39 protein-coding genes and 5 pseudogenes are annotated in these 48,658 nt (G+C 66.4%); 20 read left to right on the top strand and 24 right to left on the bottom strand.

Translation table 11 applies throughout. The features are described 5' to 3' along the window. Window positions 1–135, top strand: a pseudogene (locus tag FV220_RS25995) (aspartate-semialdehyde dehydrogenase); the annotation flags it as partial. 89 nt (window positions 136–224) lie between these two features. On the opposite strand, the pseudogene FV220_RS25990 reads toward FV220_RS25995, so the two are convergent. The 3 genes and pseudogenes from FV220_RS25990 to FV220_RS25985 all read right to left on the bottom strand — a co-directional run. After that, window positions 225–337 (bottom strand): annotated as a pseudogene (locus FV220_RS25990) (IS630 family transposase); the annotation flags it as partial. 431 nt (window positions 338–768) lie between these two features. Next, a complete protein-coding gene (locus FV220_RS26355) occupies window positions 769–2,052 on the bottom strand; it encodes a methyl-accepting chemotaxis protein (RefSeq protein WP_281406075.1) in 1,284 nt (427 codons plus the stop codon). A gap of 236 nt (window positions 2,053–2,288) precedes the next feature. Beyond that, window positions 2,289–2,426 (bottom strand): annotated as a pseudogene (locus FV220_RS25985) (IS630 family transposase); the annotation flags it as partial. An 84-nt stretch (window positions 2,427–2,510) separates the two neighbouring features. Here FV220_RS25985 and FV220_RS06425 point away from each other — a divergent pair. Together FV220_RS06425 and FV220_RS06420 are read left to right on the top strand one after the other, a co-directional pair. Then, window positions 2,511–2,925 (top strand): annotated as a pseudogene (locus tag FV220_RS06425) (Asd/ArgC dimerization domain-containing protein); the annotation flags it as partial. A gap of 180 nt (window positions 2,926–3,105) precedes the next feature. After that, window positions 3,106–3,963 carry a hypothetical protein gene (locus tag FV220_RS06420; RefSeq protein WP_147830251.1) on the top strand — a complete coding sequence of 286 codons (858 nt, stop codon included), beginning with the start codon at window positions 3,106–3,108 and terminating at the stop codon, window positions 3,961–3,963. Between the two features lie 326 nt (window positions 3,964–4,289). Here FV220_RS06420 and FV220_RS06415 read toward each other — a convergent pair whose 3' ends face one another. Next, window positions 4,290–4,691 (bottom strand): hypothetical protein, encoded by a 402-nt coding sequence (locus FV220_RS06415; protein ID WP_147830249.1) that lies wholly within the window; start codon window positions 4,689–4,691, stop codon window positions 4,290–4,292. A 133-nt stretch (window positions 4,692–4,824) separates the two neighbouring features. Beyond that, complete coding sequence (locus FV220_RS06410; RefSeq protein WP_147830248.1) at window positions 4,825–5,472, bottom strand: CatB-related O-acetyltransferase; 648 nt, start codon at window positions 5,470–5,472, stop codon at window positions 4,825–4,827. Between the two features lie 239 nt (window positions 5,473–5,711). On the opposite strand from FV220_RS06410, the gene rimP reads away from it, so the two are divergent. The 9 genes from rimP to FV220_RS06365 all read left to right on the top strand — a co-directional run bounded on the left by rimP (window position 5,712) and on the right by FV220_RS06365 (window position 16,722). After that, window positions 5,712–6,485 (top strand): ribosome maturation factor RimP, encoded by a 774-nt coding sequence (gene rimP, locus FV220_RS06405; RefSeq protein WP_147830246.1) that lies wholly within the window; start codon window positions 5,712–5,714, stop codon window positions 6,483–6,485. A gap of 85 nt (window positions 6,486–6,570) precedes the next feature. After that, window positions 6,571–8,172: a transcription termination factor NusA gene (gene nusA / locus FV220_RS06400; protein ID WP_056161852.1), complete on the top strand. Its 1,602-nt coding sequence runs from the start codon at window positions 6,571–6,573 to the stop codon at window positions 8,170–8,172. Between the two features lie 196 nt (window positions 8,173–8,368). Beyond that, a complete protein-coding gene (locus FV220_RS06395) occupies window positions 8,369–9,187 on the top strand; it encodes an RNA-binding protein (RefSeq protein ID WP_147830244.1) in 819 nt (272 codons plus the stop codon). Then, the gene (gene infB / locus FV220_RS06390) at window positions 9,188–12,109 is read left to right on the top strand and encodes a translation initiation factor IF-2 (RefSeq protein ID WP_018044937.1); all 2,922 of its coding nucleotides are present in this window, start codon (window positions 9,188–9,190) and stop codon (window positions 12,107–12,109) included. Between the two features lie 141 nt (window positions 12,110–12,250). Next, window positions 12,251–12,682 (top strand): 30S ribosome-binding factor RbfA, encoded by a 432-nt coding sequence (gene rbfA / locus FV220_RS06385; RefSeq protein ID WP_018044938.1) that lies wholly within the window; start codon window positions 12,251–12,253, stop codon window positions 12,680–12,682. Between the two features lie 135 nt (window positions 12,683–12,817). Beyond that, window positions 12,818–13,843: a tRNA pseudouridine(55) synthase TruB gene (truB, locus tag FV220_RS06380; protein WP_018044939.1), complete on the top strand. Its 1,026-nt coding sequence runs from the start codon at window positions 12,818–12,820 to the stop codon at window positions 13,841–13,843. A 205-nt stretch (window positions 13,844–14,048) separates the two neighbouring features. Next, window positions 14,049–15,563: a TadE/TadG family type IV pilus assembly protein gene (locus FV220_RS06375; protein ID WP_147830242.1), complete on the top strand. Its 1,515-nt coding sequence runs from the start codon at window positions 14,049–14,051 to the stop codon at window positions 15,561–15,563. Continuing rightward, entirely contained in the window at window positions 15,560–16,144 is a 585-nt protein-coding gene (locus tag FV220_RS06370) for a TadE/TadG family type IV pilus assembly protein (RefSeq protein WP_056140711.1), read from the top strand. Before FV220_RS06375 ends, FV220_RS06370 begins: the two co-directional genes overlap by 4 nt. Then, window positions 16,144–16,722, top strand: coding sequence for a TadE/TadG family type IV pilus assembly protein (locus FV220_RS06365; RefSeq protein WP_056140708.1), 579 nt, complete (start codon window positions 16,144–16,146; stop codon window positions 16,720–16,722). The genes FV220_RS06370 and FV220_RS06365 overlap by 1 nt, the downstream gene beginning before the upstream one ends. Before the next feature lie 45 nt (window positions 16,723–16,767). Here the strand turns inward: FV220_RS06365 and FV220_RS06360 are convergent, their stop codons facing one another. The 3 genes from FV220_RS06360 to FV220_RS06350 all read right to left on the bottom strand — a co-directional run bounded on the left by FV220_RS06360 (window position 16,768) and on the right by FV220_RS06350 (window position 21,011). Next, window positions 16,768–17,937 carry a M20 aminoacylase family protein gene (locus tag FV220_RS06360; RefSeq protein ID WP_018044943.1) on the bottom strand — a complete coding sequence of 390 codons (1,170 nt, stop codon included), beginning with the start codon at window positions 17,935–17,937 and terminating at the stop codon, window positions 16,768–16,770. Between the two features lie 138 nt (window positions 17,938–18,075). Beyond that, window positions 18,076–18,525, bottom strand: a complete 450-nt coding sequence (gene cueR / locus FV220_RS06355) for a Cu(I)-responsive transcriptional regulator (protein WP_018044944.1) — start codon at window positions 18,523–18,525, stop codon at window positions 18,076–18,078. Beyond that, entirely contained in the window at window positions 18,522–21,011 is a 2,490-nt protein-coding gene (locus FV220_RS06350; RefSeq protein WP_147830240.1) for a heavy metal translocating P-type ATPase, read from the bottom strand. The genes cueR and FV220_RS06350 overlap by 4 nt, the downstream gene beginning before the upstream one ends. 132 nt (window positions 21,012–21,143) lie before the next feature. On the opposite strand from FV220_RS06350, the gene FV220_RS06345 reads away from it, so the two are divergent. Continuing rightward, on the top strand, window positions 21,144–21,374 hold the full coding sequence (locus tag FV220_RS06345; RefSeq protein ID WP_238253763.1) for a hypothetical protein: 231 nt from the start codon (window positions 21,144–21,146) through the stop codon (window positions 21,372–21,374). 16 nt (window positions 21,375–21,390) lie between these two features. On the opposite strand, the gene FV220_RS06340 is transcribed toward FV220_RS06345, so the two are convergent. From FV220_RS06340 to FV220_RS06285, 11 genes are all read right to left on the bottom strand, one after another. Then, a complete protein-coding gene (locus tag FV220_RS06340; protein WP_147830238.1) occupies window positions 21,391–22,656 on the bottom strand; it encodes an ATP-binding protein in 1,266 nt (421 codons plus the stop codon). Window positions 22,657–22,686: 30 nt separating this feature from the next. Then, window positions 22,687–23,745 carry a lysylphosphatidylglycerol synthase domain-containing protein gene (locus FV220_RS06335; protein WP_187273341.1) on the bottom strand — a complete coding sequence of 353 codons (1,059 nt, stop codon included), beginning with the start codon at window positions 23,743–23,745 and terminating at the stop codon, window positions 22,687–22,689. Between the two features lie 125 nt (window positions 23,746–23,870). Then, window positions 23,871–24,527, bottom strand: a complete 657-nt coding sequence (locus FV220_RS06330) for a uracil-DNA glycosylase (protein WP_056140690.1) — start codon at window positions 24,525–24,527, stop codon at window positions 23,871–23,873. Continuing rightward, entirely contained in the window at window positions 24,511–25,284 is a 774-nt protein-coding gene (locus FV220_RS06325; RefSeq protein WP_056140686.1) for a PIG-L family deacetylase, read from the bottom strand. The genes FV220_RS06330 and FV220_RS06325 overlap by 17 nt, the downstream gene beginning before the upstream one ends. Window positions 25,285–25,286: 2 nt before the next feature. After that, window positions 25,287–26,510 carry a glycosyltransferase family 4 protein gene (locus tag FV220_RS06320; RefSeq protein ID WP_147830236.1) on the bottom strand — a complete coding sequence of 408 codons (1,224 nt, stop codon included), beginning with the start codon at window positions 26,508–26,510 and terminating at the stop codon, window positions 25,287–25,289. Beyond that, entirely contained in the window at window positions 26,507–27,352 is an 846-nt protein-coding gene (locus tag FV220_RS06315; RefSeq protein WP_147830234.1) for a sugar phosphate isomerase/epimerase family protein, read from the bottom strand. The genes FV220_RS06320 and FV220_RS06315 overlap by 4 nt, the downstream gene beginning before the upstream one ends. Next, window positions 27,349–28,935 (bottom strand): YcaO-like family protein, encoded by a 1,587-nt coding sequence (locus tag FV220_RS06310; RefSeq protein WP_147830232.1) that lies wholly within the window; start codon window positions 28,933–28,935, stop codon window positions 27,349–27,351. Before FV220_RS06310 ends, FV220_RS06315 begins: the two co-directional genes overlap by 4 nt. 188 nt (window positions 28,936–29,123) lie before the next feature. Beyond that, the gene (locus tag FV220_RS06300) at window positions 29,124–30,149 is read right to left on the bottom strand and encodes a Gfo/Idh/MocA family oxidoreductase (RefSeq protein ID WP_147830228.1); all 1,026 of its coding nucleotides are present in this window, start codon (window positions 30,147–30,149) and stop codon (window positions 29,124–29,126) included. Further along, window positions 30,149–31,333 (bottom strand): methyltransferase domain-containing protein, encoded by a 1,185-nt coding sequence (locus FV220_RS06295; RefSeq protein ID WP_147830227.1) that lies wholly within the window; start codon window positions 31,331–31,333, stop codon window positions 30,149–30,151. The genes FV220_RS06300 and FV220_RS06295 overlap by 1 nt, the downstream gene beginning before the upstream one ends. Window positions 31,334–31,364: 31 nt before the next feature. Next, window positions 31,365–32,261 carry a hypothetical protein gene (locus tag FV220_RS06290; RefSeq protein WP_056140666.1) on the bottom strand — a complete coding sequence of 299 codons (897 nt, stop codon included), beginning with the start codon at window positions 32,259–32,261 and terminating at the stop codon, window positions 31,365–31,367. A gap of 23 nt (window positions 32,262–32,284) precedes the next feature. Next, complete coding sequence (locus FV220_RS06285) at window positions 32,285–33,478, bottom strand: inositol-3-phosphate synthase (protein WP_018044958.1); 1,194 nt, start codon at window positions 33,476–33,478, stop codon at window positions 32,285–32,287. Window positions 33,479–33,794: 316 nt separating this feature from the next. Between FV220_RS06285 and FV220_RS06280 the strand changes: the two genes are divergently transcribed. The 4 genes from FV220_RS06280 to FV220_RS06265 all read left to right on the top strand — a co-directional run bounded on the left by FV220_RS06280 (window position 33,795) and on the right by FV220_RS06265 (window position 38,914). After that, window positions 33,795–34,985 carry a transglycosylase SLT domain-containing protein gene (locus FV220_RS06280; RefSeq protein WP_147830226.1) on the top strand — a complete coding sequence of 397 codons (1,191 nt, stop codon included), beginning with the start codon at window positions 33,795–33,797 and terminating at the stop codon, window positions 34,983–34,985. Between the two features lie 160 nt (window positions 34,986–35,145). Beyond that, entirely contained in the window at window positions 35,146–37,620 is a 2,475-nt protein-coding gene (locus tag FV220_RS06275) for a PBP1A family penicillin-binding protein (RefSeq protein WP_056140664.1), read from the top strand. 77 nt (window positions 37,621–37,697) lie between these two features. After that, window positions 37,698–38,132 (top strand): MarR family transcriptional regulator, encoded by a 435-nt coding sequence (locus FV220_RS06270; protein ID WP_147830225.1) that lies wholly within the window; start codon window positions 37,698–37,700, stop codon window positions 38,130–38,132. Further along, window positions 38,054–38,914 (top strand): NADPH-dependent F420 reductase, encoded by an 861-nt coding sequence (locus FV220_RS06265; protein WP_281406074.1) that lies wholly within the window; start codon window positions 38,054–38,056, stop codon window positions 38,912–38,914. Before FV220_RS06270 ends, FV220_RS06265 begins: the two co-directional genes overlap by 79 nt. A 103-nt stretch (window positions 38,915–39,017) precedes the next feature. Here FV220_RS06265 and FV220_RS06260 read toward each other — a convergent pair whose 3' ends face one another. Beyond that, a complete protein-coding gene (locus FV220_RS06260) occupies window positions 39,018–40,487 on the bottom strand; it encodes an AMP nucleosidase (RefSeq protein WP_026176131.1) in 1,470 nt (489 codons plus the stop codon). Window positions 40,488–40,726: 239 nt separating this feature from the next. On the opposite strand from FV220_RS06260, the pseudogene tsaA reads away from it, so the two are divergent. Further along, window positions 40,727–41,218: pseudogene (gene tsaA, locus FV220_RS06255) on the top strand (tRNA (N6-threonylcarbamoyladenosine(37)-N6)-methyltransferase TrmO); the annotation flags it as partial. 98 nt (window positions 41,219–41,316) lie between these two features. Beyond that, window positions 41,317–42,012 (top strand): GDSL-type esterase/lipase family protein, encoded by a 696-nt coding sequence (locus FV220_RS06250; protein ID WP_056140655.1) that lies wholly within the window; start codon window positions 41,317–41,319, stop codon window positions 42,010–42,012. Here FV220_RS06250 and FV220_RS06245 read toward each other — a convergent pair whose 3' ends face one another. The 3 genes from FV220_RS06245 to FV220_RS06235 all read right to left on the bottom strand — a co-directional run bounded on the left by FV220_RS06245 (window position 42,013) and on the right by FV220_RS06235 (window position 47,374). Next, the gene (locus tag FV220_RS06245; RefSeq protein WP_147830223.1) at window positions 42,013–45,111 is read right to left on the bottom strand and encodes an efflux RND transporter permease subunit; all 3,099 of its coding nucleotides are present in this window, start codon (window positions 45,109–45,111) and stop codon (window positions 42,013–42,015) included. A gap of 62 nt (window positions 45,112–45,173) precedes the next feature. Then, window positions 45,174–46,259 carry an efflux RND transporter periplasmic adaptor subunit gene (locus FV220_RS06240; RefSeq protein WP_018044968.1) on the bottom strand — a complete coding sequence of 362 codons (1,086 nt, stop codon included), beginning with the start codon at window positions 46,257–46,259 and terminating at the stop codon, window positions 45,174–45,176. Continuing rightward, window positions 46,256–47,374, bottom strand: a complete 1,119-nt coding sequence (locus tag FV220_RS06235) for an efflux RND transporter periplasmic adaptor subunit (protein WP_246689390.1) — start codon at window positions 47,372–47,374, stop codon at window positions 46,256–46,258. The genes FV220_RS06240 and FV220_RS06235 overlap by 4 nt, the downstream gene beginning before the upstream one ends. A gap of 101 nt (window positions 47,375–47,475) precedes the next feature. On the opposite strand from FV220_RS06235, the gene FV220_RS06230 reads away from it, so the two are divergent. Then, window positions 47,476–48,069, top strand: coding sequence for a TetR/AcrR family transcriptional regulator (locus FV220_RS06230; protein ID WP_147830222.1), 594 nt, complete (start codon window positions 47,476–47,478; stop codon window positions 48,067–48,069). A gap of 6 nt (window positions 48,070–48,075) precedes the next feature. On the opposite strand, the gene FV220_RS06225 is transcribed toward FV220_RS06230, so the two are convergent. Further along, on the bottom strand, window positions 48,076–48,658 hold a 583-nt coding region (locus FV220_RS06225), incomplete at its 5' end, for a histone deacetylase (protein WP_147830221.1).

Below are 48,658 nucleotides of genomic sequence, written 5' to 3'. Positions count from 1 at the left end.
GATTCCACGGTCGATAACGGCCTCTCGTTCTGGTGCGTCGCCGACAACCTGCGTAAGGGCGCGGCCCTGAACACGGTGCAGATCGCCGAGATGCTGATCAACCGGAAGCTGCTTAAGGAGCGGGCTGCGGCCTGATCACTCCACTTCCGGTCCTCGGACCGGAACCCATCGACCGGCCATTTTCATCGACGCCGTCCCGTTCACGGGGCGGCGTTTTTTTAGCATAGGCCCTGCGCGGCGAGGAAACTCCACAGCGTGTCGAGATTCCGACCGTGGGATCATGCTCGTCCCGTAGACGAGCGCGCATCTCCCTCGGAGTGACATCGCTCTTCGCGTCAGTCGGGTCCCTCGACGTGGTGTAGCTCGCTGAAGCCACCACGATAACCGGCTTGGACCGGGAGGATCAGGCTGACAGGGGGATCATCGCCCGGCGGAGCGATGTCATCCCAAAGATCATCGGGGAGGAGTGGTTTGGCCATGCCAAACCAACGCTCGACATCCGGCGCGGCGCCATTCGGAGGGGCGCCCTTAGTGGCCTTCGGTGGTGGCGGCCCGCGGTCACATCGTAAATCGCGAAAAGGTAGGGGCAAGCCTCAAGCTCGCCCGCAGGATCTCGATAGCCCGGCTGGCGAGAAGGTTTTGGCCTGGGCCGGGTCGTCAGCGAGGTGGAAAGCTTACAAGGTTTCGCAGATCACCTTCGCGGAAATGTCGACCTCGCTCTCCTAGATGACCTTTGATTCACGTGGAAGCCTGCAGTGGGCTCGCCGATCAGGCGGCTCGTAATGTGCTCAAGAAGCGGCGAATCTCCTCCGAGAGGTGTTCGGACTGGGAGGACAACTGATCCGAGACGAGGAGAACCTGTTGCGCGGCGGCCCCGGTATCCTTCGAGGCATGAGCGACTCCGGCAAGGTTGCCCGTCACTTCGGCGGTGCCGGCCGAGGCTTGCGCCACGTTGCGCACGATCTCCTGGGTTGCGGTTCCCTGTTGGTCGACGGCCGCAGCGATGCTGGTGGCCACGTCACTGATCTCGCGGATTCGGTCCGTAATGGAGTCGATGGCCGACACGGCCTGATCTGTCACACTTTGAATTTCGCCGATCTGCGCAGCGATCTCCTTCGTCGCGTCCGCCGTCTGTCTCGCCAGTTCCTTCACTTCGGCGGCGACGACCGCGAAGCCGCGGCCTGCATCACCGGCACGCGCCGCCTCAATCGTGGCATTGAGGGCAAGCAGATTGGTCTGGCCGGCGATGCTGGAAATCATCCCGACCATGTCACCGATCCGGGACGAGGTCTGGCGCAACGCCCCGACGAAGGCCACGGTGCGGTTGGCTTCGCCCACGGCGGCTTGAGCCAGTCCCGCGGAGCCCTGAACCTGGCGGGCAATTTCATGGACGGAACTGCCGAGCTCTTCGGCTGCGGCCGCAACCATGCTGACATTTGCAGCCGCATGCTCGGCCGCCGAAAGCATAACGGACGATAACTCTGCGGTTTCCATAGCTGTTCTGGTCATGATTTTCGCAGATTCTTGGAGGTCACCAGAAAAAGAGTTGACCGATCCAGAAACTTTTCCAACTGATTGCTCAAAATCTTCCGTCAATCCATTCATATATATTCTCTTTTGATTTTGTATCTCAATATATTTTGCATCCTCTACGAATGTTATTCCGTAGCTTTTCCCATCGACACTCACAGACTCACAATAAATGTCGACCATGAATTCCGTTTTGTCGTAACGTAAAAATCTCATTGTTGCTTTAGCGTGCCCATCCCGGTTGATACTTTCCACGAAAGGGCCAGCTACATCGTTTATCGTGAGTCCATTTCCCTGTTCAAATGTATGATATGCCATCACTGAAATGTTTGTAAGCTCTTCTATAGAATTGGCGCGCATGGTCGTCATGAATTTGTTGTTTGCGTAGACAACATTGAAAATCGGGGAATCTCGATCGACGACGTAAATTGCATGAGACATGCAGTCGAGGAATTTTGCACACAGATCGTGCGGAAGCACCCGCGAAGTAACTTTATTAGAACGTCTAGGGAAAATCTTCATCGTCAACCGCCCTGCAGCAAAGTATTTTATATAGATAAATTTTATAAACTATAATAGTGAATATTCCGTTATTTATTACTCTTTATGATACGCTACCTGGGCAGTGCTTGGGCGCTGACTCAGACGGATGCGTCAGGAAGTCGATCGATGGCTTCGGCCGGCTTAGTCCAGACGATGGGCGGACGCGGATCTTGTGCTCGGCGATGTAGCGTTTGATATCGTCCTGCAGGTCGACGATGCGCTTGACGGTGCGCCTCCCATATCCGTTGCGCGGGGCGCAGAAAGATCCCGACATGTCTGGCCAATTCGCTTCCGGTCCAGTGGGTCACCTCCTCCGATGACTCAGAACAAGGCAGCACCAATACGTCGGCCACCCTTCATGTGAAATGCGCGAGTGTACCGGGCGGGCGGATCTTGTCGCGAAACCAAGCCCTCGACGCCATCCGGGGTGACCACGGATTCGGAGCCCCCTGCATGACGTGGCAGAGATAAACTCGCGTGCTGGTGGCAACCTATCATTCGGTCTCCGGCGCTGGCACGGAGGCCATGAACGAGCTGTTCCAGCGGACCCATTCGGTCTTTACCGCTTCGAGCAACCGATCTCGCCGCAGGAGGCCACCGCCCTCCTGCGCTCGGCGTCCGGGCATCCTGGTCGTCGATAAGCGCGAGCCCGGCGGCTACATGACCCCGCACGAGGCGGCCGGCGAGGATGCGACCTATGTCTCGCGCATCCGCGCTGATTCCACGGTCGATAACGGCCTCTCGTTCTGGTGCGTCGCCGACAACCTGCGTAAGGGCGCGGCCCTGAACACGGTGCAGATCGCCGAGATGCTGATCAACCGGAAGCTGCTTAAGGAGCGGGCTGCGGCCTGATCACTCCACTTCCGGTCCTCGGACCGGAACCCATCGACCGGCCATTTTCATCGACGCCGTCCCGTTCACGGGGAGGCGTTTTTTATGGCCAATCCCCTTGCGAAGCAGGAGGAGATGCATTTCAACTGAAAATTTTTCCTATTTTAGGATAGCCATAAATAGAACAAATCACGACCATGGGTGATCGCGATGCGGGGCACTTCCAAACGCGGGAATGAAACCGAAACCCTCCGTCGCCGACTCGCCATACTGGCGACGGAGACAAAACTGATCCGCCTCCAACAAAGCCTGGACCGGAAGTACGATCCAGCCCAGCCCCGTGCGCCCGCCGGCCAAAGCGATGGTGGGCGGTGGGTCTCCGACGGGGGCGTCGGAGGCAGTCGCCTGACCGATCGTCCGTCAACCGGTCAGGCACTCCGGTCCTCCATCGATAACGGAAGCACGTCAGGCACGTCCACGCGAGAGGAAACCGTCACCGATGACGGGGCCCGGATTCTATCGCTGCGTATTCGTTCGGGACGCGGAGATTGGGACGACCAGCACGCCGTCGTCACACCGGATGGCGAAAGCAGGATTTTCGAGAATTCGGGCGACGCTCAGACCATCCGCGATGGGGCATCGGGAGAGGTTCTCTCGCGTGGCACGTTCGCGTCATCCAAATCGCAATCCCAGCCCTCGATACAACACGTCTTTCTGCCGGCGGTCGTCGTCGCTCCGGCCGTCAAGGTAACACTCGAAGCGGCGGCACTTCTCTTCACTTATCTGGAAGCTCGGAGGCCAGGATTCGGCAAGGCGCCGGGCAGAACGGCACTGCGCTACGACTTCGACCCAGATCCGGACAAGAAACTTCCCCTCATTTGGGTTGGTCCGGTCGATCATGCAACGCTCGACCAAGCTTGTCCACGTAATGCCGAGGTTCAGGCGGTCACGGACGAGGCGACGAAACGGCTGACGGCCTTGAATCCTCTTCTGACGAGACAGCAACTCGGCACCATGATCCATGTCGATATCGCCAAATCAAACAGTCTGCGTCTATGATTATAAAACTGGATCTGCGGGGCTAAGCTCAACAAGGGCGCTGTGCCTAGCCAGAGCCGCCAATAAATTTTGGCCACAGTCAAATGGTATAGTTATTATTCAAGTGAGGCTGATAAAATGACGACCATTAAGAAATTAAAGGCCTCGCCAAGAGTCTGCTCGACAGAAATACTGATCTTGCCGCTGCCGGCAGGAATTCTTTTTGGCTTCTCCCCGTCGGGCCTGTCGGACGATTGATCCACCTCGATCGGACAAGCAATCCGGCCTATTGCGTTGCGGGCTGGTATCTCGTCGAGTTCTTCATGCCCGGAGTTCGTTCATCGTCCTCACTCGGGCGATGCAGCGGAAGGATTGCCCGTTCCGAAGGCTTCTAGGGTGGCCAGGGCTGGTTCTGGTCCGACCCGACGATCTACGACGATTTCGTCACTCGTGTCGAAGAGGATGCCTTGGCGATCCTTCGCCCCCTGGACACAACGCGAGGATGTCTCGACTTCGCCCGCACCCGTCCCGCCACGGTCGGACGTCTTGGCCTGGATTGGCACCTCGTCTCCTGCATCGCGCTCGGCAAACTCGATGAGGCTCGGGCGATCTGGTCCAAAATGGGCAAGCAGTACCGCAAGGGGGCCGTGATGGAGGATGCGCACTGGCAGTTGATCAACGACCGGACCTGCCTCATCGGCGAGCCGCTCATGGCCAACGATCGGGCCGCTCTCGCCACCCTGTTGCATCGTTGGGAAGCCGAGACCATCGTCGGAAGCCCCCTCGAGCCATTTTGGAGACCGAGCCCGTTCCCGCTAGAGGACAACGCATCTGCGGGCCGGTAAGCGGACATGGAAGGCTCCGGCGAAAGACGGACCGGCATCAAACTTCGGCCTCCAACGCCGCCACATCCCCACCACTGATCGCCGGCAGGCACCGGGTGATCCGCTCGGCATCCCAGTCCCACCACGCCACGGCCTGCAGTCGCGGGGCGATATCGGGCGGTACGCGCATCCGCACGAGCCTGGCCGGATTGCCCGCGACGATGGCGTAAGGAGGTACGTCGCGGGTGACCACGGATTTGGCGGCGACCACGGCTCCGTCGCCGATGCGGATTCCCGGCAGGATCGTGCTGTCGTAGCCGAGCCAGACATCGTTGCCGATCACCGTGTCGCCCCGGTTGGGAAAGGCCATCTCTTCGGGGAAGCGTCCGGCCCAGGCGCCGCCGAAGATGACGAACGGGTAGGTGGAGGGCGCATCGAGGCGGTGGTTGCCCCCGTTCATGAGGAAGCGCGTGCCCGCCGCAAACGCGCAGAAGCGACCGATTCGCAAGCGGTCGCCCAGAAAAGCGAAGTGATAGAGGATGTTGTCTAGGAAGGCCTCCGGGCCGGCGGGGTCGTCATAGTAAGTGTAGGCGCCGACCTCGACATTCGGCGGCAGGGAGAGATTGCGGATGAAGGTGATGCGGCTGTGGCCCGCAACCGGGTGAAGGCAATCCGGGTCGGGTCCGAACGACGGATCGGCGGCCATGGCCGAGGCTTCCTGAAACGAGTTGACGGCGACGGAGCGACCGGGATGCGCTCCGCCGGGGAACGGTTCGCGAAATCGCTTGAAACGATCCGACGATGGGACTACTCATAGCACATCAGTTCTGGTTGCAGTCTTGAGGCTGCGGTTCGGGAGTGGGCCCCACCGGGTCCGCTCTTTTTTATTGCCGCAACGCCTCTCGCACCGGATCGCTTCACGCAAGGCCGGACGTACAGCGCAGCATGGCGGACACTTCCGAAAAACGTCTGATCACCGAGACCGGCGTCGCCGCACGGGTCGTGCAGGTCATCGAGGCTTCGATCGAGGGCCTCGGCTATCGCGTGGTCCGGGTGCGGGTGTCGAGCGCCAACGGCTGTACCGTGCAGATCATGGCCGAGCGGCCGGACGGCACCATGACGGTGGACGATTGCGAGACCGTGAGCCGGGCGATCTCGCCTCTGCTCGATCTCGACGACCCGGTGGGCAAGGCCTATTATCTCGAGATCTCCTCCCCCGGCATCGACCGGCCGCTGGTACGGGCCGTCGATTTCGAGCGTTGGGCCGGCTACGAAGCCAAAATCGAGCTGGCAATACCCCTCGACGGCCGGAAGCGTTTTCGCGGGATCATCCGAGCTCCTAACGCGGATGGCCTCACGGTGCCGATCGATCTTCCCGACGTGAAGGAGGGTCTGCCGAGCCGCATCGACCTGCCACTTCGCGATCTCGGCGACGCCTACCTCGTCCTCACCGACGATCTCGTGCGCGAATCGCTGCGACGCGGCGGCGGGCCACCGCCGATGCTGGACGATGAGGACGACACCGAGATCGAAGAGGGCGCCGAGGGCGAGAGCGAGCCCCCCGCCCCTCTCAAGAAGAAGGTCGAGCGGCCGCTGAAGCCCAAGGCTTCGGCCAAGCCCAAGCCCGAAAAGATCGAAACCGAGGCGAGCCGGGCCAACAAGGCCAAGCCGGTCCGTACCAAGGCGGTGCGGGTCAAGGACGACGGCAAGCTTCACTAGAACATCGGCCCGGAGCCCAGGCGGATGCCCGATGGCACGCCGGGGTTTCCGAAAAAACACACGACGAAGAGAGGGACGAAATCCGATGGCTGTCGTCAGCGCCAATAGGCTCGAACTCCTGCAGATCGCCGAAGCGGTCGCCCGTGAGAAGGTGATCGACCGCTCCATCGTCATCGACGCCATGGAGGAGGCCATCGCCAAGGCCGCCCGCTCGCGCTACGGCGCCGAGACGGACGTCCATGCCGAGATCGACCCCAAGACCGGGGCACTCCGCCTGTCGCGCCACCTCGTGGTGGTGGACGAGGTCGAAAACGACGCCCGCGAGGTCACCCTCGACCAGGCCCGCCGTTACAATCCCGGCGCCCTGGTGGGAGACGTGATCTCCGACACCCTGCCGCCCTTCGATTTCGGCCGCGTCGCAGCCCAGTCGGCCAAGCAGGTCATCGTCCAGAAGGTGCGCGACGCCGAGCGCGACCGCCAGTTCGACGAGTACAAGGACCGCATCGGCGAGATCGTCAACGGCCTCGTCAAGCGGGTCGAGTACGGCAACGTCATCGTCGATCTGGGACGCGGCGAGGGCATCGTGCGCCGCGACGAGATGATCCCGCGCGAGACCTTCCGCCCCGGCGACCGTATCCGTTCCTATCTGTTCGACGTGCGCCGCGAAGTGCGTGGCCCGCAGATCTTCCTGTCGCGCTCCCACCCGCAATTCATGGCCAAGCTCTTCGGGCAGGAAGTGCCGGAGATCTACGACGGCATCGTCGAAGTGAAGGCGGTGGCCCGCGATCCGGGCTCGCGCGCCAAGATCGCCGTGATCTCGCGGGACGGCTCCATCGACCCCGTCGGTGCCTGCGTCGGCATGCGCGGCTCCCGCGTCCAGGCGGTGGTCGGCGAGTTGCAGGGCGAGAAGGTCGACATCATCCCGTGGTCGGAAGACCAGGCGACCTTCATCGTCAACGCGCTCCAGCCCGCAGAGGTGGTCAAGGTGGTGCTCGACGAGGAGGCCGACCGCATCGAGGTGGTGGTGCCCGACGACCAGCTCTCGCTGGCCATCGGCCGTCGCGGCCAGAACGTGCGCCTCGCCTCGCAGCTCACCGGCTGGGACATCGACATCCTCACCGAGGCCGAGGAATCCGAGCGGCGCCAGAAAGAATTCGCCGAACGCACCGCGGTCTTCATGGCCGCCCTCGACGTCGACGAGACGGTGGGTCAGCTCCTCGCGGCGGAAGGTTTCCGGAACGTGGAGGAAATCGCCTATGTCGAGCCGGGCGAGCTCGCCAATATCCAGGGCCTCGACGAGGAAAGCGGTACCGAGATCCAGGCCCGCGCGCAGGATCATCTCGCTCGCGTCGAATCGGAGTTCGACGCCAAGCGCCAGGAACTCGGCGTCGCCGACGACCTGCGCGAGATCGACGGCGTGACCACGCCGATGCTGGTGGCGTTGGGCGAGAACGACGTTAAGTCGGTCGAAGATCTCGCGGGCTGCGCCACGGACGATCTCGTGGGCTACACCGAGGGACGCGGCCCCGAGGCCACCAAGCATGCTGGCTATCTCGACGGGTTCGAGATCTCCCGCGCTGAAGCAGAAGCCATGATCATGGCGGCCCGCGTGAAGGCCGGATGGATCGAGGCGCCGGTCGAGGCGGATGAAGCCGAGACCACTGACGGAGAGCCCGAGGCGGTCTGAGCACGGCGTTCCGGGCGAGCCAGGCGCTTCCCCCTGAGGCACCCGCCTAAGGCGGGCCTTAGGAATCGCAGGGCCGACCGGCGAGTGCCTTCGCGACATTCCGGCATCTCACGTCGAGGATGCCGGTAGGTTGCAAGGCGAGAGGGCCGCGAATTGTTGCGGTCCATGCGACGATCAACAGGGATCCGACCGCCGCATGACGGGCGAATACGCAGATGTCGCGGACGATGCCGCCGAACCGGAGCCGAACACGCTGCTCGATCCCGGTCTCGGGCGCGGCCGGCGCAATGCGATGCGCACATGCCTCGTCAGCCGGGTCTCGCAAAATCCCGATGGGATGATTCGGTTCGTTCTGTCGCCGGACGGCGAGGTGGTGACCGATCTGAAAGCGAAGCTGCCGGGGCGCGGTGCATGGCTCACCGCCGATCGCGTCACCGTGGAGGCGGCCTTGAAGAAGCGGCTGTTCCAGCGTGCCTTCAAGACCAAGGATGCCGCGGCACCGGCGGATCTGGGCGACCGGGTCGCCGCGATCCTGCGCGAGGACCTGCGCCAATCCCTGTCACTCGCCAACAAGGCGGGTTGCCTGGTGGCCGGCTTCGCCAAGGTCGAATCCGCGATCGGCGACAAGGCCGGCGTAGCCGCCGTGATACAGGCCTCGGATGGCAGTGCGGATGGTAGGCGGAAGATCGCTGCGGCATTGCACCGGAGGCATGGCGATGCCATATCCCGTGTCCCGGTCATCGATGATTTGTCCAATGAAGAATTGGACATGGCCTTGGGTCGGGATCATGTGATACATGCGGCGCTTGTCGCAGGAGTCGGAAGCACCGGCTGCCTTGCGCGTTGGCGTCGGCTACGCTCTTTCGAGGGCAAGCCCACGACGGCCGAGGGGGCCGGTTACGCCCGAACAGGGCAGACCGCTCCGACTCTGCAGGACGACGACGAGACGGATTTACCCGGCGCACAGCAGTTTGCCGGTTCACGGGACGATGGAAACCCTCAGGGTTTGGACTGAATGAGCGATACGAATAATCCGGGCGACAAGACGCAGGCACGACCCCCCTCGAAGCCGCTGTCCTTGAAGCGCCCGATCGAGCAGGGAACGGTGCGTCAGAGCTTCTCCCATGGCCGCTCCAAGCAGGTCGTGGTCGAGACCGTGAAGCGGCGCGTCATCGGGGCGGCACCGGCCGCTCCCGTTCGCGAAACGCAACCGGTCGCCCCGGCGTCACGCGTGGCGCCTCCCGCACCTGCAGCTCCGCGCCCCGCCCAGCGGGCGGCGGGTGGCGTCGTGCTGCGGACATTGAGCGAGCAGGAGCGTGACGCGCGCGCCGCAGCTCTCGCCGACGCCCAGCGCCGTGAGCAGGAAGCACGCCGCAAGGTCGAAGAAGAGGCCGCTGCTCAGCGTGCCCGCGAGGCTGAGGAAATCCGTCAGCGCGAGGCCGAAGAGCGTCGCCGTCAGGAAGAGGAGCGCCTTCGCGCCGAGGAGCAGGCTCGCCTGCGTGCCGAGGAAGAAGCTGCACGTGAGGCGGCTCGCGCCGCTGAGGCCGCTGCGAAGGAGGCCGCTGCGGCAGCCCCCGCAGCTGCGCCCGTTCCGGCAACGCCGCCGAAGCCCGTCTCCAAGACGGTGCCGATGGCGCCCGTCTCGGCTCCGATATCCTCCACCCCGAAGCCTGCTCCGGCAGCACCTGCTCCCGCTCCGCAGGCTGCGGCCCCGGCTCGTCCGGCGGCCCCTGCCGTGCGTCAGCCCCTCACGGCACGCCCGACACCGGCCGAGCCGCGCAAGACCATCACCGCAGACGTGCGCAAGCCGCGCGACCTGAACTTCATGGCCAAGCCGGCGCCCGCGCCCGAGCCAGAGGCGGCTCCGACTGCTTCCACGGCCGCACGCCCGGCCGGTGCGGCGGCTCCCACCGCCCGCGCGCCGGGTCGGCCACAGGCTGCCGAGGAGGAGAGCGAGCAGAAGCGCGTGATCCGCCGTCCCGGCATGCCGCTCAAGATCATCACGCCGCCCAAGACCCCCAAGCAGCCGGGCGGCGACCGCAACCGTGGGCGTCTCACGATCGCTACCGCCACGTCGGGCGAGGACGAGCGCACGCGTTCCGTTGCCTCGTTCCGCCGCCGTCAGCAGCGCATGAGCGGCAACCGGCAGGTTGAGCAAAAGGAAAAGCTCTCCCGCGAGGTGACGATCCCCGAGACGATCACCATCCAGGAACTCGCCAACCGCATGTCGGAGCGGGCCGTGGACGTGATCCGCCTGCTCATGAAGCAGGGCGAGATCCACAAGATCACCGACGTGATCGATTCGGATTCCGCTCAGCTCATTGCCGAGGAACTCGGACACACCGTGCGCCGCGTCGCCGAGTCCGACGTCGAGGAAGGCCTGTTCAACGACGAGCCCGATCTCGAGGAGGATCTCGATCCGCGTCCGCCCGTCGTGACCATCATGGGTCACGTCGACCACGGCAAGACCTCGCTCCTCGACGCCATCCGCAAGACAGCGGTGGTGTCCGGTGAGGCCGGCGGCATCACGCAGCATATCGGCGCTTACCAGGTGGCCTCGCCATCCGGTGACATGGTCACCTTCATCGACACTCCCGGCCACGCGGCCTTCACCTCCATGCGCGCCCGTGGCGCCAAGGTGACGGACATCGTCGTGCTCGTGGTGGCGGCAGATGACGGCGTCATGCCCCAGACGGTGGAGGCGATCAGCCATGCGAAGGCGGCCGGAGTGCCGCTCATCGTGGCGATCAACAAGATCGACAAGCCCGAGGCGAACCCGCAGCGAGTCCGCACCGAGTTGCTGCAGCACGACATCCAGGTCGAATCGATGGGCGGTGAGACCCTGGAATTCGAAGTCTCTGCCAAGACCGGCGACGGTCTGCCGGACCTTCTCGAAGGCCTACAGCTCCAGGCCGAGATCCTGAACCTGCGTGCTAACGAAGCCCGCGACGGCGAGGGTACGGTCATCGAGGCCAAGCTCGATCGCGGTCGTGGTCCCGTCGCGACGGTGCTCGTGCAGCGCGGAACGCTCTTCACCGGCGACATCGTCGTCGCCGGCGCCGAATGGGGTCGCGTCCGCGCCCTCATCGACGACAAGGGAGAGAGCATCCCCTATGCCGGCCCGTCGGTGCCGGTGGAGGTGCTCGGCTTCAATGGGACTCCGGACGCGGGTGACCGCGTGGCCGTTGTGCCGAACGAAGCCCGTGCCCGTGAAGTCACCGAGTATCGCGCCCGTCAGAAGCGCGAGCGCATCGCCGCACGGACCGGCGGTGCGAACCGCTCGCTCGTCGACATGATGCGCGACCTCAAGGAAGGCCTGGGCCGCAAGGAACTCGCCATCGTCGTCAAGGGCGACGTGCAGGGCTCGGTGGAAGCCATCATCGGCGCACTGGAGAAGCTCGGCAACGACGAGGTGTCGGCGCGCATCCTGCTTGCGGGTGTCGGCGGCATCACCGAGTCGGACGTCACCCTGGCGGAGGCCTCCAAGGCCGTCGTCATCGGTTTCAACGTGCGAGCCCACAAGGAAGCGCGCGAATCGGCCGAGAACAAGGGCGTCGAGATCCGCTACTACAACATCATCTACGACCTCGTGGATGACATCAAAGCGACCCTGTCGGGCATGCTCCCGCCGACTCTGCGCGAGGAGCGCCTCGGCGAGGCGCAGATCCTGCAGATCTTCGATGTCTCGAAGGTCGGCAAGATCGCCGGTTGCCGCGTCACCGACGGTGTCGTGCAGCGCGGTGCTCATGTCCGCCTGATCCGCGACAGCGTGGTGATCCACGAGGGCAAACTGTCCCAGCTGAAGCGCCTCAAGGACGACGCCAAGGAAGTCGGGTCTGGTTACGAGTGCGGTATGTCCTTCGAGAACTTCCAGGACATGCGCGCCGGCGACACGATCGAGTGCTACCGGGTCGAGGAGATCCGCCGCACGCTCTAGCAGCGACGCGGCCAGACGAACCCGGCGGCTGCAGCGCGCGCTGCAGCCGCCGTTTTGTTTTGAAGAGGGCCGGCACGTCGATGCGCCCCCGCAAGGTGGGCTGCCCCCTCCAGGCGATCCCGGATCCGAGACCAAGCGATCATGGCTCAGAAACCCAACCCCAGCGGTCCCTCGCAGCGACAGCAGCGCGTGGCCGAGCTCGTCCGGCACGCCATCGCCGAGGTGCTTCAACGCGGTGACATCCAGGATCCCGTCCTCGGCTCGCACGTCATCACCGTGCCGGAAGTGCGGATGTCCCCGGATCTCAAGATCGCCACGGCCTACATCATGCCGCTCGGCGGGCTCGACGAGAAACCTGTCATCGCGGCCCTGGAGCGCAACAAGAAGGCGCTGCGCCAGGAAGTCGCCAGGCGCGTGAACCTGAAATTCGCCCCCGATCTCCGCTTCCTCCGTGACGAGACGTTCGACGAGGCGGATCGCATCGACGCCCTTCTCAGGAGCGAGAAGGTCCGGCGCGATCTTGAATCCCAGCCCCAGGATTCGGACGATCAGGACGGCGGCACTCAGAACTGACCATGGCGGCGATACAGATCGGCCCCAGCGATCCGACCCCTGCGTTACACCCCATCACGAACTGACCCTGGCGTAGATTAAGGATTTTCCGGCTGCAGAGGCCGTTGCTTCCATCTCGCCGCCGACGAGGACATCATGATCAACGATCCGACGATCGAGCATTCCGACGTCGCCTCCCCGCCGCCCCACCGTTCCGGCGAGGAAAGCCCCTCCAAAGGCCGCCGCCAGCAGCGGGGTCAAGGCTCCGATCGGCCCAAGCGCCGCGACGTGAACGGGTGGGTGATCCTCGACAAGGGGGTCGGCATGACGTCGACCCATGCGGTTGCCGTGGTGAAGCGCGCCTTCAACGCCAAAAAGGCGGGTCATGCCGGCACGCTCGATCCGCTGGCCTCCGGCATCCTGCCGATCGCCCTCGGAGAAGCGACCAAGACCGTTCCCTTCGTCATGGATGGCCGCAAGGCCTACATCTTCACCGTGACCTGGGGCATCGAGACGGATACCGACGATGCGGAAGGCCGTCCGGTTGCTACAAGCGACACGCGGCCGGATCGCGCCCTCGTGGAGGCAGCCCTCCCCGCCTTCATCGGCGCTATCGAGCAGGTGCCGCCGCGCTACTCGGCGATCAAGATCGCCGGCGAGCGCGCCTACGATCTTGCCCGCGACGGCGAAGTGGTGGAGCTGGTCGCGCGCCCGGTCCAGATCGACCATCTCGCGGTGGTGGAACACACGCCCGATCGCACCGTCATTTCAGCCGAATGCGGCAAGGGCACCTATGTGCGCGCCATCGCCCGTGATCTCGGCCGCGTGCTCGGATGTTACGGCCACGTCTCGGCGCTTCGCCGCACCCGCGTCGGCCCCTTCGCGGAAGCCGAATCCTGCCTCGTGGCCACTCTCGAAGAGGGCGGTCCGGACGGCAACGCCGCTCATCTCCGGCCCGTCGAAACGGCCCTCGACGCAGTCGTCTCGGTGGCTGTCTCGCGCGACATGGCGCTTCGTCTGATGCGGGGCCAGCCGGTACTCCTCCGGGGCCAGGACGCCCCCACGGAGGGCAAGGCTTTTGCCACCTGCGGCGGTATCCTCGTGGCCGTCGGTGACGTCGAGCGCGGCGAGCTCGTTCCGCATCGCGTATTCCACCTCGGCGGAACGGCACGCCAGGGTTGAGGGGATCGTCGCTTGCCGGCAGCAGCGATACCTTGCTGGTTCTGGTCTGCGGTAACACGACGAATGTCGTCTGTTTGGTTTACGGGTTGTTGACATTCATCAACATTGTCTCCCGCCGACTGCCGAGGGCCGGCGGGATTTAGTGTTCCGTTAGAAGGTTCATCCTACGCCTCGGTGCATGACCACCCGCATCAGACAGTCGGCGATGAATCTACTCGGTCGGTTTCGCAAGGAGACCGACGGTGCCATCGCCATTCTGTTCGCCCTGCTCTCGATTCCCCTGTTGATGCTGTCGGGGCTAGCGATCGATTACAGCGTGAACTCCATGGCCCAGCAAGGCCTCCAGGATGCCGCGGATTCCACCGTCATCTCATTGCTGAAGTTGCCGCTCTCCACCACGGATGCCGAGCTCCAGGCGAAGGCGGACAAACAGATCAGGGCCGCCGTTCCCAAACTAGTGGATGCAGGCACGACGGTCACCGCCACGCGCGTGGACAATACGATCACCGTGAAGGTGGTCGGCAAGAGTCCGACCAGCGTGTCCAAGATCGCCGGCTACAATGCCTTTCCCGTCTCGGTCACAGCCGCCGGCACGCGCGGATCCGGTAATCTCGAGATCGCCCTCGTACTCGACAATACCGGATCGATGAGCGGCGCGAAGATCACCAACCTGAAAGCGGCCGCCAACGACCTCGTCACGTCGCTGTTCAAAGAGGCCGACACCACCAAGCCCAACGCCCTCAAGATCGGAATTGTCCCGTTCTCGATGACCGTGAATGTCGGGCCTTCGAATGCGACCCAGTCGTGGATAGATAAGGATGCGAAGGCCTCCTATCACTCGGACATCTTCGTCTCGCCGGCGAACCGCCTGACCCTGTTCAGCCAGATGAAGGTCGCGTGGGGCGGGTGCGTCGAGAGCCGGCCGGCGCCCTACGACGTTCAGGACACGCCACCCTCGATCGCCACTCCCAACACTCTGTTCGTCCCCTTCTTCGCACCCGACGAGTCCGACAAGGACAATAACGCCGTCAACGATTATATGAACGATTACGTCACCACGTCGTCGGTGACCGACTACCGCACGCGACAGGGCCAGATTACGAAATATTCAAAGAACGCCATCTTACAAAAAGGTCGGATCAGCAGCAACATCCCCTATCTCTACGGGCCCAATTCCGGCTGCGAACTCCAGCCCATCACGCGCCTCACCACATCGCAATCGACGCTCACGAACGCGATCAACGCGATGACCGTGGTCGGCGACACGAACATCGCCATGGGGTTGGTCTGGGGATGGCACCTGCTGTCTCCGAACGCCCCCTTCGCTGAGGGTGTGCCCTATGACGACAAGAACACCCGGAAGTTCGTCGTCCTGATGACGGACGGGCAGAACACCTCCTATGTCGGATCGTCCGCGAACGCATCGATCTATTCCGGCCTCGGCTTCATCTGGCAGAACCGGATCGGGACCACGTCGACGAATACGACCACCCGCACGAACGCCATGAATGCCCGGCTGTCGACGCTCTGCTCCAACATGAAGAATGCCGGCATCACCATCTTCACGGTTCGCGTCGAGGTGACCGAGGGAACCAGCGACATCCTGCGCAACTGCGCCACCAGCACGGACAAGTTCTACGACGTCCAGAACTCGGCAACACTCACCGATGCCTTCAAGGCGATCGGATCACAGATGAGCGAGTTGCGGATTTCCCGATGAACGTCCGGGGACGCACTCGCCTGATCGTCCGCACGCTGCGGGAACTCCCAGGTGACCGAAGCGGTGCGACAGCCGTCGAGTTCGGGCTCGTCGGTATCCCCTTCTTCGTGCTGCTCGGCGCGATGCTGGAAGGCTTCATGTTCATGGTCGCCCAGGTCTCCTTCGACAACGCCCTGGACCGGGCCGCGCGTGCCGTCTTCACCGGCACGTTTCAACAGGGGTCCAACGGCAGCGACCCGGCGGCCCGCCTCATCCAGGAGATGTGCAAGGACGCCACGCTGTTCACGTGCAACGCGGCGAAGATCAAGCTCGAGGTCACCACCGCGGATGCGGACGACGCGCCGGTGACCTGCTCTCCCTACGACAGCACGAGCCAGTCGATCTCGGCGGGTTTCGGGACCAAGTTCCAGTGCCCCAATGGCGACGATATCGTCACGATCTGTGCCATGGCTGCGATCCCGCGCTATTTCCCGACATCGAAACTGACCTTACCGCCACTCCCGAACAACGAGCAGATGATTCGGTCGATGGTTGTCTTTCGTGCGGAGCCATACGCGCAGGGAAAATGTCAGGCGAATTGATGCGGGCCGTCATTCTCTGCCGGCGGTTCGTCATCGAGCGATCGGGTGTTTCCGCCGTGGAATTCGCACTCGTGGCACCGGTGATGATCCTGCTGTTCATGGGAACGATCGAACTGCCTCGTGCCTACACGACCGGGCAACATGCCAACCGCGCCGCTCGCTCGATGGCGGATCTGATCTCACGCAAGACCCTGACCGCTCAGGAGGTGGACGGCGTCTACAATACGGGCCGCAACATGATGGCGCCGTACGATGCCACCGACGCGAAGATCGTCCTGACGGCGGCGGGCGTCTATCAGCAGAAAGACGGTTCGTTCAAAGCCAAGGTCTGCTCCAGCACGGCGGTGAATGCCCAGAAATACGCGGCTTCCACGGACCTTGGAGCACCGCCACCGTCGGAGGCGGTCGACAAGGCCCGCTACGTCATCGCCAAGATGACGATCGAATATAGGCCCATCTTCGACATCTTCCCGGCGCTCACCTCCTTCTCGTTCGAGAAGGAGGTGACTTGGCCCGTCCGAGCGATGAACGGAAAGCCGATCATCCTGCCCGGTGGTGTGGCCTGCCCGGCGACGTGATTCGCGAAGGGCATGGCGGATTCAGGGACCCGCCCGGATTGACGGTCAGCGAGCCGGCAGAGCCGTCTCGATCACCCTCGCCCAAAGCGAGGCCCCATAGGGAATGGCGGCATCGTTGAAATCGTAATGCGGATGGTGGAGCCCAGCGCTGTCCCCGTTCCCCATGAAGATGTAGGCACCGGGCCGGTGGGCCAGCATGTAGGAGAAATCCTCTGCCGCCATCATCGGCGCCACATCCCGCTCCACATGGCTGTCTCCGACCATCCCTGCCGCCACGTCTGCGATGAATTCCGCCTCGGCCGGGTGGTTCTCCGTCACCGGATATCCGCCGCTGTAATCCACACGGGCGATGGCCCCGTAGGCGGCGGCCGTGTTCGTGACGATGGCATCGATGCGCTCCAGCATGGTGGCGCGTACCGTCTTCGAGAGCGCGCGCATGGTGCCCCGCATGGTCACCTGCTGGGGCAGGACGTTGAAGGCGTCTCCGGCCTCGAGGGCACAGACCGACACGACACCGCTTTCGAGGGGGTTCACGCTGCGCGCCACGACCGATTGCAGCGCGACGACGATGTGGCTCGCCACCAGCACGCTGTCGATAGCGAGATGCGGCTGCGCCGCGTGGCCGCCGCGCCCTTCGATCGTGATGGTGAAGCGGTCTGTGGAGGCCATGATCGGGCCGGGACGGATTGCGAAACGGCCGAGTTCCAATCCGGGGATGTTGTGCAGGCCGTAGACGGTCTCGACGCCGAACCGTTCCATCATGCCGTCGCGGACCATCGCCTCGCCGCCACCGCCGCCTTCTTCGGCTGGCTGGAAGATCATCACCGCCGTGCCGTCGAAATCGCGTGTCTCGGCGAGGTACTTCGCGGCACCGAGAAGCATCGCGGTATGACCGTCATGGCCACAGGCATGCATCCGCCCCGGCACGGTGGAGCGGTAGGCGAGATCGCGCACCTCCTGGATCGGCAGCGCGTCCATGTCCGCGCGCAGCCCGATGGCACGGTTCGAACCGTGCGAGCGCCCGCGAATGATCCCGACGACTCCCGTCCGGCCGATTCCCGTGGCGACCTCGTCGCAACCGAAATCCCGAAGCTTTTCGGCGACGAAGCCGGCCGTGCGATGGACGTCGTATTGCAGCTCCGGATGGGCGTGGAGGTCGTGCCGCCATGCGGTGATCTCATCCGCCAGGGCTGCGATCCGGTCGACGATGGGCATGGTTCACGTCTCTTGCGCGTCTTGGCTCGTCTCGGGCCGAGCTCGTCGACCATAGCGCATACCAGCAAGGGCGAGGCCATTTAGATCGATTTCAAAGGGCGCGGATGACGGATCATGTGCAGAACGTGATGGCTGATGCTAGCGGGAGGGCGGCCTTGCCCGCACGGGCCGTCGTGGAGCCGGCGCATGAGCGGCGGCGAGATCGTCGAGGATCGGGCAATCGGGGCGGGCATCGCCGCTGCAATGGTCCGCGAGCGACGCCAGAGTTCGGGCCATGGCCTCGAGCTCGGCGATGCGGCGCCGCAGGTCCGCAACGTGATGCAGGGCCAAGGCCTTCACCTGGGCGCTGGCGCGGCTGCGATCCTGCCAGAGGGCGAGAAGGCCGGCGATGTCCTCGACGGAGAAGCCGAGATCGCGGGAGCGGCGCACGAAACGCAAGGCGTGCAGATCCTCCTCGCCATACAGCCGGTAGCCGGACGTCGTCCTGCCGGCTGGCGGCAACAGGCCGATTTCCTCGTAGTACCGGATCATCTTGGCCGAGACGCCGGTGGCCTTTGCCGCCACGCCGATGGTGACGGCACCGCTCATCCCAGGCCTCCCACGCGGCGTCCCGCATTACGAAGGCGGAGGGCATTGGCGAGCACGAACACGCTCGACAGCGCCATGGCGCCCGCGGCCAGGACCGGCGAGAGCGACGGACCGCCGAACGCATGGAGCAGCCCCGCCGCCACGGGAATCAGCGCGACGTTGTAGGCGAAAGCCCAGAACAGGTTTTGCGTGATGTTCCGCATCACCGCGCGCGACAGGCCGATGGCTGAGACGATGCCGGACAGTGCCCCCGACATCAGCACCACGTCCGCGCTCTCCACGGCGATGTCCGTACCCGTCCCGATGGCGAGGCCGATTTCGGCCTCCGCGAGGGCCGGAGCATCATTGATACCGTCCCCGACGAAGGCCACGGGACCGAACCGGGCGCGCAAGTCCCGCACGGCCTCGACCTTGCCGCCGGGAAGCACCTCGGCGACGATCTCGGCAATCCCCAGCCGGGCCGCGACCCCAGAGGCCGCTCCCCTGGCATCCCCCGTGACCATGGCCACGACGAGACCCTGTGCCTTCAGGGCCGAGACGGCCTCGGCTGCACCCGCCTTGATCGGGTCCGATACGGCCACGAGGGCGGCGAAGCGACCGTCGATGGCAACGTAAAGGGGGCTCTTTCCCTCACCCTCCAATCGGGATGCCGCCTCGGCGAGGCCGGCCATGGCGATGCCGTACCTGTCCAGATGGCGCCGTGCGCCGACGATGATCGTCTGCCCCCCGACGCTCCCCTCGACGCCGTGGCCCGGCACGGCTTCGAAACGGTCTACGGGAAGCAGGGAAACGCCCCGTTCACCGGCCGCCTCGACGATGCTGCGCGCGATAGGATGTTCGGACCGTGCTTCCACCGAGGCTGCGAGCCTCAGCACCGCGTCCGGCTCGAAGCCGGCCGCCGTGAGGAAATCGGTGAGGGTGGGCCTGCCATCGGTGAGGGTTCCGGTCTTGTCGAAGGCAACGACCTTGGCGTCGCGCAGGGCCTGTAGCGCCGCGCCGTTGCGGAAGAGCACGCCGAGCTCCGCCGCGCGCCCCGTGCCGACCATGATCGAGGTCGGCGTCGCCAGCCCCATGGCGCAGGGGCAGGCGATGATGAGGACGGCGATGGCGTTGACGAGGGCGAAGCCCATTGCGGGACTCGGACCGAAGGCGAGCCATCCGACGAAAGTCATCAGGGATGCGGCGATGACGGCCGGGACGAACCAGCCGGTGACCCGATCGATCAGGGCCTGGATCGGCAGCTTGGCGCCCTGCGCCGCCTGGACCATCCCCACGATCTGCGCCAGCACCGTACGCGCGCCGATCGTGTCCACGCGCAGATCGAAGCCGCCATTGGTGTTCAGCGTGCCGCCGACCGTGCGGTCGCCCTCGCGCTTCCGCACGGGCAAAGGTTCGCCGGTGACCATGCTTTCGTCGACGAAGCTCTCCCCCGCAACGACCACGCCGTCGGCGGCGATGCGCTCGCCGGGGCGGATGCGGACGATATCGCCGAGCCGAAGGGACGCGAGGGGAATGTCGCTTTCGCGACCCTCCCGCATGACGCGTGCGGTCGCCGGCGCGAGTCCGACGAGGCGCGCGATGGCCGCGCCGGTACGCCCTTTGGCGCGAGCCTCCAGCAGGCGGCCGAGGAGAATCAGCGTGACGATGAGGACGGCAGCCTCGAAATAGAGATGGGCCGTCCCGGGCGGCAGAACCTGCGGCGCGAGGGTCGAGACAAGGGAATACGAATACGCGGCCCCCGCGCCGAGGGCGACGAGGGCGTTCATGTCCGGATGCCCCTTCACCAGGGCCGGAAAACCCTGCCGGAAGAAGCGCCGTCCGGGCCAAGCGAGGACGAGAGTGGCGAGAACGGCCTGAAACAGGCCGGCCGCCGTGCCGAGATGAGCCTGGACCGCCTCACCAAATCCGGGGACGAGATGCCCCCCCATGTCGAGGACGACAATCGGCGCCGACAGGGCGGCGGAGATGACGGCATCGCGCCGGAGCTCCGAAGCCTCGCGCTCGTGCCGATCCGCGGGCACTCCTCCCTTCACCTCGCCAACGGGAGTGGCCTCGTAGCCAGCGGTCTCGACAGCCTTTACGAGATCCGCAACGTCGACCGCCCCTTCCGCATGGCGCAGCGTGGCGCGCCCGGTGGCGAGGTTCACATTGGCGGTGCTTACCCCGTCGAGGGCGAGAAGCGCGCGCTCCACGCGGCCGACGCAGGACGCGCAGGACAAGCCGCCGACGGACAGCTCCGTGACGGTCTCGGGCACCTCATAGCCAACTCTGCGAATAGCGGCGACGACGCTTGCCGGGTCGTCGTTCAGTGTCAGGCTGACCCGCCCGGTGGCGAGATTGACGGCAACGTCAGATGCACCGGGAAGAGCGGCAAGAGCGCGCTCGACGCGACCGACGCAGGACGCGCAGCTCATGCCGACGACCGGAAGGTCGAGACGACGTCCCCTGACGGGGTGCTGCTTGGGGGAAGCGATCACGGTATCCATACGAGCCTATGTGGGGCTTCCCATCGTGGGAAGGTCAAGGCTGCGACGCATGGCTCATCGCGTCGCGTGCACATAGCGTCCGGGGCGTTTCCGCGTCATAGGAAGGCGATGATACAGCCTCTCGACACCTGCATGCGAACCTTGAGCGCGCTGATCACCTCCGACATCCCGGCGGGTGAGGCCGAGGCCAATGCCTGCATCGAGACCTATCTCGCGACGTTTCCCGGTCCGGCGAAGCAGGTGGCGGCCCTGAGCATGCTCGACCATGCGGTCGACCAGCGCTTGAGCCCCTCCCCCTTCCTGCCCGTGCTGAAGGCGATCATTGAGGCGCAGTACCGGCGCCTCGGCACCAGCCGGAACTGAACGGCCAGGGCCACGGTCAGAGGGTCGTAGACGTTTCGTCACCAGCCTGCCGTTCCGGTAGCAGCGCGCGGACGGTGGTGCCCCGGTCCGGCTCGCTCTCGATGACGAGCTTGCCACGGTGGCGGTTGACGATGTGTTTGACGATGGCGAGGCCGAGGCCCGTCCCGCCCTTCTGCCGGCTCGAGGCCACATCCACCCGGTAGAACCGCTCCGTCAGACGGGGAATGTGTTCGGGCGCGATACCCGGCCCATCGTCCCGCACGCTGAGCGCGATCTGCGGCTTTCCCGACGCCGGGCGAAGGGTCCGTTCCAGACCGACGACGACGTTGCCGCCCCCGTACTTCACCGCATTCTCCACGAGGTTCTCGACCACGCGGGCGAGTTCGTCGCGCTCGCCGAGCACCGGATAGGTGGCATCCGGCGCGTCGAGGGTGATGCTCACGCCGCGCTCGCGGGCCAGCGGCCCCTGCATGTCCACCATCTGCCGCGCGATCTGACCGAGATCGACGACCTGCGTCGGCGGGACGTGCTCGCGCAGTTCGATGCGCGAGAGCGAGAGCAGGTCGTCGATGAGGCGCGTCATGCGCTGCGCCTGGGTCTTCATGATGCCGAGGAACTTCTCCCTGGCCGGCGCATCGGCCTTGGCCGGCCCCTGCAGGGTCTCGATGAAGCCGAGGAGGGAGGCGAGCGGCGTGCGAAGCTCGTGGCTGGCATTGGCGACGAAATCGACCCGCATCGCCTCAAGGCGACGCGCCGCCGTGAGATCGCGCAGGAACAAGACGACGTTGGGCTGTCCGCCCCCCGGGCCGTCCGGCATCGGCAATGCGCCGATCTGCACCTCGAACGCACGCTCGGTCGGCACACGCGTCGTGTAGAGGGTCTTCAGTGGGGCACCGGTGCGGAGCACCTCCTCGATCCCGTCGAGAACGTCCGGTGCCCGTAAGGCAAAGGAAAGCGGGTGCTTGAGCTTGAGGGCCGGTAGGAGCGTGCGCGCGGCCGGGTTGACCTCGATGACCACGCTGCGCCGATCCACCAGGATCACCGGGTCGGGGATGTTGGCCAGAAGGGCCTCGGCGATGGAATGGCGCGTGCGGGCGGCTGCCTCGGGCGGGGCCACCCTCCTCGGCCGGCTCAGGCTGCCGACGAGGCCACCAATGACGATTGCCACCGCGCCCGCGGCGACGATGGCGGCAAGGTCACCTCTCACGCTCGAGGCGACGACCGTGATCGTGGCAGCGATGCCTGCGCCGATCCAGGCCGATCTTCGCGCGCCACGGGCCATCGCTCACCGCTCCTTGGCCCAAGACACCGCTCAGGAGCCGCTTGACGCGGATGGCGAAGCCCCGCGCACGCGCCGGACGATCTCATAGACGCCGAGCATCGCCAGGGCGACCACGAAGGGAACGAGGTAGTAGCAGACCCGGAACAGCAGCAGCGAGCCGAGGACCTGATCTCGCGGCAGGCTCGACAGGGCGAGCAGGATCGTCGCCTCGAAGACCCCGAGCCCGCCCGGTGCGTTAGAGGCGATGCCGAGCATGGCCGCCAGGACGTAGACGCCGACGAAGGTGGTGAATCCGATGGTCGAACCAGCGGGGAGCAGGACATAGAGCGTCGCCGCCGCAGCGCAGACGTCACCGATGCCCACCACCATCTGGCTCATCGACACCGTGGCGCCAGGCAGTTCGAGGGACCAGCCCTTGACCCTGACATGGCGGCGCTTGAGCGAGACCCAACCGAGATAGCCGAACACCATGAGTAGGGCCGCAAAGCCCACGCCTTGGTTCAGACGGATGCTGGTGAAGGTGAGCGCCGCCAGTTGCCCCGCCTCGACCACGAGGCTGAGACCGAGGACGACCCCCATGCCGAGCCAGAAAGTGAAGCCAGCGATGACGGTGAGCGCCGCGATCTTCGCCGCGCTCAGACCTTTCTTCGAGTAGATCCAATAGCGGATCGTTCCCGCCGTCAGGAGCGGGAAGCCGAGGGTAAAGCTAACCGCGTAGCTGGTGAACGAGGCGAGCGCCGTCGTCCTGTAGGGGACTTTGATCTTGAGCTGTCGCAGGGCGAGGGCGTCGTAGCAGGTAAGGAACAGATAGCTCACGCCGACGAACAGGAAAGCGAAGCCGAGCTGTTCGCCGGTGGCCGCCGTCAGTGCCGCATGCAGCTCGGCCCAGGTGACCTGCTGCGACAGCTTCCACAACACGCCGAGTGACACCGCGAAGATGACGATGCTGGCGGCGGTGCCGAGCCAGGCGTAGCGATTCCTGTAGGAGCGCTTCGGCGCTGGCGGAGCGCAATCCTCCGTTTCGGCCGTCGTCACGGCGTCGGCCGGCTTCACGTCGGCCCGCCGATGATGGTCTCCCGCAAAGTTCATGTCGTCGGCGTCCGCCTCCGCCGGCCTTCCCGCCCAACCTCGACGGCGGCGTGGATTGGGACCGAGCTTTTGCCGGACCGCGGCCCGTGCCCCGGCATTTAGGGTCTTTGCGTCCGGATGGCCAGTCACCTCGGCCCCTCCGCTGGTGAAGTCCGGTATGAGAGTAGCTTCGCCGCGGCTTGGGCCAGCCCCTCGACGATCCGCTGAGCCACCAGGGGGGAGGTGCAGACGAAGGTCGGGCTCGGATGTGGAATGGCGAGAACCGGTATCCCCGGCCGGAGCCGTGAGAGTGGTTCGCGCGACAGGCCGGCCACGCGCCCGGCAAGCACCACGACGGCGAGGGACGGAAGCAGATCGATGAGCGGCGCGAGGTAGACGGCGGCGGACGCGATCTCGGCTTTCCTCGGTGCCCGGTTGAGGGCGCCGGGCGCGTGGATGACCCAGGGAACGGCGTTCCAGATGAGGCTGTCGCGCCGTGCGATACCGGCCTCCGCCATGAACCGGAACAGGTTAGCGGCGGTGCCGGTGGGGTTGTCGCGCGAGACGATGCCGGTGCGGCCGATGCCCGGACCCGGTGTCTCCAGCAGCAGGAGAAGCCGTGCGCCGATCCCACCATCGTGCGGATCGGGGTCCGGCACGGCCGCGGACCGTTCCGCCGCGATCCGTCGCGCCAGCGCTTGCAAGGGCGCCACATGCGCCGCATTTCGGCGTGCGCGACGGACAGCGAGCTGCTCCGGATCGGCGAGGCTCCTTGGCCGGATCACGTCAGCCTCGGGCGGCATGGTCCTCGAACAGGGCGGCAACATCGGCGGACAATGTCCCGGCAAGGCGGAACCGCTCAGTCCTCGCCTCGCCCGCCAGACGACCCATCAACCCTTCCACTCCACCGAACTGGAACGCGAGCTGGGTCGCATAGGCCGAGCAGGAGGCACCCTTCCGCGCCTCGGCCATCGCCGAATAGCGACACGCGCGCTCCGGCAACGCATAAAAATCTCGCTTGAACGGCTCCTTCGGCGCAGCGTCGCGAACGGTATAGGGAAAATCACGCCACCACAGAATCGGAACGGTCCATCGCGCTTGGCTCATGGCGCGGACCAGCTGGACGTGATCGACATGGCCGCCGACGGCCTGCGGGGCGAAGACGAGATCGGGAGAGAGGTCGCCGACGAGGCACGAAACCGCATCGCCGAGGGTATCGACGATGTCGTCGTCGCCGCGAGGTTCGGCGAAGAGCTCCGGTGCGGTGCCGTAGCCGCGATGCGGCGCTTCCCGAAACGGCATGTGCAGAGGCGGCGCGATCCCGAGCGCTTCGGCCGCGTGCCGATCCTCGTCCCGCCGGAGCGCCATGTAGTCGATCTCCGGACCCAGGCCTTTGTCGGTCTGGCAGGCGAGGGCAAAACCCTTCGGATCGGCGACGGTGGCGGTGAAGATCGTCGCCATCACCACCTTCCAGCCAGCTTCGGCCAGGGTCGCCAGGGTTCCCCCGCATGAGAAGGCGGCATCGTCGAGATGGGGTGAGAGCGCGAGGGCGACGGGCATAGTCAGAGCAGGTGGGGCTCGGCGCGGAACCGGCAGGCGGGATCATGCGGAAGGGTGTCCGCGAAGTCAGTCCGGGGACGCTCGCCCGCGACCTCGGCATAGACGTCCATGATCTGGCGGCCGACCGCCGTCCAGGAATAGACGCGGCGGCACTCGTCGAGTCCGTCCCGGGCGAGACGCCGGCGCAAGGGCTCGTCCTCGATGACGCGCCGGAGCGCATCGGCGAGGGCTTCCACGTCGCCGGGCTGGACCAGCAATCCGTTCTCACCGTCGCGCAAGCAGTCGGACACGCCCACCGCATGGGTCGAGACCACGGCGAGCCCCGCAGCCATGGCCTCCAGGATGGTGTTGGAAAAGCCCTCGGCATAGGTCGGCGAGACGAAGACGTCAGCCTGCCGGTAGAGGTCGGGTACGGTGTGGTAATCCGCGTAGCCCGTGAAGCGGATCTCGGCCTCGGAAAAGTTCAGCTCTGCCGCACGGGCCTTCGAGGAATCCACGTCGGGCCCGATGCCGGAGACGATCGTCTCGAATGGGACCCCGCGCGAACGCAGCAGGCCGAGCGCGTCGATGAAGTCGAGGACGCCTTTCCGGCGGTCGACCCGGCCGTGATAGAACAGCCGCACCGGCCCCGCATGCCCGGCGACACCGGGCGTGAAGCGCGCCGTGTCGACGGCGCCGGGCACGATGGTGAAGCGGTCCGGGTCGGAGCCCAGCCGGTCGCAGACCTCCTCCACGAAGGAGCGGCCGCCGATGAGGAGGGCGTTGGCATGGGCCAGCACCTCGCACATGGCGACGCGATGGGTCTCGCAGCACGAGCCGACCCAATGGCCGTCACCGCCCTGGATCGAGACGACGTTGGGAACGCCGATCCGCTTCGAGGCGAGCAGCGTCGCCCAGCCGGTTGGATAGCCGTATTGGGCGTGGAGAAGATCGAAGCGCTGACGTGCGTGCTCGGCCACGATGGTCTCCACCATCGTCTCGATGTCGCGTTCGAAATCGCCGTTCGTCTGCTCGCCCACCTGTTCGAGGCCGAGAACGCGCACGCCCGGCACGGAGGGCGGCGGGCCACCCCCATAGACGCGGGTACCGAATTCATCGCCCCGGTACTGGCTGATCATCGTCACGTCATGGCCGGCATCGACCAGTTCACGCAACAGGTTCTGCGCGTACACGCTCATGCCGGAAATCGCCGGGAAATAGCGGCGGCTGACGAAGCAGATCCTCACGCGTTCACCTCTGCCTTGTGGTTGCGGCAGGTCCGCAGGTAGTCCAGCGATTTCGGCACGATCACATCGGCGCGGTGGCTCTCGCGGGAGAGTTCGACGCAGACGAGGCGCTGGAAGCCGATGGCGTCGAGGGCGTCGAGCACACCGGCGACCTCCATGTCGCCCTCACCGAAGGGCAGGTGGATATGCTCGCCCCGCGCCATGTCCTCAATGGCGACGGTGCCGATCACGTCGGCGAATTCCGCCACGGCCGCCGCCGGATCGCGCTCGCCGGTCACGAGGCAATGGCCGGTATCGAGGGCGAGCCTCAAGCCTTCGATGTTCAAGGCGGCGAAATCGTCCAGGGTCTCCACCAGCATGCCGGGTTCCGGCTCGAGGCAGGCGACGATGCCCTGCTCACGGGCATAACCCACGATCTCGGCGACGCCATCGCCGAGCCAGAGGCGGGCCTCTTCCCGGTCGATGCCGGATCTCGGAACGCCGGCCCAAAACGACACGGCTTCCGAATGCAGGATCACGGCGATGTCCACCGCCCGCTTGAGGAACCCGATGCGCCGGGCGCGCCCGGAAGCGTCCGCGCTCACGAGGGTCGGCTCGTGCTTCGCCCTTGGGTCGAGGAGGAAACGGGCACCGGTCTCGATGACGCTGCCGAGGCCGAGCCGTTGCAGCCGGCTCGACACGCGCTGGGCCTCCTGGACCCAGTTCTCGGCGAACGGATCGAGATGGTGGATGTCGAGAGTCAGTGCCACGCCCTGGTAGCCGGCATCGGCGATGAGATCGATGGCGTCGTCCAGGCGATGGTTGGCCATGCCGTTGGTGTTGTAGGCGAAACGAAGGGTCATGCCGCCCTCCCCTGCTGTTCGAGGCGGAACGGCGCGTGATGCGATTCCGGCTCGCGGTAAAGCGGGTAATGCCGCCCAACGATCTCGTCGGCCAGGGCCACGTCGAAGAGCGGCTGGCCACCGAGACGATCGAGCGCTTCGGGGGTGAGAAGCACGGGGAGCTTCGTCTCGCTGGCCTCACCGAACGTAATCAGCGGATGGTCCCGCTCGATCAGTTTGGCGGCGTTGCGCTCGCCGATGCGGTGATAGCTCATCGTCTCGACTTCCAACCCTGGTACGATCGCCTTGACCACGCCGACGCTGCCGCCTGGCGGAGAGCAATCGACGTAGAGAACGTCGAACCCGGCTTCTTCGAGACGCTCGCGGGCGATCCGTCCACGGGCATGGCCGTCGGGGGCCTCCGTCGTCGGCAGGTCCGTGAACGCCTTGGTGCTGCGCTCGGAATAGACCGTGTCCTTCAGAACGTCGCGCAGCCCCTCCGGCGGCAGGACGATCCATTCGAGCATGGCTTTCAGGGCGCGGCTCTCCTCCAGATCGAGGCTCGGCAGAGCCTTCTGGATGAAGGCGTTGACGTAGCCCGGCGGCGTCACCCGTTCGGCGAAGGAAAGTGGGCCGTGGCCGAAGGCCTTGCGCACGCGGGCCGCCTGGAATTCGAGGAGCGCCTTGCGCAGGGCCCGCTCACGGTCCGGATCACAGGCCTCGCCGCAGGCGGAGAGGGCCACGGGGACCGGAGCGTCGGCGGGGTTCCGGTCGTGGCCGACGACGTAGATGTTGGTGAGACCGAACTGGTCGGTGGCGAATTTCGGCAGCGCCCGGATGCCGAGATCGTCGAGACGGGCGAGCATAGCCCTGTTTTCCGGGCCGATCCCGTCGAGATCGAGCATCACGCCCTGGTCGAGGGCGCGGAACAGGAGGCCGTTACCGTCGCGCTGGAGCAGTTCGAGCAGGCCGTGGCCGAGGGCGAACTCCACATCCGGCCCGGCGCCGAGGCCGTTGGTGATGAGGTTGGTGAAGGGCTTGTAGCCCTCCGACAGTTCGAAATAGTCCGTGGCCGCGATGTCGAGGGGCATCAGAACGGTCTCGCCCGTGCGCGCCCGGACGCTCGGCGTCCATTCGAGCACCGTGTCGCGGCCGACCGGGGAGCCTGCGGGCAGACACAGGGTGAGCGGATCGGCGACTGAGCCAATGCCGAAGACCTTGGTCAGGTCGTGGTAGGAGCCTCGCTCCTTCTTGCGCGGCATGACCGCCAGAGACGGCATCAGGTTCTCGGCTATCTCGGCCACCGCGCCGATCAGCGCCTCGTCGTCGGTGGCGCCGTAGCCGATACCGCTCGGCATGGCGCCGACGAAGAACGGATCGTCGAGGAACAGCGAGACGAACCAGACAGGGATGCCGGTCCGGTCGAGAGGGGCCAGGGGGAAGCCGACGATGCGCCCCTTCGGCAGGATGTCGAGATAAGCGCGCACGGGCTCGGGCAGCGACGCGGGCAGCCCCTCGATGACCCGCGGGCCGCCATAGGTGTAGGGCCGGGGAGACTTAATGCGCGGGTCGCGCGCCCGGGCGTCCTGATCGTGTTCGCTCATGTCGGTCGTCCCTCAGTTCAGGATAGTCCCACCCATCGACCTCATCCTGAGGTGCCGCAGCCTCGCTGCGGCCTCGAAGAAGGCCTCCAGGACCGAAAGCGATCCCTGGAAGTCTCTTTCGAGGCTGCTTCGCAGCACCTCAGGATGAGATCCGGGGTGGGAAGCAAGTAGGCGTCGCGGTCCGCATTCTAGTCCTCGACGACCCGAGCGGTCCGGCAACCTTCGTAAGCTCGCGCCAGGAGCCGCATCGTGTGAAGGTCGCGCTCGGCACTGTAGGCGTCGCGCTCGGCGGGCCGGCGCAGGGCGGAGCCGAAGGCGCGGACCTGTTCGAGGAAGGGCGAGGCCTCTGCGTCGAAGGAGAGGGCTTGCGCCTGCCCGCTGACACCGTCGGTGAGGCTGAGCGTGCCGCCCGCCACCTGCCCCATCGTGTCGATGGCGGTGAGGGCCCCCTTGGTGCCGATCACTTCGAGGCGGCGGCGCGGCAGCGCGTCAGGGCAATTGTAAGCGACGTGAAGGTTGGCGAGGATGCCGGAGCCGGTACGGCCGATGAGAAGCGCGCCGTCGTCGACAGCGTAATCCTGCGCCCTCGCCTGGGTCAGAGCGGCGATGTCCTCTATCGATTCGTCAAGGAGGAAATCAACGAGGTCGATGCCGTGGGGTGCCAGATCCATCAGCGCCCCGCCGCCGGCCTTCAGCGGGTCGATGCGCCAATTGTCCTGGCCGGCGAAGGACGTCCAGGCGCGGTCGAGCCAACAGGCATAGACGATGCGGATCGTGGTCACGGCGCCGATGCGGCCCTGGCGGATCGCGTCGCGCATGGCCCGGTGCGCCGGGTGGTGACGCTGGTCGAAGGCGGTGCCGTAGAAGATGCCGCCTTTGCTAACCGCAGCGACCATCGCCTCGGCGTCGGAGAGCGAGGCCGCCATCGGCTTTTCGCAGAGCACCGCCTTGCCCGATGCGGCGAGGGCCTCCACCGCCTCTCGGTGGAGGTGGTTCGGGGTCGCCACGTAGACCGCCTCGACCTCCGGCTCAGAGAGCAGACCGGCGATGTCGGCATGAGTGCGCGCGCCCTCGGCCTCGGCCGCCGCGCGCGAGGCTTGCCCGGAATCGGACACGGCAACGAGCCGATGCCCCGCCGCGCGGATGCCCGGAGCCATGTAATCCCGCGCGACCCAGCCGTACCCGACGATGCCCCAACCGATCGAATCGCCCATCACCAGCGCTCCGGCAGGTCGACGAACTCGCGGCGGCGGACACGGTCCTCGTGGGGCGATTGCTCGCCGCCGACCCAGTCGAGGATCTCGGGTCCGTCCGAATGCGACGGATAGGTGACCCGGGACGCGTATTCCGCCTCGTAGCGTTCGGAAGGCCAAGCGACGGTGTAGCCGCCCGCCGGGTCGGGCTCATAGAGAGGGTTGAGGCGAAGCGACGTTCCCTCGCTCGGCCAGGTCAGACCATCGAGGATGGCGCGCGGGGCTGGCCTCATTCCGGCGCCGGCGACCACGGAGAACGCCTCCACATGTCGCAGGTCGGCCGGGCGCCGTGGCGACGGCGCGCGCTTCTCGACGAGGGCGCGGGTGAGTTCGTCGTCATCATAGACGAGCGCGTCCGGAAACAGCTCCTCGATCTCGTCCGCCGAGACCGCACGACCGGCCGAGAAGCCCGGCCGCTCGGAATTGTGAATGTGGCTGAGAACGAGCCAGCCATCGTCGCCGGCATTCTGGCGGAGGCATTCGAGCACGGCCGGCTTGTCGTCGAGGAAATAGAACGCGTCGTTGCAGACGACGAGATCCACCGGCGCACCCGGGATCGGCCAATGCGGCGAACCGGCGTCAAAACAGACGAACTGCGCCGTCTCGCCGACGACCCAATGGCGCGCCACCCAAAGCTTGGCGAAGACGACGTCGGCGCCCGCTACTTTGACGCCGCGCGCCTGGATCTCGCGCAGATAATGGCCGATGCCGCAGGCGAATTCGAAGACGCAGAGGGGGTCGTTCCAATGCGCTTCGAGGAGCGTCAGCCCGGCGAGGTAGGTCGGGTCGGTCCAGCGATGCAGGAAGTAGTCGCCGACCCGGCCCCAGCCGAGAAGACGCACGGCGTCGCGCAGACTGGCCTTGCTGCGGTCGCGGACGAGGGCATGGAGGTCCAGGGGATCGGCCGGCGGGCCGGTCCACCAATCGTCCTGATCGGCAAGGAGACCCTCCAGGGCGAGATCGTCCTGACCGTTGTCGAGCAGGGCGAGCGTAGATTCGACGAGGTCGTCGCGCCCGGTCCGGAGGTAGGGAATGCCGTCCACGACGGGCCAGCGCGCATTCGTCTCCACGTCGCGCAGGGAATGCGGCGTGTCGACTTTGAGCGCGTGCCCCGTGTGGGGGGAAAGGAGGTCGAATGGAATCATGACACGCGGCCCATCCTGCCGCTGCAAACCATCACGGGATTCGCATGTCCCTGAGGACACGGTCGTGGAAGCCCTTCACCGGGCCGGCATGGACCAGTTCCATGTCGTCGAGCACGGTCGTCATGGTCAGGGACGCGGCCTTAAGGTGTTGGGAAATCTGAAGAACCCGGTCGATGCAATCGGCGGCGTGGAAGGCGCGACCCTCGGCCGTCGCATCGTCGGGCAGGACGGCGCGCGCCCGCTCAACGGTCTCGCGCAAGGGGGCGTCCAACTCGTCGAGAGCCCATTGCGTGGTCCGCGCCATGATTGGAGCGAGGTGGTCGCCGAGCAGCATTTCGCCGGTGAAACCGGCATCGGGCATTGCCGCGTTGTGGAAGTGGTGGCTCATGGCCGCCAGGAAGACGAGGGTGGGGTCGGCCCGGTAGAACGGGCTCAGCACGACCCCGTAGACCGCCACCATCAGGCAATGTTCGGCATGGTTTTCCGGCGGTTCGAGCAGGATGCGAGGCTTGCCGGGACAGGTCACGCCGGCCCTCGGCTGGTGGCTCAGTGCCGCCACGAAACCCGGTAAAGGACCGCCATGCACCACCCCGTTCGTGCGCAACGCGACGGCCATACGCCGTTTCAGATCGGGGTCGACCGTGGCGGTGACGGCGTCGAGTCCGGACGTGAGAACGTCGCCGATTTCCGCCTCGCCGAGACCGGTGGAGGCGAGGAAAGCGGCGTCGAGGTCACAGAGCCGGGAGGCCGCGAGCGCCTTGGCGGTGATGTCGATGGCGACCGTCTCGGGATCGGCGCCACCGGTCAGGGCCGACCAGCCTTGAGCGAACAGCCGCTCGGCGATGGAGCCGATGCGCCCGGCCGAATGCACGCGCTTGAGGTCGTTGAGCTCGACGAACAACTCGCGCAACGCGAAGGGGGCAGCCATGCCGCCCCCCGTATCGGACGAGGTCATTGCTGGCCGCCGAGCCACTCGAGCAGCATGTGCTGCTGCTTGCCGAAATCGTGCTCCGGCCCATGGCCGTTGGCGACCATCGGCGCCTTGAAGAACGAGGACAGCTGCTCCTGCGGGCCGCTCTCGCCGCGCTTCTTGGCGAGGTCGAGAACGCGGGCGATCTCGATCACCAGGGGTGCGGCGAGGATGGAATCCTTGCAGAGGAAGTTGACCTTGATCTGCATCCGCTGACCGAGGAAGCCGGTGACGTCGATATTGTCCCAGGCTTCCTTGTCGTCGCCACGCGGACGGTAATAGTGGATGTGGACCAGATGGTCCTCGACCGGATAGCCGAGGATCGAATCCAGCACCGTACCCTTGGTGTTGAGCTTCGACTGGAGCGAATCCTTGTCGTTCAGGGCGAGACCGTCGCGGTTACCGAGGATGTTGGTGGAGAACCAACCATCCACGTGCAGGGCACGGGCCTTGAGGGCCGGCGCCAGGACGGTCTTCATCATGGTCTGGCCGGTCTTGCCGTCCTTGCCCGCCAACGGCACGCCGTTCTCGCGGGCGAGTTCGAGCAGGGCCGGAATGTCGGCGGCCACGCTCGGGGTGAAGTTGGCGTAAGGCACGCCGCTCTGGATCGCCGCATAGGCGTAGAGCATCGCCGGGCTGATCGCCTCGTCGCTGGAATCGAGACCCTTCTCGAAAGCGTCGCGCGAGTTCAGTGCGGGCGCATCCAGGTTGGGCCAACGTTCCGTGGAGGCGAGGTTGATCACGACGACTTCGTCGAGATTGCTCTCCAGGCGAAAACGACGAAGGTCGTTCGCGATGACGGAGACCGCCTCGCGGTGATCGGCGGCGACGATGCGGTTGGCACCCTCGATGTTCTTGCAGAACTTGGCGCTGCCGACAGCCGGCCAGGGCTTGATGCCCTTGAGCACCTGGGCGCCGTTCTCGATATCCTGCTTGGTGAGCACGCCGTGGCCGGTGGCGGCCGAGGCGAGATCGTCGTCGTTGAGATCCCAGCCGCCGAAAACGAGATCCTTGTAATCGGCCAATCCGGCCACCGAGAGGCCTGCGAGAGGCAACCCGTCGAGGCGGTTCGATCCGGATTTGATCATCTCGATGCCGGCGATGGCGGTGGTGGCGACAGCGCCACCCATACCGACGAAGGCAACGCCGACGCGGCGACCGGTCTGCATGCTCATTGGAAAAAGGCTTCCTTCAATGGGTCCATCGGGGCGCGTCTCGTCGATGTTTCGAAATCGCCCTCTGGGACCATCGTAACTGGGCTACGGAGCCTTCGTTCCAACCCCGGCCAGAATGCCTTTTTGACGCGGCCTCTCTGAACCGCGTCCGAACGATTACTTAAAATATCGTTAAATCATAGCCTTAACCGTTCCTTAAGCGTGCCACGCTTGAATCACGGAGCTGTCCCAATGTGGTCACAGCTCCCAGCGAGATGTCCGCTCGCTGAACTGATCGAAGCCGCGTCCTAGAACGCCGCGGCACGAACAAGGAACAATGATGGGGCTTTTCCCGGAGCCGGCGCATCGCGCCGACGACGCGTGCCGTCTCGTGCCTGACGAGACCCTCGATCGTGACGAGACGGTTGCTTGGCTGAAGCCCGGCTCCCTTCGCGACAGGAAGAAGGCAAGCACCACGGTATCGGCCAAACTCACCCTCGCGAAGATCGCGATCGGCCTGCTGCTCGGCTCGGGACTGCCGCAGAGCGCCTTGGCGCCGGCAGCGACCGCCCACGACCGCATCGACATCCGCGCCTACGTCGCCAGCGATTTCGCGGCGTCCACGATCGACAAACCCACGGATTGGGATGGGGTTCCCCTCCTCGACCAGGAACCTGCGACGGCCAGCCTGATCGAAAACGACCTCGCTTCTCTTCCCCAGAGCCGCGAGAGCGACGGACGGGACGTGCTTCGGTTCGGCGACATGAATGTGCCGCGCGACATCGTCGAGACGATCCTGAAGGCGTCGTCCGAAACCGGGGTCGATCCGGTCTACATGATGGCGCTGGCCGACAAGGAATCGAGCTTCTCGACCACCGTGAAGGCATCGACCTCTTCGGCCGAGGGGCTGTTCCAGTTCCTGTCCGCCACCTGGCTCGAACTGCTGCGAACCTATGGCGCCCGCTACGGCTATGAGACCGAGGCGAATGCAATCACCGGCCGCGGCAGTGCCATCACGATCCAGGACGAAGCCACCCGCACCCGCGTGCTGCGCCTTCGGCAGGACCCCTATGTGGCAGCCCTCATGGCGGGAGAACTGATCAAGCGCGACCGCGCCCGCATCGAGCAGCGTATCGGCCGCGAACTGAAGACGTCCGAACTCTATCTCGCCCATTTCCTCGGGACATCGAGCGCCGGCAAGTTCCTGACGCTGAGCGACGACAACCCGGACCTCGTGGCCAAGCAGGCTTTTCGCGCCGCCGCGCGCGCCAACCGCAGCCTCTTCACCGCGAAGGACGGCAAGCACCGCCGCAGCCTCACCGTCGCAGAAGTCCGCGAGCGCCTCGGCGACATGATCGACCGCCGGCTCGACCAGTATGAAGGCGTCACCGCCCTGGTCGGTACCCAGGACGTCAACCCGGGGACGAACAGCGATCCGAGCCAGGCTTCGGCCCTCCTCGATGCCAGCCTGCGCGTTTCGGCCCCGACCCAGCGGATGCAGGTGACCGAGGCTTTGCCGAGAGAGTAGAGCTTCGGAGGAGATTCGGCGCTCGGGCTGCACGGGACCAAAGGGCGTGACGATGCCGCTTCCGGCATGGCGTCCACGGTTCTTTCCGGTCTAGAACCGCCAAATCAGCGCCGACGGTAAGCCGACGGGACCTGCACTCCTGGATGACGACCGGCGGCCGATGACAGATCAAGAACCGGAACGGCCGAAGGCCCCTGACGTGCCGGATGCCCGAACCGCCGCCCGCGAAGCCGGGCAGGCGGCACGTGTCCTGTTCAGGCATCTCGGCTTTCTCCTCGCCACGGCCTTACGCGGCCTCGCGCGGGGCTCGCTTTCGACGGGGCGCGCTGCGAGGCGGATGCTCGCCACCCTCGGTTCGAGGCTCACCGCACGCACCACCTCCGCGCGAGCGAGCGACACGGGCACTCCGCCTGCGGCAGGGATCGCTCCGGCGGCGCAGACGCCACAATCGGGCTGGCGCGGCCGTCTGCGGCAACGGCCCTACCTCGCTGCCGGTCTTGCGGCCCTCGCCCTGCCGCTGGTCTTCGTCGCTTGCCTCGTCCTCTACAGTTTCGCGACCCTGCCCCCGCTCGGCGGGGTGGTGCCGGAAGGCGGCCAGCGCGCCCTCACGGTGGAGGCGGATGACGGGAGGGTCTTCGCCACGCGCGGCGCCTTCCAGGGCCAGAAGCTCACGGCGGCGGACATGCCCGCTCATCTCGCCCAGGCGGTGGTCTCCATCGAGGACCGGCGGTTCTACTCGCATTGGGGGGTCGACCCGCGCGGGCTGGTGCGGGCGCTCTGGCGCAACACCGTGAGCGGCGGCGTGCGCGAGGGCGCGTCCACCATCACGCAGCAATATGTCCGGCTCACCTCCCTCACCCAGGAGAAGACGCTGCGCCGGAAGATCCAGGAAGCGTTCCTGGCCCTGCGCGTGGAGAGCACGATGTCGAAGGAGGACATCCTCCTCGGCTATCTCAACACCGCCTATTTCGGGGCCGGCGCCTATGGCATCGACGCCGCGTCCCGGCGCTATTTCGGCAAGGGCGCGAAGGCGCTGACGCTGCCCGAGGCGGCGATGCTGGCGGGCCTCGTCCGGGCGCCGTCGCAATTGGCGCCGACGCGCAATTTCGGCGGCGCCAAGGAGCGCGCCGACATCGTGCTGCAGACCATGGTCGAGACCGGCGCGATCACCGCCGCCGAGGCCGACAAGGCACGCGCCGAGACGATCACCCTGCGCACCCCGCCCGAGACGCCGCCGGGCACCAACTACTTCCTCGACATGGTGTCGGCGGACGCCAAGCGCCTGTCGGACACATCCGGCGACGTCACCCTGCGCACCACCCTGAACCTCGATCTGCAGAGCCTGGCGGAGGGCGTCATCGCCCGGCGGCTCGATGCGGAAGGGGCCAAGAAGAAGGCGAGCCAGGGCGCCATGGTCGTCCTGAACAAGGAGGGCGCGATCCTCGCCATGGTAGGCGGGCGCGATTACGAGGACAGCCAGTTCAACCGGGCGACCCAGGCCAAGCGCCAGGCCGGCTCACTGTTCAAGCTGTTCGTCTACCTCACCGCCTATGAGAAGGGCCTCTCGCCGGAGACGGTGCTGGTGGACCGGCCGATCCAGATCGGCGATTGGGAGCCGCAGAATGCGAGCGGCCGTTTCCGGGGAGCGGTCCCCCTCCGCACCGCCTTCGCGCAATCGATCAACACCATCGCCGCGCAGCTCGCCGATGAGATCGGCATGGCCTCCGTGATCGAGACCGCACGCAAGCTCGGCGTCACCTCCGATCTTCCCAACGTCCCGAGCCTTGCACTCGGCTCGGCCGAAGTCTCCCTGCTAGAGATGACACGGGCCTATGCTGGCGTGCTGGCCAGCGCCCAGCCCCTCGACACCTATGGCGTCCATGCCATTCGCGGAGCCGGCCCCGACCCGCTCTACCTGCGCCCCGACGCCAAGCCGGCGACGCCGCTGCCGGGCGAGAGCCGCGCGATGATGCTGGATTCACTCCAGGCGGTGGTGGATAGCGGAACCGGGCGGGCCGCGCGGATCACCAACCTCGCGGTGGGCGGCAAGACCGGGACGACGCAGGATTACCGCGATGCCTGGTTCGTCGGCGTGACGCCGGACCTCGTCGTCGGCGTCTGGGTCGGCAACGACGACAATTCCTCCATGAACAAGGTCGGCGGCGGCGACCTGCCGGCGGCGATCTTCAAGGACTTCACCCAACGCGCCACCGTGCAGATGGCGTCACGGCGCAAGCGCCCCTCGGCCGCCCGCGCCGAGCCGGCCCCCGCCGCCAAGGAGACCAGTGCGGCCGGGGCGTTGCGCGGCGTGCCGGAGGTGATCGATACCGGAACTCTCTCGTTCCGTGGCCGGACGGTGCGCCTGCTGGGCGTCGATGGCGAGCGCGGCGCCCTGGCGCGCCAACTCGCGCGCTATCTGCGCCGGCGCGAAGTCGTCTGTGCCCCGGCGGCCGGCGAGGCGACCGACGAGGCGCAGCCCGCGGGCCTGCGCTGCCAGATCGACGGCGACGACCTCGCCTCCCTCATCCTCACGGCCGGCGGTGCCCGCGCGTCTGAGGATGCCCCGTCGGACCTCCTGGCAGCGGAGGAGCAGGCCCGGTCCGAGCGGGCCGGTTTGTGGCAGCGGGAGCGGTAGGATCGTTCGCCCGTCGTTGACAGGCGACCATCCCTCACCCATTTGTGTAGTACGCTATATGATAGTGAGCTGCACGAATGACCCGTGATCGACAGAGGATCGCGACGGAGTTTTCCTTCGCGCTCAACGCCGCCGCCAACCGCATGGTGCGGCTGCACAAGCCTTTCCTCGAGCCGCTTGGCCTGACGTTCTCGCAATACCTCGTCGCCCTCGAATTGATGAATGGCTCGCCGCTGACGGTGGGCGAGTTATGTGCCCGCCTCGACATGGAGACGGGCACCCTGACGCCGCTGCTCAAGCGGCTGGAGGCCGCCGGCGTGGTGACACGGACACGCGACGCCTCCGACGAACGCCGGGTGTTGATCGATCTGACCCCGCATGGCCGAGCCCTGGAAGGAGCGCTTCGCGGCATCCCCGACAGGATCCGGACGGCGTGTCAGCTGACCCCGGAGGCCATCGAAGAGCTGCGCCGCACTCTCGACGGCCTCGCGCGCCCGGTGGCCGCCCCGTGAGGGGGGCGGCCACCCCAAATTCAAAGGACACAGGCATGAAAATCGGCGTCATCGGCACCGGCAATATCGGCGGCACGCTCGCCCGCAAGCTCAGCGCGGCGGGACACCAGGTCCGCGTGGCGAATTCGAAGGGCCCCGACGGCGTGCGCGCCTTCGCCGAGGAGATCGGCGCGACTCCCGCCGATGCCCACGGGGCCGTCGCGGGCGCGGACCTCGTGATCCTGTCGATCCCGTTTCCCGCCGTCGCCCAGCTGCCGAAAGACCTGTTCGACGGCCTGCCCGAGGCGACCCCGATCGTCGACACGGGCAATTACTATCCCGGCCTGCGCGACCCGCAGATCGCCGAACTCGACGCGGGTAAGACGGAGAGCGTCTGGGTGTCGGAACAGATCGGCCGCCCCATCGTCAAGGCGTTCAACAACATCCTCGCCCACTCCCTCGCCGAGCTCGGGCGTCCGGCGGGTGCGCCCGACCGGATCGCCGTCGCCGTGGCCGGCGATGCCGAAGCGGCGAAGCGGACCGTGATGGACATCGTGGACCAGGTCGGCTTCGACCCGGTGGATGGGGGTTCGCTGGCGGAGTCCTGGCGCCAGCAGCCCGCCACCCCGGGTTATTGCTGCGACTACGACGCGGAGACGATGCGCGAGGCCCTGCTCGCCGCAGTGAAAGGAGAGGCTCCCAAGACCCTGAACCGGGTCTATGGCCTCTTGGGAAAACTCGGTCCCAATCCCAGCCATGCCGAGATGATCGCCATGAACCGTTCGGTGCATGCGGCCGACTGAGAGCGGACGAACCGTAACCCGGGACCATTCGCGGCGCCGCGCCGATCCGATGGCACCGGGGCGGCGTCCCACATCGTCCCTCGGTCGCCGGCCTTCGGACGGCCTACCGGAACGGCGGTTCGTCGAAGCTCCTCAGCTTGCGCGAATGCAGGCCGTTGCGGTCGGCGCGGAGGATATCGAGGGCGGAGAGGCCGATGAGCAGGTGCTCGGCCACCGCCCGTTCGTAGAAGGCGTTGGCCGCCCCCGGCAGCTTGATCTCGCCGTGGAGCGGCTTGTCGGACACACAGAGGAGCGTGCCGTAGGGAACCCGCAGGCGGTAGCCCTGCGCCGCGATGGTGCCGCTCTCCATGTCGACGCCGATGGCGCGGGACAGGTTGATCCGCCGCCGCTCCTGGCTGAAGCGGAGCTCCCAGTTGCGGTCGTCGTAGGTCACCACCGTGCCCGTGCGCAGGCGCCGCTTCAGGTCGTCGCTGGTCTCGCCGGTGACGCTGGCGGCCGCGGCCTGGAGCGCGAGCTGGACTTCGGCCAGGGCCGGCACCGGCACGTCCGGCGGAACCAGCTCGTCGAGGATACGATCCCGGCGCAGATAGCCATGGGCGAGGACGTAATCGCCGATGGTCTGCGACTGCCGCAACCCGCCGCAATGGCCGACCATGAGCCAGCAATGCGGACGCAGGACCGCCAGATGGTCGGTGATCGTCTTGGCATTGGAGGGGCCGACGCCGATGTTGACCAGCGTCGTGCCCTGCATCGACCCGTCGGGGCCGCGCGCCACGAGGTGATAGGCCGGCATCTGGAACTTGTGCCAGGGCGACGCGGCGATGAGGGCCGCCGGATCGATGCCCGCCGCCTCCTCCCGCGAGACGGTGATACCGCCGGGCAGGATCATGCGCTCGTAGCCGTCCCTGCCGCTGGCGAGCTGCTCCAAGCCGTGCCGGATGAAGCCATCGACGTAGCGATGGTAGTTCGTGAGCAGGATCCACGGCTGGACGTCGCGCCAGTCGCAGCCGGTGTAATGGACGAGGCGGCGCAGGGAGTAATCGACCCGGATCGCGTCGAACAGCGCCAGGGGCTTCGGCTCTTCGACCGGCGCCACCCAGAGGCCGTCGGCGATCTCGTCACCCACCACCGAGAGCAGCGGGACGGGGAAGTAGGTGGCCAGATCGCGCGGCGTGATCCCGCTGCCCGAGAGGTTGGCGCCGGGCTCCAGCACGTAGGGATAGGGAATCTCCTGCGCGCTCAGGCCGACTTCGAGGGTCGCACCGTAATCCCGGATCAGGGGCGTCAGCTGCTCCAGCAGGTACGGCCGGAAATGCGCCGGCTGCGTCACCGTGGTGGCGTAGGTGCCGGGAGACTGGAACTTCGCCGTTGCGCGGGAAAAGCGCGGAATCGGCCCGGACGGGTGATAGGTGATCCGCAATTCGGGATAGCGGAACTGAAGCCGCTCGGCATGGTCGGGCGCGGCGCCCCCGTCGAGATAGCGGGTCAGGGCGGTCTGGAGCGACTGGATCGCACCCGCGTAGAGAGCGGCGAGGCGGTCGACGGCGGTCTCGGCATCGCCCACGGATTCCATCGGGCGCCATTCGCTGGTGGTCACGCTCTCTCCTTGGGAAGGCTTCGGCCCGAAGGCCGGCGGTGCCGCCGACGGCCATATGCAAGAATCTATACCGCACCGGCGCCCGATGGAACGATGCGGCCCGCATGGCGGCTCGCTGTCGACCGGCTTGCGCACGGGGGCGAGTTGTCCGACATGCTCGCTTCGAACGGCTCGGGGCTCTTCCGGGCACCGCCTCTCCAAATCCGATGCGTCTGATGAGCGACCCGATCGACCGGCGGCCCGGCGAAGAGACCGTCACGCTGCCCGCCTCCCACGATGCAGGGCTCTACTTCATCGGCCGTGTCCGGACCCCGTGGGCGACCCGCGCGGAATGCCCCAAGAACGGGCTTCAGACCGACGCCATCTGCACGCTGGAGGTCGATGCCACCTTCGCCCCCGGCTTGCAGAACGTGGAGGGGGCGAGCCACCTCATCGTGCTCTACTGGATGGACCGGGCCGCCCGGGACATCGTGCGCCAGAGGCCGCGCCATGCGGAGGGCAGCCGGGGCACGTTCTCCCTGCGCTCGCCGGCGCGCCCGAACCCCATCGCGCTCTCGGTGGTGGAACTCCTCGGCATCGACGGAGCGACCCTGAGCGTCCGGGGGCTCGACTGCCTCGACGGCACGCCGCTCCTCGACATCAAGCCCTATTACGCCACGACGGATTCGCGGCCGGGCGCCACCGTCGACAGGGCCGGCACGGCGAAGACCTCGGAGGTATCGACGACATTGGAGGTATCGACGACATTGGAGGTATCGACGACATCGGAGGTATCCAAGACATCGGACTCGCCGGGAGCAACCCGATGAAGGCCCTGCGTCTGGGCATTGCCGGGCTGGCCGTCCTCGGTGTGGGCTTCGCCGTCGGATGGGTCGAGAAGCCCTCGCGTCTCAACGCCCGGCTCTACGCCACGGACCGGCTGCCTTCGATCCAGGCCCATCTCGACGATGCACCGAACGGCTACATCCTCCTCGCCGGCGATTCGCAGGCCGAGTTGCAGAGCCCGGCCCAGCGGGTCTGCGGTACGGAGATCGTCAATGGCGGCATCAGCGGCGCATCGGCTTCGGTCTATGCCGATCTCGTGGCCAAGCTGTCGGTGAAGACCCGCGCCCGCGCGGTGGTGGTCTTCATCGGAACCAACGACCTGCAGCGGAAGAAGGAGCCGTTGTCCGACAGGACCGCCCGGGGCTTCGACGACGCGGTGGAGCGGATCGTGACGCGGCTGCAGGCCGGCAGCGACCGTGTCGTGGTCGCCGCCGTTCCGCCCATCTCCCGTTCGGTGGAAAAGCGCCTCGAACCGGCGGCGGTCGTCGCGTACTCCGCGCGGATCGAGGCCCTGTGCCGGCGTCTCTCCTGCCGGTACGTGGACCCCTACGCGGATCTGCGCGACGGCGACACCGGGTTCGCCCTGCCCGGCGCCTTGCGCGACGCTCTGCACATCACCGATTATCGCCGCGTCATGCGGGCCCTGGAGCCCGCACTCTGCGCCGCAGCGCCCTGATCAGGCCTCGGCGTGATGGCCCGCCGCCGGGGCCGTCGATGCGCCGCCCGCGGGGCGATCCCCCTTCGGAGCCTTGATGCGGTACCAGCCGACATAGAGCGCGGGCAGGAAGAACAGGGTCAGGAAGGTGGCGGCGATGATGCCGCCGATCATGGCGTAGGCCATCGGCCCCCAGAAGACCTCCCGCGCGATGGGGATCAGGGCGAGGCTCGCCGCGCCGGCGGTGAGCAGGATCGGCCGCATCCGGTGGCAGGTCGCCTCCACCACCGCGTCCCATGGGGCGTAGCCCTCGCGGTCGTACTCGTCGATCTGCATCACCAGGATCACCGAGTTGCGGATGATGATCCCGATGAGCGCCAGCACGCCGAGGATGGCGACGAAGCCCAGCGGCTTGCCGAAGGGCAGCAGGATCGCCACCACGCCGATGAGGCCGAGGGGCGCCACGCTCGCCACCAGGAACAGCTTCTGGAAGCTCTGGAGCTGGATCATCAGGAACATCGCCATGGCGAGCAGCATCACCGGCGCCACCGCCGCGATGGGTCCGCTGCCCTTGGCGCTCTCCTCCACCGCACCGCCGACCGCGAGGGTGTAGCCGTCCGGCAAGGTCTTCTCGAACGCCTTGATGGCCGGATCGAGGGCGTTGACGATGGTGGGCGCCTGGGTGTCGTCGACGATCGCCGCCCGCACCGTGATGGTGGGCAGGCGGTCGCGGCGCCAGACGATGGGCTGTTCGAGTTCGTAGCTCACGGTGGCGAAGGCCAGCAGGGGCACAACGCTCCCGTTCGACAGCGGCACCTGCAGGCTTTGCAGCGTCTCGACGGAGTTGCGTTCCGCCGCCTGGGCGCGGCCGACCACGTCCACGAGGTAGATCGAGTCGCGCACCTGCGTGATCGAGCGACCGCCGACGATGCCGTTGAGGAGCCCGGCGATATCCTCCGAGGTGACGCCCAGCTGGCGCGCCTTGTCCTGGATGATGTCGACCTTCAGCACCTTGCCGGGCTCGTTCCAATCGAGGTTCGGCAGGCCGACATTCGGGCTCGAGGCGACGATGTTGCTGAGCTGGAGCGCGAGGCCGCGCACCTTCTGGAGATCGGGCCCGCTCAGCCGGTACTGGATCGGTCGGCCCACGGGGGGACCGAGGTCGAGGGAGTGGACGAAGACGTCGGTGCCGACGAATTCCTTGGCCGCCAGCGCCTCGAATTTCTGGATCATCTTATCGCGGGCCTCGAGCGAGGAGGTTACCACGATGATCTGGCCGAAGAACGCGTTGCCGAGCTGCTGGTCCAGCGGAAGATAGAAGCGCACCGCGCCCTGCCCGACATAGGAGCTCCAGCGCAGGATCTCGGGATCGCCCTTCAGCGTCGCCTCGAACCGGTCCATCTGGGCCTTGGTCTCGGCGATGCTGGCATTCTGCGGCAAGGTCATGTCCACGAGGATCTCGGGACGGTCGGAGGCCGGGAAGAACTGCTGCTGCACGAACTGGATGCCGTAGAGCGACAGGCCGAGCAGGCCGACGCAGAAGGCCACGGTGGTCCAGCGGAACCGCATGGCCGGCAGCAGCAACGCGCGGAAGGTGCGAAGCAGGAAGCTCGGCTTGTCGTGGTGCTTCTTGATCGTCTTCGGCAGTAGCTTCACACCGATGAGCGGCGCGAACAGCACCGCCACGACCCACGAAATCAGGAGAGAGGCCGCGATAACCACGAACAGGCTGTAGGTGTATTCGCCGGCCGCCGAGCCGTTGAAGCCGATGGGCAGGAAGCCCGCCACGGTGACCAACGTGCCCGTGAGCATCGGGAAGGCGGTGGAGGTATAGGCGAAGGTCGCCGCCTTCTTCAGGGTGTCGCCCACCTCCAGCCGTGCGACCATCATCTCGACGGTGATCATGGCGTCGTCGACGAGGAGGCCGAGCGAGATGATGAGGGCGCCGAGCGAGATGCGCTGCAGCGTGACGCCCATCACCTGCATCACCACGAAGACCACGGCGAGGACGAGAGGGATCGAGAACGAGACCACGAGCCCCGCCCGCCAGCCGAGGCTGATGAAGCTGACGCCCAGCACGATGACCACGGCCTCAATGAGGGCCTTGGTGAAGCCGCCCACCGCCTCCTCGACGATCTTGGGCTGATCCGAGACGAGGTGGATGCCGACGCCGTAGGGCAGCTCGCCTTCGAGCTTCTTCATCCGCGCCTTGAGGTCGTGGCCGAAGGTCAGCAGGTTGCCCGAGGGCTGCATGGCGATGGCGAGGCCGATCGCCGGCTGGCCGTCGAACCGGAACAGGGCCGTGGGCGGATCGGTGAAGCCGCGCGAGATCTCGGCCACATCGGAGAGGCGGAAGAAGCGGTCGTTCACCCGCAGGTTGATGGTCCTGAGACTGTCCTCGGAAATGAACTGGCCGCCGACCCGCACGGAGACGCGCTCGGGGCCGGCCTGGATCACGCCGGAGGGGGCGATGGCGTTCTGAGCCTGCAGCGTCGCGATGACGGCGGCCTGGTCGACGCCGAGGCCGGCGAGCTTGCGGGTGGAGAAGTCGAGGTAGATGACTTCGTCCTGCGCGCCGAGGAGCTGCATCTTGCCGGCATTGTTGACCTTCTTCAGGTCGGCCCGCACCCGCTCCACGTAGTCGCGCAACTGGCGCATCGAGACACCGTCGGCGGTGAACGCGTAGACGTTGCCGAAGACGTCACCGAACTCGTCGTTGAAGAACGGCCCCTGGATCCCCTGCGGGAAGGTGCTGCCGATATCGCCGATGCGTTTGCGCACCTGATAGAAGATGCTCGGAATCGTCTTCGGCGGCGTCGTCTCGCGCAACTGGACGAAGACCGTGGTCTGGCCGGGCGTGGTGTAGCTGCGGCTGAAATCGACGGCGTCGATCTGCTGCAATTCCTTCTCGATCCGCTCGGTGACCTGATCCAGCGTGTCGCTGATCGTGGCGCCGGGCCAGCGCGCCTGCACGATCATGGTCTTGATGGCGAAGGGCGGGTCTTCCTCGCGGCCGAGCTTCTCGTAGGCGAGGAAGCCCGCCAGCATCGAGATCAGCATCAGGAACCAGACGAAGGAGCGATGCTCGAGCGCCCATTCGGACAGGTTGAAGTTCTTCACGGGCGGCTCTCGCGTGAGGATGTTCGGGTCGGCGCGGCTCTAAACCCAGCGCGGGGCGGCAGCTATTGCGGCTTGTCGGACAGGCGGACGCGCTGGCCTTCGCCGAGACTGCGTGCGCCCGCGAGGACGACACGGTCCCCCGGTTTCAGTCCCTCGGTGACGGACACGCGCTGGTCGTTTCGTTCCGCCAGGGTGACGTCGCGGCGGGACACGGAATCCCCGGCCTCGTTCACGATCCAGACCGCGCTTCGACCATCGGCTTCGAACACCGCCGTCGCCGGCAGCTGGAACCGCGCTTTCATGTGGCGCGAGAGCCCGACCGTGATGGTGGAGCCGAGACGGAACGCCTCCGGCGGGTTGAGTAGGGTCATCCGAATGCGCCGGGTGCGGGTCTTCTGGTCGGCGAAGGGCGAGATCTCGCGGACTTTGCCCGTCGCCGTCACGTCGGGGGCGCTCTGGAGCGCCACGGTGAAGACCGCGTCCTTCGGCATGGCGCCGACCAGATCCTCGGGGATGTCGACCACGGCCTCGCGCTCCTCGGGCCGGGCCAGGGTCGCCACCGCCTGCCCCGCCGAGAGCACCTGCCCCACTTCCGCGCTGCGGACGGTGACGACACCGTCGAAATCCGCATGCAGCTCGGTATAGCCCATCTGGTCGCGGGCCTTCTGCAGGTTGGCCTGGGCCTGGGCGAGACGGGCCTGGGCGGTGTCGCGGCTCGCCACGGCGCTGTCGAGCCGTGCCTGGCTGACATTGCCGTTGGCGATCAACCGCCGCTGGCGCAACTCCGTGGCGCTGGCATTCTCCGCCTGCGCCGTGGCATCGGCGAGCTCCGCCTCGGCGCGGGTGAGAGCGAAGCGGGTGACGATGGGGTCGAGGGCGGCGATGCGCTGGCCCTTCTTGACGACGTCCCCCATCGTCACGTCGCGGGCGATCATACGGCCCGCGATCTGGAACCCGATCTCCGATTGATATCGGGGGGCCACGAACCCGGCGAAGGGCCCGAACACGATGGTGTCGACGGGCTTGGCCTCCGTATAGAGCACGGGCCGCACCGGCGGCGGTCCGGCCTCCTCCTCCGCGCCATGGCAGGCGCCGAGGCCGGACAGGGCCACCCCGATCAGGGCGAGGCGGATGCCGGAGCGGATCATCGGGCGATCTCCTCGGCGACGGCGACGGACTGGCCCGGCCGGAGGAACTGGATGCCGGCGACGACCACCTCCTCGCCCGGCTCGACACCGCCGGACAGGGCGATGGTGTTGGGCGAATACCGGTCGATGGTCACGTTGCGCGGGGCGACCTTGCCGCTGGCCGGATCACGCACCCACACGGCGGGGCCGTTCTCCCAGCGGTAGAGCGAGGACCAGGGCAGGACGATGGCCGTCTGCGGCCTGAACTTGCCGGTGCCGATGACGATGGCCCCGAGGGACATGGCGGCGGGCGTGTCCTTCAGGCCGACCTTGACCCGCACGGTGCCGGAGGCGGCGTCCACGCTCGGCGAGATCTCCCGCACCGTGCCGACGGTCCGCACCTTCGGGTCCGCCTGGAGGGTGATCTCCACCTGCTTGCTCTCGGGCGGGGTCGCCAGCACCGCCTCGAACACGTTGAACACCGCGTCGCGCGGCCCGTCCTCGGCCATGGTGAGAACGGTCTGTCCGGCCTGGACCACCTGGCCCACCTCGAAGCTGCGGCTGAGCACGATGCCGTCCACGCCCGCCTTCAGGTCGGTATAGGAGAACTGCTCCTGGGCGGTGCCCAGGGCCGCCTTGGCGGATTCCACCGAAGCCTGGGTCGTGCGGAGCTGCTGCTCGGCGTCGTCATAGCTCGGCCGCGTGGTGTATCCGCTGGAGAGCAGCATCTCCTGGCGCTTGAAATTGACCTTGGCCTGGGTCAGCAGCGCCTCGGCGGAGGTGAGCGCAGCCTGCGCGTTGTTGAGGTTGGCGCGTTGCTCCTGCGGATCGAGCTTGGCCAGAACCTGGTCGGCGGTGACGTGATCGCCCACTTCCACCAGACGCACGGCGATCTTGCCGTTGTTGCGGAAGGCCACGTTCACCTGCGACTGGGCCTGGATGTCGCCGGTGAAGACGAGATCGGCCGCGATGGTGCTGCGCTCGGCCTTCGCCGTGCGGACGGTGGCGAGGCTCTTTTTCGAGGGAGTCGGGCCGGGTTGGCCGGCATCGTCCTTCGCCTGCGCCGGGAAGCAGGCCAGGGCGGCGAAGCCGAGGCAGGCCACCGTCCGGGCGCCTTGGTACCGTCGAATGGACATGGTCGGACCAGACACTGTGACCCCATCCCGCAAAAGCTCTATCGAAACGCCTGTCTATCGGTTATCTTACCGACCGTCCAGACGGTTTTTAGGGTGTGAACATGGCGAAGCCGCGCACACGGCGGGAGGATCGGCCGAGCGTCATCCTCGATGCGGCCGAGAGCCTGATCCGTCGCGCGGGCACGCGCACGCTGACCATCGACGCGGTGGCGGCGGAGGCGGGGCTGAGCAAGGGCGGGGTCCTCCACCATTTCTCCTCGAAGGAAGCGCTCATCACGGCCATGGCCGAGCGCAAGCTGAAGGAGGTCAAGGAGGGCATTGCCAAGCTCGAAGCGGAGCAGGTGCCGGGCCCCTCGGCCCTCCCCCTCGCGCTGATCGCCCATGCGAGGCAGGTCTATGCGGAGGAAGAGGGGTTCCCGCGGGCCTTCCTCCTGGCCTCGGCGGAGAATCCCGAGGCGTTCGCCGGATTCAACGTGTTCCTCCGCGAACGGCTCGCCGGCCTCGAGAAGATCGAGACCTGTCCGGGAATCGGTGCGGCTTTGGTTTTCTCGACGCTGGGGCTGCTGATCACCCGGACGCTGGGCTTCCATTCCATGGAGGGCGCGCAGTTGGAGCGGCTCTTCGACGGTCTCGAAAAGGTGGCACGCTGCGTGACCGAGGGCGAGATCCCGCCGGAAGCGTGCGGGACGCCCTGAGCGGCTTCACGCGAGGGCGGCCAGGGCCTGGAACACGATGGCATGGCGGGCGGCCAGGGCATCGATATCGGTGGCGTAGCCGCCGCCGATCACCGCCACGAGGGGAATGCGGCGCCGGCGCGCTTCTCCCACGACGAAGCGATCCCGTGCGGCGAGGCCCGCATCGGTGAGGGCCAGGCGCCCAAGCCTGTCGTCCACGTGCGGATCGACCCCGGCATTGTAGAATACGATGTCCGGCGAGAGCCCGTCGAGGAGGCCCGGCAGATGCGCGCCGAGGACGGCGGCGTAGGCCGCGTCGTCGACGCCGTCGACGAGGCCCACATCGAGGTCGCCGGGGATCTTGCGTGTCGGATAGTTCTTCTCGGCGTGGATCGAGAAGGTGAACAGGTCCGGCGAGCCGGCGAGACAATCGGCGGTGCCGTCGCCCTGGTGCACGTCGCAATCGACCACCAGCGCCCGGCGGATCGTGCCCTCGTCCTGGAGCGCCAGGGCGGCGACCGCGACGTCGTTGAACACGCAGAAGCCCGCGCCGGTCTCCCGCCGCGCATGGTGGCTGCCGCCGGCGGCGCTGCCGGCGAGGCCATGGACC

Source organism: Methylobacterium sp. WL19 (assembly GCF_008040005.1).
GTDB classification, from domain to species: Bacteria; Pseudomonadota; Alphaproteobacteria; order Rhizobiales; family Beijerinckiaceae; genus Methylobacterium; species Methylobacterium bullatum.
This window is presented reverse-complemented; position numbering and strand designations above follow the sequence as displayed.

Bases quoted from the DNA above. Each gene is read 5' to 3' on its own strand.
- FV220_RS06350 (WP_147830240.1), bottom strand. From the start codon at position 21,011: ATGGATACCGTGATCGCTTCCCCCAAGCAGCACCCCGTCAGGGGACGT.
- FV220_RS06315 (WP_147830234.1), bottom strand. From the start codon at position 27,352: ATGACCCTTCGTTTCGCCTACAACACCAACGGCATGGCCAACCATCGC.
- FV220_RS06370 (WP_056140711.1), top strand. From the start codon at position 15,560: ATGAACGTCCGGGGACGCACTCGCCTGATCGTCCGCACGCTGCGGGAA.
- FV220_RS06275 (WP_056140664.1), top strand. From the start codon at position 35,146: ATGACAGATCAAGAACCGGAACGGCCGAAGGCCCCTGACGTGCCGGAT.
- FV220_RS26355 (WP_281406075.1), bottom strand. From the start codon at position 2,052: ATGAAGATTTTCCCTAGACGTTCTAATAAAGTTACTTCGCGGGTGCTT.
- FV220_RS06335 (WP_187273341.1), bottom strand. From the start codon at position 23,745: ATGAACTTTGCGGGAGACCATCATCGGCGGGCCGACGTGAAGCCGGCC.
- FV220_RS06375 (WP_147830242.1), top strand. From the start codon at position 14,049: ATGAATCTACTCGGTCGGTTTCGCAAGGAGACCGACGGTGCCATCGCC.
- FV220_RS06250 (WP_056140655.1), top strand. From the start codon at position 41,317: ATGAAGGCCCTGCGTCTGGGCATTGCCGGGCTGGCCGTCCTCGGTGTG.
- FV220_RS06365 (WP_056140708.1), top strand. From the start codon at position 16,144: ATGCGGGCCGTCATTCTCTGCCGGCGGTTCGTCATCGAGCGATCGGGT.
- FV220_RS06345 (WP_238253763.1), top strand. From the start codon at position 21,144: ATGCGAACCTTGAGCGCGCTGATCACCTCCGACATCCCGGCGGGTGAG.
- FV220_RS06300 (WP_147830228.1), bottom strand. From the start codon at position 30,149: ATGGGCGATTCGATCGGTTGGGGCATCGTCGGGTACGGCTGGGTCGCG.
- FV220_RS06325 (WP_056140686.1), bottom strand. From the start codon at position 25,284: ATGCCCGTCGCCCTCGCGCTCTCACCCCATCTCGACGATGCCGCCTTC.
- FV220_RS06240 (WP_018044968.1), bottom strand. From the start codon at position 46,259: ATGATCCGCTCCGGCATCCGCCTCGCCCTGATCGGGGTGGCCCTGTCC.
- FV220_RS06290 (WP_056140666.1), bottom strand. From the start codon at position 32,261: ATGGCTGCCCCCTTCGCGTTGCGCGAGTTGTTCGTCGAGCTCAACGAC.
- FV220_RS06410 (WP_147830248.1), bottom strand. From the start codon at position 5,472: ATGGCCGCCGATCCGTCGTTCGGACCCGACCCGGATTGCCTTCACCCG.
- FV220_RS06230 (WP_147830222.1), top strand. From the start codon at position 47,476: ATGGCGAAGCCGCGCACACGGCGGGAGGATCGGCCGAGCGTCATCCTC.
- FV220_RS06395 (WP_147830244.1), top strand. From the start codon at position 8,369: ATGACGGGCGAATACGCAGATGTCGCGGACGATGCCGCCGAACCGGAG.
- rbfA (WP_018044938.1), top strand. From the start codon at position 12,251: ATGGCTCAGAAACCCAACCCCAGCGGTCCCTCGCAGCGACAGCAGCGC.
- truB (WP_018044939.1), top strand. From the start codon at position 12,818: ATGATCAACGATCCGACGATCGAGCATTCCGACGTCGCCTCCCCGCCG.
- FV220_RS06340 (WP_147830238.1), bottom strand. From the start codon at position 22,656: ATGGCCCGTGGCGCGCGAAGATCGGCCTGGATCGGCGCAGGCATCGCT.
- FV220_RS06415 (WP_147830249.1), bottom strand. From the start codon at position 4,691: ATGCAACAGGGTGGCGAGAGCGGCCCGATCGTTGGCCATGAGCGGCTC.
- nusA (WP_056161852.1), top strand. From the start codon at position 6,571: ATGGCTGTCGTCAGCGCCAATAGGCTCGAACTCCTGCAGATCGCCGAA.
- rimP (WP_147830246.1), top strand. From the start codon at position 5,712: ATGGCGGACACTTCCGAAAAACGTCTGATCACCGAGACCGGCGTCGCC.
- FV220_RS06295 (WP_147830227.1), bottom strand. From the start codon at position 31,333: ATGATTCCATTCGACCTCCTTTCCCCCCACACGGGGCACGCGCTCAAA.
- cueR (WP_018044944.1), bottom strand. From the start codon at position 18,525: ATGAGCGGTGCCGTCACCATCGGCGTGGCGGCAAAGGCCACCGGCGTC.
- FV220_RS06270 (WP_147830225.1), top strand. From the start codon at position 37,698: ATGACCCGTGATCGACAGAGGATCGCGACGGAGTTTTCCTTCGCGCTC.
- FV220_RS06260 (WP_026176131.1), bottom strand. From the start codon at position 40,487: ATGGAATCCGTGGGCGATGCCGAGACCGCCGTCGACCGCCTCGCCGCT.
- FV220_RS06360 (WP_018044943.1), bottom strand. From the start codon at position 17,937: ATGCCCATCGTCGACCGGATCGCAGCCCTGGCGGATGAGATCACCGCA.
- FV220_RS06235 (WP_246689390.1), bottom strand. From the start codon at position 47,374: ATGTCCATTCGACGGTACCAAGGCGCCCGGACGGTGGCCTGCCTCGGC.
- FV220_RS06330 (WP_056140690.1), bottom strand. From the start codon at position 24,527: ATGCCGCCCGAGGCTGACGTGATCCGGCCAAGGAGCCTCGCCGATCCG.
- infB (WP_018044937.1), top strand. From the start codon at position 9,188: ATGAGCGATACGAATAATCCGGGCGACAAGACGCAGGCACGACCCCCC.
- FV220_RS06280 (WP_147830226.1), top strand. From the start codon at position 33,795: ATGATGGGGCTTTTCCCGGAGCCGGCGCATCGCGCCGACGACGCGTGC.
- FV220_RS06310 (WP_147830232.1), bottom strand. From the start codon at position 28,935: ATGAGCGAACACGATCAGGACGCCCGGGCGCGCGACCCGCGCATTAAG.
- FV220_RS06285 (WP_018044958.1), bottom strand. From the start codon at position 33,478: ATGAGCATGCAGACCGGTCGCCGCGTCGGCGTTGCCTTCGTCGGTATG.